Raw genomic sequence first — 54894 nt, 5'->3', positions numbered from 1 at the left:
GTCGAGACTGTGCCAGCTTGAGGAATATCCTCGGTTGCTGGTGTGGGTTCGGTGGGTGTGTTTTGCGTGTTCACGAAGCTCAGAAACTAATGCAGGTAGCAGGCGAGTGCTTTGCAAACTCAGAAAAATCATACCACGCGGCGGTAACAATACTTAAAATAAAATTAATCATATTTTCGGAATTTGGTGTCTGGCGCTTCGGAAACCTCAACCCGTTAAATGTCTGATCGACCTTACCCTACCTCTCCCACCGCCACACTGCACTTTATTACACATTGTTCTGTCACTTCTCACTAAGTAAGCCTCACTTAGTGAGAAGTGAGAAAGGCCGATCGCCCGAATCGATGAGGTAACTCTCCCTTGTCTGCCTCTGCGCGCTACAAGAGTTAATTCTAAATTCGATCTCATTCAATAACCTTAAACTCTTGAAGCGCCGGGAGAAAGTTTTTATTCTCGTGGCTCGATCGACTAAGCTTAATCAATGCAAATCGCTGTAGAGGCTGCAAACTCCCCCACTGTGCCAAAGTAATTGTCACGCCGAGCTCTTGCGCTTTTGCAGAAACAGACTCTGGTAGAGTTGCAGCATCCATCCACGGGGGATTTTCATCAACCGCCAAATCAGTTCCCGGTTTGCCTGTCTGTTGAATTAATATTTGATTTAGCTTTTCTCGGTAATCTGGAATTTCTGCACTTGTCGAGCAAGGTTTCTCTACAAGGATTTGACGTTCTGCTTGAGTAAAGTGATTCCAATCCTGCAACTTTAATTTAATGCCGCAAGTATCTAACTTGAGACGTACCTGCATCGGAATACAGCGCAGGGCTTCTACAAAGTCAGCTTCAAATTCAAAGAACATAAATATACAAATTTGTGAATGAGATTTTTTTTATTAACCGCAGAGGGCGCAGAGGGCGCAGAGTAAGAGAGGATGGGGAAGGTGAAAAGAATTTGATGCAGGTTTATTGCTCTTTATCAATAATTGCAGAAAATCGAGTCAGCATTTATAATTAAATAATATTACAAACTATTGACATGGATACCGTAGACTACCTTCGGATTAGCTTGATAGACCGCTGCAACTTCCGCTGTCTCTACTGTATGCCGGAAGGTAGCGAGTTGGACTATGTATTGCAGCAGCAGTTGTTAACTCACTCGGAATTGCTAACTCTGCTGCGCGAAGTTTTTATACCCGTGGGATTTACTAAGTTTCGCTTGACGGGTGGGGAACCGCTGCTGCGGCCTGGGGTGGTGGAATTGGTAAGGTCGATCGCCTCGATGCCCCAAACGCGAGATTTGTCAATGACAACTAATGGCTTTTTGTTGGCGGGAATGGCGGAAAATCTCTACAATGCTGGTTTGCGCCGGATTAATATTAGTTTGGATTCGCTGGAACCGGAGACTTTTGATAAGATAATTGGTAGTCGCGGACGATCGCGGTGGACGCAGGTTTGGGAAGGAATTCAAGCGGCTTATCAAGCTGGATTCGACCCGCTGAAACTGAATGTTGTGGTAATTCCCGGTGTGAATGACAGCGAAATATTGGATTTAGCGGCGTTAACAATTAACCGGAATTGGCACGTTCGTTTTATTGAGTTTATGCCGATCGGGAATGGGGATTTATTTGGCGATAAGGGTTGGGTAGCTTCGGCAGAATTGCGGCAACAAATTAGCGACAAATACGGGTTAGCCGAGTCGGGAGTGCGCGGAAATGGGCCGGCGGATGTGTTTCAAATTCCGGGGGCGAAGGGCACTTTAGGATTTATCAGCCAAATGTCGGAGTGTTTTTGCGATCGCTGCAACCGGATGCGTTTGTCTGCTGACGGGTGGCTGCGGCCTTGTCTGCTGAACGAAACTGGTCAAGTTGACTTAAAAACTGCTTTACGGAATGGGGTGTCTACAGGCGAATTGCGCGATCGAGTGCAGCAGATATTGAATATTAAACCGGAGATTAATTTCAAGCAGCGAGATTCGGGAACTACTCAAGGAAATTACAGCCGCACCATGTCTCAAATCGGCGGGTGATATCAATTCCGATTTTAGTATTCCCTCGATATTCTCTCCCCCTCTCTGTAATCTCTGCGTTCTCTGTGGTTAATTATAAATCAGGTTTTTAACGATGAACACCATCTCGATCACCATTTCAGACCTGCTGATGCTGAAGCTACAAAAAGTTGCTGCCCAGATGAATGTATCCATCGAGGAATTAGTCTTGATGAGCATTGAAAGCTCGATCGCGCAACGAGAAAATCCCGCAGCAAATACCGATCGAGATATTTGCCATCAAAATGCTGAAATTGCGATCGAGGTAATTGACAAATTTTATAGTCTTGCTACGGAATGGCAGAGTGAAGTTGGGGGAATGTCTTCGACAGCTCAAATGTCTCAGCATCCTGCATATCAGGAAATTATTAATATGGGTTCTCAAGTCGTACCGCTGTTGCTATCGGAACTGAAAAAAAATCCCCTTTACTGGTTAGCTGCATTGAATGAAATTACGGGTGAAAATCCCATTAAACCGGAACAAAGGGGAAGGGTAAAACAGATGGCATCAGCTTGGATAGAGTGGGGTAAAGATCGAGGCTACGCGATATAGATTATACTTAAGACAAACTTTGTAAATCTTCCTCAGATAGCTGGGCTATTTTCATCAAGGCTCTTAAGGTTCCAACTTTCAAATCTTGATTCCGGTGAACTGGAATTGACAAAATTTGTTCTATTTCGGCGTTTTCATAGATATGATGACTGCCAGTTACTCTTTTCAAAACCCAACCTTTATACTCTACTATTTTGCACAGTCGCTTCCCTGAAATAGATTTCATACAGCAATTTCAACAACTTTATCTGTGGAGGCAATTGCTTCACGACTATTAGCAACATCGAGCCAACCTTCAATCGCATCTTTTAAATTAGCCACCACTTCTTCCATAGTATCTCCTTCGGTAATGCAGCCAGGAAGTGCGGGAACTTCAGCCCAATAGCCACCTTCTTCTGCGGGATGGATGATTGCTCTAATTTTCATACATTTATTCAGTCATTTGTTAAGGATATTATAACGATTATTAATAAATACAGGAAATTATAGCCGCACCATGTCTCAAATCGGTGGCTAATTATCTATTATCAGTGATAAGTCAGTCTGAAGTCACGCCTTCGCCTCGCGCGCGGATAGATCATAAGCTGGCGTTGCCTGTCCTAGGTCGCAGAAATTCGATATTCAACTCTAGCTTCTCTCCTAGCCACAAAGAATGTTTCGTGTGGTCTGCCACATCGTCGCCTGTTTCAGGGTGAATGAGAATATTGAGCCCCTCACGATTCAGCATTAACCAGGGAACGACTTTGCCAAACTGGTCTGGTAAAAATGCAACTTGATACATTGCTTGGGGGTGGGGGCCAATGGGTTTGTCATGCCAACGCCCAAGCTGCACCTCAAACTGAGTCAATCCTTCTCGTACACGCGCTGCGGCATCGCGATTATCAGCGTCGAAGTAAATATGTCCATGAAAACCAACGATGTTAATGGTGTCTTCTTTCATCATTTTCAGTGGATTATTGAGCTGAGATAAACAACTTTATATTAACTTAACTTGCTGGATATTTTCTTCACTCGTGTAAAGTCCTTAAGTTAATAGCTCCTCAGTCTTTGCTTTTTTGGTTTCATGCTACGACAATACCAGTATACTCTCTGCTTCTCTCTCTCCAAACTGACTAATGATGTCGATTTCATCTCGCAAAATTTGAACAATTTTAGATGTTGAGCAATTGCCAACACGGAGATAAATAAATTTGGGAGGATGACCGTAAAGTAAACTCCGTTGATGAAAGTCAGAATCTTTGGAAACAATCACAAAATCATTTGCCTTTGCATATTCCCAAATTTCTGCATCATCAGTATTTGTCAGTCCTAGGGTCTTGACATGAGCAGAATCGGGATACAAACCGATAATTCTCTGAAGAATTCTGTCTGAGAGGTTTTCGTCCAACAGTAGTTTCACAGGGATGCCACAAATAACTTTTTTTCACGATCTGCGGCAAAAGCAAGGCAGGCTTTGATGTCTGCCGAAGTTAGTTCTGAAAAATCTTCCAGAATTTCTGCTTCCGTCATGCCACCGGCGAGATATTCTAAGATGTCGTAGACGGTGATTCGCATTCCCCGAATACATGGTTTGCCACTGCGTTTTCCAGGTTCAATTGTGATGATGTGGTGGTAGTCCATAAAGCAATATTTTGTACTAATAAGCATTATTATAACTGCAAATAATCCTGGTTTGTTTAAGTCACGATTAGAGGTTTGAGCAAGTAGTGAGAAAAAAAGAACCCTGACGTTGAAAGTAGCCAAGGCGGATCAGTTTTCTCATGGTCTGCGGCAAAAGCAAGACAGGCTTTGATGTCTGCCGAATTTAGTAGGGTTTTCCACCAATAAGACTCCAAAATTGGCGGCAGTCCGATCGACACGGGGCGATCGGCTCGACATCACGGACGGCTGGCACGGTTGGCACGGCTCCAAAATTGCAGGATAGACGCGCTGTTGTGCGCTTTTGGGGTGATTGATTGGTGAGGACAGGCACGGCTTGCACCGTCGCACCATAAGGACTGCTACGGCTCGGACTGTCGCACTGGTACGGCTGGCATGGTTGGCAAGTTTGGCGATCGTCTCGCTGGCACGGTCGGAGCGGTCGGACGGCTGGCACGGTCGGAGCGGTGGCACGGTCTAGCGCGTTCTAGCTGCTGGCACGGTTGGAGCGGTGGTGGTCTAGCTTTTTTGTTTTAAGTTACAAGATGTAAATAGTTGATGTTTTTTAAATATTGTCGTGTTAAAATTTTTTACGGTTTTTTAGGTACTTTATGTATGATTACCTCACATATAATGATTCCTGCCTTTTTTAAAAGAAATCATTCACTTCAATATTATGAAAATAATTCTACTTTAATAGAAATAGCTACTTACAATTTTGATTTGGGTTTAGACGTTGGTGAGTTAATTAATGTTAGTAATATTTCATTTATAGAGGAAGATTATACTTTTGAAGTTAGGGTTAAGAGTAAATCTAAAATTTTAATCGGAGAAAAGGAGAATTCTACACTGAGGATTGAATATATTGTAGACCTTGTAAAAGAAGAGGATAAAGAAAAAAGTTTCGTTTCATCAGATACAGACTTGTTTCTAATGGCACTGGTAGAACTTGCTGATAAGAGTTTATTAGATACAAATATTACTCTTTTTGTTCAAGGTATAGTTGTTAGTGGGAAATTGATTAGTGAGTACACTTATTTTTTAGGTATACTTCATGAAACACATGAGAAAAATTCTCTTTATCCTGACTTGGGTGATACAAATAAGTTTTTAGGTCGATATATGACTAACTATAGTTATAGACAGAAATCGCTCAACCATGAGTTTATTTATTTGGAACAAGCAAAGGTTTCATTTAGTAACTCTGTTCTTTTATCACCAAACTATGACGGTTATTGGAGAGGACGTTTAAGCCGTATTGATGGATTTTTGGTAGAGAACTTGAAAAACTATAATTTATCAGAATACGATCTTTAATTCGCATTGATTGATTTTGATACTTCTGTACAGATAGGCAATTATAAAGGTTTGACACTCTAAATCAGGAAATTAACGTTTCCTGATTTAGTCAAGTAACGTGCCTGATATTTGTTGTAAGGGTTACAGGGCGTAGGCGGGGAAATAGTAGAATTGTGAACCAAATACAAACCTGCCACACACATAGTGCAGCGGTTTTTTTCAGATGTATTCTTAGTTAAAAAGGCTATTCCATGTTGCGATTAATTCTTTGAAATGGTTGTACATAATTCTTATTAGCTCTAACCCAGCAGCGATACCTGCCCATAGAATGACTTCCAACCCATAGCCAAGGTTTCCCCCGTCGGTCAAGAAAAATTCCAACCGCATCAAATTTTTCTCCATTTGGTATAACCCTATTAACGGGCGAATTAAGTATATCCATTTGGTTACTATCACCTGTTCTATCTTCGCAGCGAACATTCAAACCTTCTGGATCTACGACTTCCCACACAAAAGGCATGACTCCACTATTTCCGTTGACTATGCGGTAGTCTCCATTGTTGTCAGCCGCCGGATATGGGAGGGAATTTTGAACTTTGAGTAATGGGGTAGCGACGCTTTTATCAGAAAAAGAAGGTAAAAAAACTCCGGCAGTGAAGATTAGGCCAATCACAAAATTTTTGAACATAAGATTGTCTGCCAACTCATAAATTCTATTTACATATATTTGTATCGTAGTTGCGATACGTTTTAACTGGTTCCCAGGCCTTAGCCTGGGAACCGAGAGCCAGAGGCTCTGCCTCGCTAACGGATAAAAATAAAAACAGGAGGCAGATGCTCATGGAATGTGTTCCCAGGCTCTAGCCTGGGAACGAGCAAACACCTACGCTTTGCGCTTCCGACGGCGAATCAGCACACTCATCACTTGCTTCGGATTAGCTGCACGTTGTAGGGGACTCCAATCGCCCACTTGGGCAAATCCCAGGCGGTACAAGGTGAGTATGGTTTCCCTGACACCCTTGGGCGAACCTGTCACCGTTACACACACCACATCCTGTTCCGATTCTGCTGCTGAGTCGTCATTTGGCCGTGCAAATTTGTTGTCGTCAGGCAAGAATTCCTGTGACATAATTATGTTCTCCTGGTTTTGGGTTTTCTAGAAAAACCCAAAAACCCAGCCGCCCCGCTTTTCAACACATAGCAGGGCGGCTACAGAGGATGTTAAGATACTCCGTTAGCCTCCAGACTGCTTTGATCAGTTTGGCGGTTAGCTGTCCATTGCTGCTCGCAACAGCTTTGGGCAGTGCAACTAGATTTTTGGGCGACGCGGGTTACTTCCTCTACAAGCAAAGCAACCTCTAACTTCAAAGCGTAGCCGCAGAGGGGGGCCTGTGTCAATCCATTTGGGATTTGGGATTTGGGAAAGGTGCGTCAGCTTTGAGATTGCTTCACTACCTTCGCAATGACAGAAAATCCTAGTACCTGCATCCAGGATTAACTGGTTCCCAGGCTCTAGCCCATTCGTGACAACTTAACGTCAAACCCAATCACAGACTGCTGTTTGAGTATTAAGCTCAGATCCCCCCTAGCCCCCCTTAACAAGGGGGGGACAAGAGTCTTCTCAAAGTCAACCCCTACTCCCCTTCTTAAGGGGGATTTAGGGGGATCTAGACTTAGCTAAATCAGATCCCCCCTAGCCCCCCTTAACAAGGGGGGGACAAGAGTCTTCTCAAAGTCAACCCCTACTCCCCTTCTTAAGGGGGATTTAGGGGGATCTAGACTTAGCTAGATGCGAGATTTATCAATGGTTTCAGTCTTAAGTTGTCACCAATGGGCTAGAGTCTAGGAACGAGCAATCGCCTACTTCCTAGGCTTTGCGCTAGAGTTATAATATTAAAATCAATTTAAAAAGTGCGATCGACCCCGCTATCATCAGCCCAAAAACTTGCACTCAAGGATAATTATGCTGCACAATCTTCAGCAATCTCACGAACAAGAGATACAGACGATTACTCAAGTTTTGGGAAAAATCACCAACCGCACGGCGGATCAGATTAAACCATTACTAGATGCGATGCTCAAACAGCTAATTGAACCTCAACAACGTCCATTTTATGAAACAGCTACCCCAACAGAATGGTCAATAGCATTTCAAGAATGGGTTGATAGTCATCGTACCCTAAATCTCCCCACTCTTTCAGATGAAGCTATTAGCAGAGAGAGCATTTATGGAGACAGAGGTTAAATGCCGTTTCTCGTAGATACAAACATACTGCTACGTAGCATCGATACAGCACACCCAATGAATCCTGATGCCGTTAATGCCGTGATTACTCTGCGCGATCGCGGGGAACAACTTTATATCGTACCCCAAAATTTGATCGAGTTTTGGAACGTTTGCACGCGCCCGATCCAGAGAAATGGATTAGGGCGTACTGTAACAGAAGCCGAGGCAGAAATTAATCGCTTAAAACAGCTTTTTCCTCTCTTGTTGGATACCGAAGCAATTTATCAAGAATGGGAGCGACTGGTGATAACACATAAGGTTATACCAATTTTTTATGAGGCCCCGTAGAATTTGATCCCCCCTAACCCCCCTTAATAAGGGGGGGACAAGATTCTTCTCAAAGTCCCCCTTCTTAAGGGGGATTTAGGGGGATCGAGATATGTGCAACTTCACATTAAATTGGTATTATAGGTGTCAATGTTCATGATGCGCGGCTAGTTGCTGCTATGCTAGTTCATGGTTTAACCCATATCCTAACTTTTAACATTGCTGATTTCGCTCGTTATTCACAAATTACGGCTGTTAATCCTCCAACTGTAAAACCTTGATTAATTGGGAATTTAACAGAAATTATACTCCGAGCAAAGAACAGGCAAGATGCCTGTTCCACAAAAAGCTAATTTGATTGTGGGGAGTAGGAGTTGGGCCGGAGAGCCTGCCCTTAGATTTTACCGGGTGTTAGCAAAATTAGCTGTTTTGATAAGATCGATCGCACTTCATCCAATCCCATCTCCACATCCGCCAAAATCTCTCCTATGCTTTTGCCAGACGGGCTTCCCTCTTTCTCCCCCCCTTGGCAAGGGGGGGCTGGGGGGGGTACACAACCTTGCAAAAACTCAAATTCCGCACTTGACAAATTGAGCAATTGGTAGTTGCAATCAAACACTTGTTGACTCGGCCAACCGTGCATACAACCACTCAACTCTGGAATTGCCGCCAAAAGTGCCTTATCGTCCGACCAATCAATTTTATTAACAGGCTTTTTGCCCAAGAAAAACTCGTAATGAGTGATTTCCGTATCCAACAATTCAATTAATCGATAAAGCTCTCTTTCCGTCAAACCCTGAGCTCTTTCTATCAATTCCGGCGCTTTCCCCAAAAGTCTTTCTAACTGCCAATATCCCGGATTTGAGAAACCGATAAATTCCAATCCCGAAGCGTCAATTAACTCGAACAAAGTCTCAATATTGTAGTCAATTTCCTGCGGGTGAACGTACATATCAGCAAAACATTCGTCCCGCTGATTTTCTCCTGCCCAACGCTGTTTTTCGTACTTGACAAGACGGTTGTTTTCTGGTAATGAAGCAAAGATTTGACGACCGACTTTCACACCATCGGGATAGTCACCTTTTTGCGGGCCTTGGAGAAGTGCGATCGCCCTTTGCATGAGTTGAATTTCCCAGCGTCCGAGCTCAGCATACACAAAAATGTGCATCACACCGCCCGCCGCCAACTTCGCCGCCAGCGCTTGAATGCCCCGGATCGGATCGGGTAAGTGGTGCAGCACGCCCACGCAGTTGATCAAATCGAACTCGCCCTCTAACTCGGCGGCATCGTACAGGCTGAGGTGGCGAAAATCAACTTCCCGCGCTCCCGTTAGCGAAGCCCTCGAAGAGGATCGCCGACACCGTTCTTGTGCTACCTTCAAAGCACCCTCGCTCAGGTCGATCGCCGTCACCGAAGCTTCAGGATTGAGGTGAATCAGATAATCGGTACTCGAACCAGTGCCGCAGCCAGCATCTAAAATCCGAACATCTAGTTTTGGCGGCTTTTGGCCGGTGCAAAAATTGTAAGCATCAGGCCAACTCCAGCGCCAGTTGTATCCTGGCGGCGGTTCATCGGACAAAGGATCGGGCGGAAAAGGGAAAGTATCGTAAAGCCGCCGCACGGCAGCACTGATATCAGGCGTAGTATCCATAGGTGAGGTAATTGTGCGTGAGTTTGGAGATTGGTTGTCAGTAGCTACGGACGAACAGCGCGACGCGATGCACTTCTATTGCTTCCTTACTGGCAACCAAAGTGGCGTCTCGCCAAGTTGGGAAGCCTAAGAGAGAGGGATCGGGCGATCGACTAACCCCTGGTAGCCAAGCCCTGACAGCTTCTGCGTAATAAAACTTATCATTTTTTCTCATATAAGCTCTCTTAAATCTATACAATAAATCTCGACAGGCTTTTTAACAAACAAGGACTGTCAATAGCCCACCGCTGAACTGTCGAGTAAAGCGGAGGCGTCTTTCCGCAGAAAGTCAAAAGCCCCGAAACAGGCAGAAGAAAATTTTTGATTTTCTTTTCCTTTAATTCAAGGCACTGGCTGCAATCGCCCAACGGCAACTCTCCTGCCGAGTCTTTTTTTCCACGGGTATACCGGCGGATCGCAGCGGAGGGAGTACCCCGTGCCTGCCTTCGGATCGGACATTTCCCCGCAGGCAGAAAGATGAAACCAAAACATTTTAATCTAAGAAAGTAAGCGCGCCCGAACCTCGTGACAGGTAAAGGCAAAAAGTAAACAAAGCAAAAATACCTACTTAGACCTGCATGAGAAGGCAAGGTTAGTCTGGTTAAATGCTGCAACGATTTAGATAGGGAGCTAAGGAGTCTAATGACTGTAAAGGCAAGTGGTGGAAGCTCGGTTGCGCGTCCGCAACTATATCAAACTGTACCGGTCGCAACAATTTCGCAAGCAGAACAGCAAGACCGCTTTCTACAGCGGGGCGAACTCAGCGAACTAGCAAGTTATTTCAGTTCCGGGGCTCTTCGGATCGATATCTCTGCGACGCTGACCCAAAACTCGGAACTGATAGTATCCCGCGCAGCCAACCGGATTTTTACCGGCGGTTCCCCGCTGGCATTTTTGGAAAGACCACAAGAACCTGCGATGGCTGTAGCAGGCGCGGCTCGTGGCGGCACGGCGAATGTCTCTGAAGGCATGAAACTGGGAAATGTCACCTACGTAGAAAGCCGCGCTGGTGGCAACGGCGGTGGCGGCGGTTTCTTGGGGCTAGGAAATCTATTTTCTGGCAACGGTGGCGGCTACAGCGGCCCAATCCCAGCAGGATTTCAGCCGATCAATGTCTCGCGCTACGGCCCGGGTAACATGACCAAATCTCTGCGGGACTTGAGCTGGTTTTTGCGTTACATCACCTACGCGATCGTAGCTGGCGACCCGAACATTATTTCGGTGAACGTGCGCGGATTGCGGGAAATCATCGAAAATGCTTGCTCTTCGGCGGCCACAATTGTGGCAATGCAGGAAATGAAGGCAGCATCTTTGGGATATTTCAGAAACAATGCAGAGGCAAGTGCGATCGTCGGACAGTATTTCGACGTAGCAATTACCGAATTCAAAGCTCCCACACCTTCAGACAAGGTGCGGCAGCGCGAAAGCAACGACCAGCAAGGCTTACAACTGCCTCAAATTTACTTCAACGCAGCCGAGCGACGATCGAAATTCGTCATGAAAACCGGCCTGTCTTCGGCCGAAAAGCTAGAAGTAATCAAAGCAGCTTACCGCCAAGTATTCGAGCGCGACATTAGCCGCGCATACAGCCAAAGCATTTCTGACTTGGAATCCAAGGTCAAAAATGGCGAAATCTCGATGAAAGAGTTTATTCGCCGCCTTGGCAAATCTCCTCTGTACCGCCAGCAATTCTACGAGCCGTTTGTCAACAGCCGTGCTGTAGAATTGGCCGCCCGCCACTTCCTCGGCCGCGGTTTGAGCTCGCGGGAGGAATTTAGCAAGTATTTTGCGATCGTCAGCAAAGGCGGCCTGCCAGCCCTCGTAGACGCGATGGTTTATTCCCAGGAATATTCCGACTACTTCGGCGAAGAAACAGTGCCTTACCTGCGCGGTTTGGGCCAAGAAGCTCAGGAGTGTCGCAACTGGGGCCCGCAAATTGATTTGTTCAATTTCAGCGCTCCGTTCCGCAAGGTTCCTCAGTTCATCACCTTGTTTGCCGGCTACAACCAGCCTCTGCCAGACCAGCACGTTTACGGTGTTGGTAATGACCCCTTAGAAATTCAGTTTGGCGCGATTTTCCCGAAAGAAACTCGCAACCCCAAGAGCCGTCCGGCTCCCTTCGGCAAAGACACTCGCCGTATCCTGATCCGTCAAGGTGCGGGGATTGACAATCAGTTGAGCAATCCGGCGGCTCGCGGTGCTGCTCCTGGTTCTCTGGGCCCCAAGGTCTTTAAATTAGACCAGTTACCGAGCAACTATGTTGCTTCCAAGAAAACTGCCCGCGGTGTCTCTAGCAGCTACAGCAATGCTTCCAGTGTCAAATTTACCGAAAGTTCGACTCAAGCGGTGATTCGGGCAGCTTACCTGCAAGTGTTTGGTCGCGATGTGTTCGACGGCCAGCGCCAAAAGGTGGCGGAAATTAAGCTGGAAAACGGCGAGATTCCGATGCGCGAGTTTATTCGGATGTTGGCGAAGTCTGATGTGTTCCGCAATATGTACTGGAGCAAGCTCTACGTTTGTAAGGCGATCGAGTACATTCACCGCCGACTCCTGGGACGCCCTACCTACGGCCGTCAGGAAATGAACGCTTACTTTGACATTTGCGCCAAGAAGGGTTTCTACGCGCTGGTCGATGGCATCATGGACAGCATGGAGTACAACGAAGCTTTCGGGGAAGATACAGTGCCCTACGAGCGCTATGTGACTCCCGGTGGTTTGTCGATGCGGACGATGCGATCGGGTTCCGTCGCTGAGCAAAATGTCCAAGCTAAGACTCCTGAAACTCCTCGGTTTATCGAACTCGGCACTGCGCTCGATCGCGGCGATTTCGAGTTACAAAATAGCCTCGCTCAAGGTGTCAGCAAGCGGCGCGAACAAACTAAGGTGTTCAAGCTGACGACTACTTCTGACAAAGTAGCTTTGAAAACTTTAATTCAAGCTGCTTACCGTCAAATTTTTGAGCGCGATTTAAACCCCTACGTTGTGAAGAATGAATTCACGGCGCTGGAAAGCAAACTGGGCAACAATGAAATCAATCTCAAGGAGTTCATTGAGGCTTTGGGCTGCTCGTCGCTGTACGTCAAACAGTTCTACGCACCTTATCCCAATACTAAGGTGATTGAGTTGGGTACGAAGCACTTCTTGGGCCGTGCTCCCCGCAATCAAGCGGAGATTCGGACTTATAACCAAATCTTGGCAAGTAAAGGGATTAAGGGCTTTATCAACGCGATGTTGAACAGCGTTGAATATGCCGAGGCTTTTGGTGAGGATACTGTTCCTTACCGCCGCTTTCCGACTCTACCGGCTGCGAATTTCCCGAATACCGAAAGGCTGTACAATCAACTCACTAAGCAGAATGGTGAGTTGGTGGTTCCAAGCTTTGAGCCAGTAGCTGCTACTGACAGAAGCTAACAACAAACTGCAAGAAAATTGAGTTGGTAGATTGACAAAAATCCCTCGCTATGGTAATGCTGTAGCGGGGGATTTTTGGTAGAGGGCGATCGGGAATTGGGAATCCAGTAACAGATGAATCCAAAGGGAAATAACGAGCAATCAAATCCACTGCAAAAACTCAGGACTACCCCTACAACCTCAGAGGCTAAATTAATTCAAAATCGAGAGACTTGGCTACCGCGTGCCGAAGCTCTAGCAGTAGATAAAGCTCAGGAAGTGATGAATGACCTTTACAGGGAGGGAGCAGAGTACGGTGATGGAAGTTGTGCTTTCATGGTAATGAAGGAACAATTTGAAGGAGGCGTAGGAAATCCACCGCAGTCGCTAAAAGATAGCACCCTCCACGCTGGAAAGTGCCAGCAGTATATTAAGGGACTTCGGAGGCATTTAGCAAAGTTGCCCTCTGAGGCAAAGGAAAAAATTGAGCAGGAAATTGTCAAGATGGAAGAGGCGCTAAAATGGGCTGAAGACTACCGCAACAGCGATGAACCGGGAGCGTGTCACTTTTGCAATAAGTATAAATGCTCAGAAAAAGCAGAATAGTAGCTTTGAGCTATTGTTGAGCAAAATAGGCGAAAATAGTAATGATGTCTTAATTAGTGGCGAATGAATCATGACTCCCGAACAAAAACAGGCAATTAAAACATATGTGGAGGCTATTTCGGCAATTCTTTATGCTGATTGTGACCCTGAATCCTTGAAAACATTAGAAGATATTGAAATAACAGTCAAAGATAAAGTGTTAACTCATGTGACACCAGAGATAGGATTTTTTTTATCTACTCAGCTAGCGGTACAAAAGCAGGAAGGGTAAAGAGATTAAAAAGTACATTAGGTAATTTAAGCATCACCCAAAAGCAAGCAGATAAACTAGGGTGTGGGAGTGGGAGTAGATTGAGTCCACATTTAGAGAACTGTTGTTTAAGACTGAGTGCTAATGTTGCCTATCAAAATGCAGCGAAAGATATTGAATATATCACAGGGATTACGGTTCCAGCGAAGACACAACAAAGATTAGTACATTATCAAAAATTTGAGCAGCCCATTGCAACAGCAGATATTGCCGAGTTAAGTGTAGACGGTGGAAAAGCACGATTAATCACACCACTCGGAGAAAAATCGGAGTGGAAAGATTATAAAGCAATTGTGTCAGAAGCAGGGATAGTAGGTAGTTTTGACAAAAATGAGATAATTATTAATTGGGCAAATCAACAGCCACTAGAAAAACCAGTAAATTGTTTAGGTGATGGACATGATGGTGTATGGAATATATTCAAGGAAATTAGTTGTAAACAGGACAGAAGGGAAATTCGGGACTGGTATCATTTGAAGGAAAATCTTCAGAAAGTAGGCGGTTCAATTAAGCGATTGAAGCAAGCAGAAACATATTTATGGAAAGGAAATGTAAAAAGTGCAAAAGCACTATTTACAGAGTTAAAGAGAAAAACAGCAGTTAATTTTTGCAAATATTTAGAAAAGCACAAAGAAAGAATTATTAATTACGAAACTTTCCAAAGAGATGAAATATGTTCAATTGGCTCTGGCGCAGTAGAATCAGGAATTAAGCAAATAGCTAGACGAATTAAAATATCTGGAGCAAGTTGGAAATCAGAACATATTGGACAGGTATTGGCTCATCGATGTGCTTACTTAAATGACTTAATTGGTAAATCACCAAAAGCTGCTTAAGTATTTTTACTCATCACAAAAGTGACACGCTCCCGATGAACCGGAGATTCCCAGATGGGCAAAACCTTGGAAAGAACAATTGGGGAAATAAAGTAATGCTTAAGTTAGACAGCAAGCGCAGTCGTTATTTAGGAATGGATTGGCAAAGCAAGCAGCATCCATTTGCGATCGAGCCGAATGACTCTCTAATCTGTTGCGATTTAAGAGGTTGTATCTTTGATAAACTAGATTTATCGGGATGTGAGTTTTTTGGTTGTCGCTTGAATGGAACATCTTTTCAAGGAGCAACTTTACATGAAACAAAATTTATTGGCTGTTTTTCTGATGAAGGAGATCGCCCAACGGATTTTAGCAATACGATCGCAGGAAGTGTATCAGTAGTAAGTTCTCACATAAACTTTCTATCGGAAGAACATCAGCCTAATTTTCAAAATAGTTTCTGGGGTGATGATTTAATCTTGGGAGATTCTATCCGAAATGTTTTTAGATGGCCTTCGGAAGTAGCAAAGGCTGCTGCTGATACACTCTCAGAACGCAATGATGTTAGATACAATGCTACTGTAAAATTGGGAGAGTTAGATAATCCCGTTGTTGCTCCTCTACTGGGTTGCTTGCTTGCTGACAAGGAATGGGATGTAAGGGCGATCGCCCTGGAAGTATTAGGGAAGCTACGACATCAGGAATTTGGGTACGGTGACGAAGTATTATTAGAGTGGATGTTTGTATGTCTGGGAGACAAGCATTCGATCGTGCGGCAGACAGCGGCAGAACTTGTAGAAACTATTTCACCGCCAGATCGCGTTTTACTGACTTCTATTAATAGAATGGTTGTAGGTACTTCCGATGAGGAGCGACTGGCTGGTTTGCTGGCGGTTATTGAACTCTGCCAACTCGATGATAATTATGTTGATTTATTGGATCGAGAAGTAATTGATTCTCTACTTTTAAAGGAAGGATCTGAAATTCGCAGCGAATCCTCGCGGCTGCTGGAGATAATTGGCGATCGGGCGATTTAGAATTATTGAAATTGGCAAAATTCTAACATCCGTTTGATTTTTGGCAACTGTCTTTCAGATTTTCGGAAAGCCAGCCAGATGCGATTGGTAACAGCCTGTGCAGGTTTGAGGACAAGTGTCAAGCGATTTTCTTTCACCCAATCTGCACACAAGTAGTCGGGAAGAACGCTAAAGCCAAATCCCAATGCAACGGCTTGTCTAATTGCTCTTAAATCGGGAATAATTAGTTTGGGCTGAACGTCAATTCTTCTGCCAAATACCACTCGCCACAAGCGGCGGGCGATCGGCAATTCTTCGCTGTAAGCAATCCAAGGTTGGGTTAGAAGCCATTGAGCGAGTGGATTCAAATCAGCTTGGCTGGTTCCTTCAGCAATAGGATTTGCAATATTTGGCGGCCCAATAAGCCAGAAATTTTCCTCGAATAGCAGTTGACATTCAATATCGGATAAAGTGATTTTTTGAGTAGCAATTACAATGTCTAGCTTTCCTGCTTTGAGTTGTTGGACTAACTCTGCTGTCAACCCAAATTGCACGGTGTAAAAAGTGCTATCGTCCTGCGGTAGTCGATCGAGAATTCGTTCTGTGAAAAATTCTTGGGGCGTACCGATTCTGATTGTTTGCGGAGTTTGGGATGTTGAGTTTTTGTGGGGAATTGATTCGAGTTTCTCGATCGCACCAGCAATTTGAGTATAAAGTCTTTGTCCCGCTTCGGTGGGAACCCTCCGCCTCGGAGTCCTTTGAAACAAAGGATTTCCCAAAGCTGACTCTCTTGCTGCGACCTGTTGGCTAACAGCCGATTGCGTAAGGTGGAGAACTTGGGCGGCCCCCGATACGGTTCCCACGCGGTAAACCTCGATCGAGCTGCGATACCATTCAAAGTTAATCATAAATAGATTTATACCAGCTCTAAAATTTTATAATTTGTATTTTAGATAAATTCCACCTAGGATCAGAACAACAGGCACAAACACACCTGATAGTAAGAGGAATAGACGATGACTAGCCAAAAAGTTCTGATTGTTTTAACCAGCCACGGTACATTGGGCGACACTGGTAAAGAAACTGGTTTTTATCTCCCAGAGGTGACGCATCCATGGGACGCATTTACTCAGGCTGGATTAACGGTAGATTTTGTCAGCCCCAAAGGCGGTAAAGCTCCAATGATTGGGGTAGATTTAGAAGACCCGCTAAATAGGGCTTTTTTAGAGGATTTGCGACAGGTGGCGCAAGTGGAAAATACTCTCCATCCTAGAGAAATTGACCCCGCAGAATATGGCGCTATTTTCTACGCTGGGGGACACGGTACAATGTGGGATTTTGCGGATAACCCGGAACTTGCTGCGATTGGTGCTGCTATTTACGAAGCAGGTGGCGTTGTCGGTGCTGTCTGTCACGGACCGGCGGCGTTAGTTAATCTTAAGTTGTCGGATGGTGAGTACCTGGTTGCAAATAAGACTGTGGCTGCTTTTACTAATGAAGAGGAAGCCGCTGTGGGACTGACTGAAATAGTGCCGTTTTTGCTGGAGTCGAAATTAATTGAACGCGGCGCTAATTATACGAAAGTTCCTAATTTTCAGCCTCATGTTGTCGTCAGCGAGAGGCTCGTCACAGGCCAAAACCCCGCTTCGGCGGCAGGTGTCGGTCACAAAATGGTAGAATTGATCAAAAATAAGTAGATCCCAAAAAAAGATCGCACCGAGAAACCCGGTTTCTTAAACAACACCTTCGCGTCTAAGTCAAAATCCTGTAAGAAAGTAGGTTGGGTGGAGGCACTCGTACCCAACCTACTCTGAAAATGGCGATGGTATGATTAAAAAAATCTGGTTTTGGGATAGCTAATTACTACCTGTTTTTTTTTCTGCGGTTAACCGTACTCAAATAGCCACTTTTATCCGAGAACATTACTGCCAAATTTTCGTCTGTGATGCCAATGAAGTCGCGCTCGCTGTACGAATATAAATTACTTATTTCTGGGGGTATTAGTTGATTCTATTGATTCCCAGTACGCAAAAAATAAGTATAATTTCAGAGTGATGGTTTAGGGAGGTATCAAGATATTGAGCGTCCCAGAAAACATCAAAATAAGTTGATAATTAGTGCTGATTATTACCATAGCGAAACGAATAAGGTATTAGGGCATAATGTTGTGAAAGATGGAACAGGGTATGGAACTAAATTTACAGAAATTTTATAGCGCCTGCAATCCCAGCTACACCCTGGCAGTAGCAAATCAACAAGACCGACAATACTATATCGATTTCTCTTCAGTGCGGGGCGGCACAATCGTAGAACAATTGGAGCGCACCATCAGCCGTCTGTCCCCCGATGCACCTACCTGTCAATTATTCACCGGTCACATCGGCTCTGGTAAATCAACTGAATTGCTGCGGCTGCAAGCTCAATTGCAGCAACAAGGATTTCATGTTGTTTATTTTGAGTCGAGTAAAGACTTAGACATGGCAGATGTAGATATCACTGACATTTTGTTGAGCGTTGCTCGTCAGGTGAGCGAAAGCATTGAGAAAATGAAAATCAAGCTGCAACCGACGGGTTTTAAAGCTTTGCTCAAAGGGGTTGCTGATGTTTTTCAAACTCAAATAGACTTGAGTGCTGAAGCTAATGTCCCTGGTGTTGGGGAAATAAATGCCAGCACCGAGGGAGAATTTTCTCTGGCGTTGGGAATTGGCAAAATTACTGCTAAGGCGAAAGATGCTCCGAATCTGCGATCGGAGTTGAGGCAATATTTGGAGCCGCGAACTAACGTAATTTTAGATGCACTGAATAAGGAGTTGTTGGAGCCGGCTAATCAAGAACTAAAACGCCAAGGGAAACAAGGACTTGTAGTAATTATCGACAATCTCGATCGCATACACCTGTGCGCGAAACCGACGGGGCGACTGCAGCCGGAATACCTGTTTGTCGATCGCGGCGAACAGTTGGCAAGACTAAATTGCCACGTCGTGTATACAATTCCTTTGGTGCTGATTTTCTCTAACGATTTGGGCCAGTTGACCAATCGATTTGGGGTAGATCCGAAGGTTTTGCCGATGGTGCCGGTGCAGTTGAGCGACGGTTCTGAGTGCTCTGAGGGTGTGGAATTGCTGCAGCAGATGGTTCTGGCGCGGGCTTTTCCCACAGTGCACCCTTCGCAGCGCTATGCTTTGGTTGGCAAAGTTTTCGACTCTGCGGAAACTCTCGATCGCCTGTGTCGAGTCAGCGGCGGTCATGTCCGCAATTTGCTGCAACTACTGTATGGCTGTCTGCAGAAACAAGACCCTCCTCTGTCGCGGGAAACTTTGGAAAATGTGATCATCCAGCGCCGCCACCAGCTTACTTTGGCGATCGAACCCGATGAGTGGAAATTGCTGCGCCAAGTATCCGCTACCAAAACTGTGAACGGGGAAACTAAATACCAAATATTGCTGCGGAGTCTCTGGGTGTTTGAATACCGTTACGGCGAAGATTATTGGTTTGATGTCAATCCGATTTTGGCTGACGCCAAAGAGTTTCGGGAAACAGTTGACAGTTGACAGTTGACAGTTGACAGTTGACGGTTGACAGTCACTCGGCGAGGAAAATCGCTTCTGAACCAACGAAGTTCACTCCTAGCTGACTAAAGAATCAGGGCCCAACTGTAGCAGGATGTGGTATTAAAACTAACAACAGTTAACAGTCAACAGTCAACAGTCAACAGTCAACTAACAAAAATGATTAAAGGCACTACTAAACTGTTAGGAGTAATTGGTCATCCCGTCGAACATTCTCTGTCGCCGGCGATGCACAATGCTGCTATTTCCCACTTGGGAGTCGATTTTGTTTACTTGCCGTTTCCGGTAAAACCAGGGGATTTAAAAGCTGCTCTTGCAGGATTTGCGGCGATCGGCGTTCGGGGATTTAGCATCACGATTCCGCACAAACAAGCAATCCTACCGCTGCTGTCGGAAGTTTCCCCGATCGCCAGATCGATCGGCGCAGTCAATACCGTATACCTAACTGACAAAGGTTGGTGCGGCACAAATACTGACGTTGAAGGCTTTCTCGCGCCGCTGCAAACCCCCCCAACCCCCCCTTACCAAGGGGGGGCTAAAGACGCGACCTCTGGCTTAGAAACGGGCAATACGGCTGTCGAATCCTGTCCCCCCCCTTACCAAGGGGGGGCTGTCGAATCCTGTCCCCCCCCTTACCAAGGGGGGGCTAGGGGGGGTTCCGATTGGAGTCAGAAAGTAGCGGTAATTTTGGGGAATGGCGGGGCGGCGAGAGCTGTTGTGGCTGGATGCGCTCAATTGGGATGTGCAGAGATTCACGTTATCGGCCGCAACGAACAAAATTTAGCGGAATTTCAGCAGAGTTGGGTCAATTCTCCGATGCCCGTGCAGAATTTGCAGGTGCATACTTGGGATAATTTGTCAATGTTAATCTCGCAGGCAGATTTGCTTGTGAACACGACGCCTGTGGGGATGTATCCGCAGGGGGAAAAGTCGCCGGTTGCGGCTGGTGAGCTCGATCGAATTTCAGCAGGTGCGATCGTCTATGATTTAATTTACACCCCTAATCCTACCCAGTTTCTCAAAGATGCACAGCTTCGGGGAGCGCGAGCTATTGACGGACTCGAAATGCTAGTTCAACAAGGAGCAGCCGCCTTAAAAATTTGGCTGGATAAAGAATCTGTCCCAGTCGATGTGATGCGCCAAGCCTTGCGACAGCATTTAGGTCTAGATTAATGCCATTTCTTCAAAAAGTAGCTGTAGTTTTCAGAATTCCTATAAGTAGGAATTTGAGGCCCAATTCGCGCTAAGCTGAGGATTAAAATATACTTGCGCTGCAATTTATGAAATTTCGAGCTATCAGCCTTTTTTTTGCTACTTGCCTAATCGGAATTTTTAGTTTGGTATTCACTCCACCTGCTTGGGCTCTGACGCAGATTAAACTTTCCGACCTTTCTTATCGCGAATGTCCTGCCGAAATGGGAGAAGGAACAGTCACCAGTGGAAGTTCTATGGAAGCTAACTGCTTTTTGATTACTGGGAAAGCTGAAAATAGCACGGGCAAACCAGTTGTCAATGCCGATATTTTCGGCCGCATTTATGATGCTGACGACAATCCGGTGATGCAAAACCGGACTCGCTTGGGTTCTATAGAAGAAGTTCCTCCCGGAGTTAGCGATTTTCAGCTCAGAATTTCCGTTGCAGCAAATCAACGAACACCTTTGAAGCTCAAGCAATTTAAAGCTACAGGTTTTACTGGCGTGGTTCGCCGTTAACGAAACTCTTGGAGATTTTAGATGGCTGAGAAAGAGATTTTGGGTTAGCTGGTGAGAAACCGCGAGGCAGTTTGAGATTTGAGATTTGAGATTTGAGATTGTTGAGTGGGTGGCAATTTCTCCTTTCTAATGTAAGACTAACTCCCCAGCTTTTCAACCGGGGAGTTTATCTAAAAATGTCAAATCTAAAATTTAGTTGTCGGCAGCTAGGTCGGCAAAACAATTTACGCTCGATGCTTAAAAACTTAAGCTTTTCAAACTACAAGGATGTTTGCAAGCTGGTCAAAAGACCGATCAAGAATTCCGAGCCGAACTGCAGTACAAAAAATGCAATCAGTGGCGAAAAGTCAATCCCTCCCAAGGGGGGGATAATCGAGCGGAATAGATTGAGGTAAGGATCTGTTAACTGACTCAAAATTGAAAACGGGGGGTCGTACCAATTGATGTTAGGGAACCAGCTTAACAGCACCCGAATAATCATCAGGGCTACATAGATTTGCAGAAATGTGGACAGCGTGGTTGCCAAAAGGCCTATTGAAGAACTCATAAATTTTGCTTCTAGTTTGAGTAAAGTTTACAGACACTTTAACTGTGAGTTTAGCATAGCTGGGGCAGAGAGAGGGGGAGAGGGCAGGGCTGTTTCATTCTCTTGTAGGGGCAATCCCTCGTGAAGAGCCCCTATATCTGAAACCCCGATGCGCTCGTCTATGGGCCAGGGCGGGGACTCTTGGCACCGCCCCTACAAAATCTTGGTTTTTCTGATAATGAAACCGCCCTGGGGGAGAGGGGGAGCATCAGGCTGTTTACGGGCGGGCAGGATAGGATACTCAACCCCTACTCCCCACAATAAAATTCACTGTTTGTGCCACAGGCCCAAAAGCCAGTTGTTGAGAATAGCGCAAGATGTTAGTAGCCCCCATTGATCTGCCAGACTAATCTAAAATTTTAAATGGATTCAGGAGTCTTGGGCGATCGAACCCTCGCTGTTGTGCTGCTGCGCGTTGCCGTTTACGTCGCCGAGTTGCAGCCGCACGTCATCTATTGCCTGATTTAGCTGGGCAATTTTATCTTCTAAACTCAGCCTTGCTACTTCCATCCCGTCGGCTTCGAGTTGGCTGGCTTTCCTCTGGCGGATTTTTCTGGTTTTTGCGTCTGAAGGTTCACTCAGCAAAGCTTCAGCAGCGCGCCGCGACAGCACCGCGCCTAAAACTGCACCCACCAAGCCACCAACAGCAGCTCCGGCAATAAATCCCCCTGTAAAACCCTCTCGATTACTCATAGCTCAACTCAACTGCGCGATATTTCCTTGATTTGTTTATTTTGACACTCTCCCGGTGAGAAACCAGGAGATTGTTAGTTGTTGTCAGGTAGGCGTTGCACAATTTGAGGAGGATGGTTGTGGGGTGTCCCGCCTGCTGTGAAAATACACGCCTTCGGGCTACGAGATCCCATCCGACAAAACAATCAAAATCATCCCGCAATTATGCAACACCGTCAGGTAAGGCGAGAATTCCGACTTCAGAGTTAAAGCGGATCATTTCCAAAGATCGATCGCCATAAAGATCTTCAATGTGCTCCAAGCAGCACTCGATCGCGAAATCGTTCAATTCAGTCGGCTCAACGCCGTACATTTCCTCAAACACCTCTGAGTCTACCCGACAAAAGCGCGGTCGATCGGCATAAATTCCGCATTCTCGCGTCGCTCTGTCAAAATTAATACACCAACCGTCATCTCCGACTAAGCTCAAATAGAGCGCTAATTCGTCTTCAGATAAATACTCGTCTAAGTCTGGGCGCTCTGTTGGGTCGAGGTAACAACAAGCACCGCACTGCTTTACGCAACGCCAAGTAGCCATAGTTTGATTTTAGATTTTAGATTTTAGATTTTAGATTTTAGATTCGGAGCATTATGTGGAAAATGCCAAACTTTAGGAGACTAGAGCTCTTCAAGTATATCAATTGCCAGCGCCGGAGGCGGATATCCCGAAGGGGCGGTTCGATTTTAGATTTTAGATTTTAGATTGGGGGGACTTTCCAGGAAGGGGCATCAAGTCCCTGGTTTCCTGTGACTGAGAGGTCGATCGTAGTTTACATTTTGTTGAATTTTGTAAAGTTCCTTAAAAAATATGGTCGATCGCCCGGTAAAATCAGAAGCGGATTTTCTAATTCAACAATCTAGACTTAATCACTACAGTCAGGAGGACACATGGACTTTATAACCGATCTTTTCAGTGGTATGGGTGGTGTAGACTACCAACTCATTGTTCAGGTAGCTTTACTCGCAGCCGTCGTGCTTTCTGGCCCGATCGTGATTTTTCTCTTGGCAGCTAAAGGCGGCGACCTGTAATTATAGCACGCTAGGCGGCGATCGATAGTTGGGAGTTTTGAGTTTTAAATGATGCAAAATTCACAAGGCTCGATCGCCAATTTTCCCAGTAGCACGAGCTTTGTTATCAAATACCTAGGGCGTGTTTAGCAGTTTGAATCAAATTCTCAAAAAAAGGTAGAGATACATCGACTTCTCTAGCATCTTTGCGGGAGTTGCCTAATAAACCGATGTTTTGTCCGGGTGCAACAGCCAAAACTTGCCCTTGAGAGTTGCGAATTCTCAATTCCTCGATCGAGCCTGCAGGAGATAGACTGCAAGAATAAGTGCGATCGCAATAATCAAACTCAACTTTTCCGAACCTCGGTAGCCTCGAAGTAGCAGCATTTGCCGGCAGCCGAACGCCCAACAATTCTAACTCAACCGATGTCTTGCCATTAAAACTATTTTCCCGCAATCGGTAAGCAATATCAACCCGCCGAGGCAAAGGAAAATATTCCCCCCAACGCCAAGCAATCGCCTTCACACTAGCCGATACATTTCCATCTTGAGTTGCAGTTAGTTTAACGTGACCTCCTTTACCAACAATTTTCTGTTCAGTTATGCAAACATTAGGCGTCCAAAATACAGGAGCCTTATTTTCAATGCCGCAAGGTTCTAGAGCATCAATTTGTCGGTAAAGGTCGAGATTTATCTCTGCCAAATTTGCCTGCACATCTACTGAAACCAGCGGTTTTAGGTGTTCCGGCTGCAAACATTGATTGGCAAAAATTGACAGTTGATTGCGGAATTCTTCGAGGTTATCAGCAGGCATAGAAAAACCGCCAGCCGCTTTGTGTCCGCCAAATTTAGTTAATAAATCCGCGCAAAAATTCAGCCCGTCAAATACATTAAACTCAGGAATTCCCCTCGCCGAACCCCGGACAATTTTAGCGGGCGGGCACGGGGGCACGGAGGAGGATGAGGTTGTAGGGGCGGTGCCCCCGTGCCCGCCCTCATCCTCAAAAGTACCAATAAACACAGGTACGCCGTAGCGTTCCACCAACCGAGAAGCTACAATCCCGATCACCCCGTGGTGCCAACCCGGTTGCACGACAACTAAAACTCGTTCTTGCTGCAAGTCTAGCTCACTTTTCTCGCACCAAGCGATGGCTTCCTGCTCAATTTCCTGGCACAACTCCTGCCTACGCTGATTGATTTGTTCGCACTGCATCGCGTTTTTAAGAGCCAATTCGCGATCGTCCGTAGTCAGCAACTCTATCACAATTTGAGGGTCAGCCAGCCGCCCCACAGCATTAATCCGGGGCCCAAGCCTAAAACCAATATCTTCAGGCTTTAAGGAATTTTGAGTAGGGGCGGTGCCCCCGTGCCCGCCCTTGAGTTTTGAGTTAAGAATAGATGAACTTTCGGCACTTCCCGGCTGCACTCCAGCCACCTGAATCAAAGCCTGAATACCGGCCAATTGCGAGTGAGGTAACAGCCGCAAACCACGCTTTACCCAGCGCCGATTAACCCCAGTCAAAGGCGCTAAATCCGCAATAGTTCCCAACGTGAATAACTCCAGCAGGGGATTTACCAACCCCCCAACTTTCTGCATATCCTGAGCCAAAGTAATAGCCAAAACATAAGCAACGCCTACGCCAGCTAAACCGCGATAAGGCGAAGATTCCGCGATTAATTTCGGGTTGAGAATAGCATCTGCCGGCGGCAGTTTTGGTGGCAAATCATGGTGGTCTGTAATAATAACTTTAACACCGAGTTCTCGCGCTCTAGCAACCGGGCCGTAGGCTGCAATTCCGTTGTCAACCGTGAGAATGAGAGCGACACCTTCCGAGTGAAATTCTTCTACAATGCGATCGTTAATCCCATAACCTTCTCGCATCCGGCTGGGAATAGCATAATCCACATTCGCCCCCAGAACCCTGAGAGCTCGCAGCAACAAAGCCGTGCTCGTCATCCCGTCAGCATCGTAGTCGCCGCAAATCGCAATTTTTTGCCCTCCCGAAATCGCCTCCCGCAACAATTTGACACTCGCAGCCAAATCTGGAAACTCATCCATTGGCGCGGGCAAAACCAGAGATTCCGGTTCGATAAACCCTTGCACTTCTTTAACAGAATCGATGCCCCGGTTAATCAGTACCTGTGCCAGCAAGGGCGACAAACCGATTTCAGTGGCAAACTGTTCGGCTTGCTGTGGTTGAGGCGAATAAATTTGCCACCGTTGGTTTGGCAATCGGTGAAAATGCGGGGGCACAGATGTCGGTAGCTCTTGCACGGAAGCTGAGGTTTAAATATACATAATTAATCTTACCTAATTAAGTGCATCCGTCCATCAATTTTAGATTTTAGATTTTAGATTTTAGATTTTAGATTGATGCTGATGAGTTTTTTGGGTAAAATCCAAAGGTTGTTTGTAGGAAAGCTTTTTTGGGAAGATCTCACCGCACCCACATAGGGATATAAGCCCTGCTAGCAGTCGTGGAAACCAAAAAATTTTAGACCAAAGTTCAAACCCCCCAGATTTATCTGTGGAGTCAATCTAAAATCTCGAATCTCAAATTGACTAGCGGGAGCTGCAGAACTAAATGTAGCAGGCATTTGCGCTGCCCGCCCTAGGGCGCAGACTACTAATTTAATGAGGAGACTTGCATGAGTGGCGATCGACCACCTTGGTTTAAAATTGCATTACAGGTTCGGGGGTCTGTCATTCCCTCAATTTTGCCCCGCGTTTTGCTGTGCGGCGGCTTTGGAGTTCTTATTTCCCTGCTGCACTTTTTTAAGTGGCCGGTTTCCTTACCAATTTTGTCGAGTATTGTACCCAGTATTGTCCTGGGTCTACTGTTGGTTTTTCGGACAAATACAGCCTACGAAAGATTTTGGGACGGTCGAAAAATGTGGGGAACTTTAGTCAACAACGTCCGCAATTTGGCGCGCCAAATCTGGGTAGCAATCGAGGAAAAAGACCCGCAGGATATCGTAATCAAAAAGTCAGTCCTGCGCCTCTTACCTGCCTTTGCAGTAGCCCTGAAACTGCACTTGCGCCAAGAATTAGTAAATTCAGAATTGGAGCATTTGATGTCCCCATCGCAGTACCAAAAGCTCAAGTCGATGAACAATCCGCCCCTAGAGATTGCCTTTTGGATTGAGGATTACTTGCACGAACAGTACGAGGGCAATTGCGTTGATGTCTATCAGTTAACTGCTATGAAGGAGTTGATCAACTCTATGATAGATGTATTAGGCGGCTGCGAGCGAATTTTGAAGACCCCTATCCCTTTGGCTTACGCGATTCACCTGAAACAACTATTGTTGCTTTACTGTTTGGCACTGCCCTTTCAAATGGTGAAAGATTTGAGTTGGGGAACCGGCTTAGTTGTGGCTTTAATTAGTTTTACTTTGTTCGGCATCGAAGAAATCGGCATTGAAATAGAAAATCCCTTCGGGCACGATGACAATGATTTGCCTTTGGACAATATTTGTGCTGCCATGCAGCGCAATATCGACGATTTAATTTCTTTATCTCCTAGCGTTCATGAACACGTGAAAGATAAGTAGAGTCATTCGATTTGAGATTTGAGATTTGAGATTTTAGATTGGTACATAAAATCTAAAATCTCAAAGCTTCGGATTAATTTTTTTTAACAATAAACAGCATTAACCCAGCCCATACTAACAATACAGGTGTCAGCCAATCTCCCCACCGCACGTACAAAGTCCGAGTTTGCCGCCGATAAATAGTAGTATCTCGGACTTCATAGGTATTAATCCCAGACTTCCAAACCGTCTCGCCGCGAGGATTTACAAAAGCAGAGTAACCGGTATTAGTTGCGATAACTGCCCATCTATCAGTTTCAATTGCCCGCATCACATCTAGAGCATGATGTTGAGCCAACATGGGCGGTTTGTAATGGGCATTGTTGGAAGCGGTGATCATAAATTCGCCTCCATTCGCCGCCTGATATCGGAAGATTTCAGCAAAGGCCGAATCGTAACAAATTCCGACAATGGCGCGGCCAAACGGCGTATCAAACAATTGTTTAGAATTGCCTGGTACTAAATGAGCATCTAAGGGAGAAAGCCGATTAATAATCCCGCCTAAGATTTCATAAAAAGGGATATATTCGCCTAAAGGCACTAGCTTGAGTTTATCGTAGCGACCGACAATTTCTCCAGTGCGATCGATCGCCAATAAGCTATTAGTGATACTATTCTCTTGCTGTCCGAATCCTCCAACCCAAGCCACAACGCCGCGTTCGAGAATAGCTTGGTAAAAGGAAAGAGTAGAACGCTGATACTCGTTTGTCCAGATAAAAGGCAACGCTGTCTCTGGAATTAACACAGCATCGACTTTCCTGTCTGCTAACTGTTTGTACCCAGCCGTGTAACCTTCCAAAGCGCGCCGCCACCCCCCTGAGTCAAACTTAATCTGGTTGGGAATATTGCCTTGAATGATGCCAATTTTTAATGATGTTCCCGCCTCTTGAATTAAAGGCCGATTGTACAAACTCCAGCCTGCAATATGCAAAACTAAAAATAAACCCGCAGGCAAAATATAAGCAACCGACTTCTTCCCTCGGACTTCTCCCTTCTTACCTCGGACTCTCTCCTGCTTCCATCCATCAGTTACATCAGTTACATCCGTTACACAATCCGTTGCCGAACTTCCTTCTTCCTTCTTCCTTCTTCCTTCAATAAAAGCTTCTGCGATTAAGCCATTTACTGCTACAATAGCGGCTGTTACTGCGCTGGGCCCGGAGAGTTGACCGAGGTGCAATATTGCTAAATTGTGCGGGCTTTGCGTGTAAGATAGTGATGTCCACCACAGCGAACCTGTACTCCAAATACTTTCTAAGGCACACCACAAAGCTGTGCCAATTAAAACGCGAGTTAATGCTGAAAATTTAGAGCTACCCCCCCCAGCCCCCCCTTGTAAAGGGGGGGAGTTAAGAAGAATAAGATCGGAGCTACCCCCCCCAGCCCCCCCTTGTAAAGGGGGGGAGTTAAGAATAAGATTTGGATTTTTTCCGGGTAAAGTTAGGGAGTTGAGAATTACAAATAGCCACGCCCAAACGGCGACTAAGGCGGCTCCCCAGAGGGTGATGAATGCCCAGCAAAAAAGTGCGATCGCCAAACTCGGCCACCAAGGAACTCCCAACCAAGTCATCGGGTGAATTCCCATAATCCAAGATAAGGCTAATCCGTGATAGCCAATTCCCCACAGTGAAGGAAGAAGGAAGTTCGGCAACGGATTCTGTAACGGATGTAACGGATGGATTTTGAGGAAAGAAGGAAGAAAGAGAAATTTTTGTTTTTGTTGTTCTATTTTTGGCTTTTGATAACTGACAACCAAAACCCACAGCGGAGCTAATGCTACCCAAGCCAATAGCCAAGCATTTACTGGTGCGGTTGTCAATGCCATCAAAATGCCGCTGAAAAGTGCGATCGCCCAGGCTAATGTTTTGGATTTATGAACCACGAGTTTTTCAAATTTGTGCCTGTTAAATATCGCCACTTTGATGATTGCCAAAAATAATAATTCTTAATCAATATATCAGATCGATCGGGAAGAAGGAAGCTCGGAAACGCGCAGTGTACGAGATTTAATAGATTTAACGGATTCAACTGAGAAGTTGCACCATTCTCAATAAGCTTTTTATGAACAGGCAAGATGCCTGTTCCACAAGAAAATTCACTCTTTGTGGAACAGGCATCTTGCCTGTTCCTGAGAATGGTGCAAGATGTGATATTTAACGGATTTAACAGAAAAAAATCTATCAAATTATACTTGCTCAAGCAAAAAGCGCCCCTATTTCTAGGAGCGCTTTTTGTTAATCAAAAGCTAAGTTTAGCCGTTGATGGAGGGAGCAACCATTGCTACGGGAGTTGTTTCACCGGCGGCCAAGTCGAGGGGGAAGTTGTGAGCGTTGCGCTCGTGCATTACTTCCATACCCAAGTTAGCGCGGTTGATGACATCAGCCCAAGTGTTGATGACGCGACCTTGCGAGTCGATAACCGATTGGTTGAAGTTGAAACCGTTGAGGTTAAACGCCATCGTGGAAATACCCAAAGAGGTAAACCAGATACCGACAACTGGCCATGCACCTAACAAGAAGTGCAAAGAACGGCTGTTGTTAAAGCTCGCGTATTGGAAGATTAACCGACCGAAGTAGCCGTGGGCTGCGACGATGTTGTAGGTTTCTTCTTCTTGACCGAATTTGTAACCGTAGTTCAAAGATTCAGTTTCGGTTGTTTCGCGAACCAAGCTGGAGGTAACAAGAGAACCGTGCATGGCGGAGAACAGAGCACCGCCGAAGACACCAGCAACTCCCAACATATGGAAGGGGTGCATCAGGATGTTGTGCTCGGCTTGGAACACGATCATGAAGTTGAAGGTGCCGGAGATACCCAAGGGCATACCGTCAGAAAAACTGCCTTGTCCGATCGGGTAAATCAAGAATACTGCGGTTGCTGCTGCAACAGGTGCAGAGTAAGCGACGCAGATCCAAGGACGCATACCTAAGCGGTAGGACAGTTCCCATTCACGACCCATGTAGCAGAAAATGCCAATCAGGAAGTGAAATACTACCAATTGGTAGGGGCCGCCGTTGTACAACCACTCATCGAGGGAAGCTGCTTCCCAGATGGGATAAAAGTGCAAGCCTATAGCATTCGATGAAGGCACAACAGCACCAGTAATGATGTTGTTGCCGTACATCAAGGAACCTGCAACGGGTTCGCGGATGCCGTCGATGTCCACAGGAGGAGCAGCGATGAAGGCGATGATGTAGCAGATGGTGGCGCTGAGCAAGGTGGGAATCATCAAGACGCCGAACCAACCGATGTAAATCCGGTTTTCAGTGCTTGTGACCCATTCACAAAAGCGTTCCCAAACGTTGCCGCTTTCGCGACGCTGTACGGTTGTTGTCATTTGGTTTATGATGGCTTAATTGAATTTTCAAGGTTCGTTGTGGGGAGGCCCCACGCTTATATTAGTAACACCATTCACTAAAGTTTGCCAAGGGATTACTGCTGACAATTCAAAAATTTTACAAACATTTACAAAAACTGGATTATTGGTAAATATTTGTAGTTTTTTACAAAGTAATATTACAAGCCAAACGGGTTAAATACAGCGACCTGAATAACTGAATCTATTGGCTGTAGCTTGGTTCAGCAGTTCGAGCATTGTTTTTTGTTCAGGTCGATTCTCTTTCTCTTTAAATATCTGTTAATTAGGTCGTGAAGAGATGATTTTTAATATTTATTTACATATCATCGGTGGATTCTGCGAGGGTAAATTTGTATCGGGAGAATACTGAAAATCTGGTTTTTAGTGCGATCGGGCTGCATTAGACAAGATTGCAACAGTTCTTTTAATTAAATTTTAGGACGGGCTAGAAGCCCATCCCACAAGAAAAAAAATTTGTGGGATGGGCTTCTAGCCCGTCCTAATTATTTTTGCAATTCAAGTCTATTCTCAATAATCTCCAATCAACCGGGTTTATTGACGAAAAAAGAAACCCGGTTTCTGAGGCGCTGGGCAATAGAAATCAACCGGGTTTCTGAGGATGAGTCCGCAAGTTCTGCGTAAAAATTAGGCTTTAGCCTGGGGGCCAGTTCATCTGCCGACCGCCGAGAATGTGAAGGTGCAGGTGGTCTACAGTTTGGCCGCCGTCGCTGCCGCTATTAATGACGACGCGATAGCCGTTGCTAAGTCCGAGTTGTTCTGCTACCCGTTTGACAGTCAGCAGCAAGTGTCCCATGAGAGCATGATCTCCCGATTCGGCATCGGCTAATTTGGCAATAGGCTGTTTGGGAATGACGAGGATGTGGACGGGTGCTTGCGGATGGATATCTCTAAACGCGAGGGCCAAGTCGTCTTCATAAACGATGTCTGCGGGAATCTCTTTGCGGATGATTTTGCTGAAAAGCGTTTCTTGAGTTGTCATGGGTGTTAACGAAGTTCGGCAACGGATTGTGTAACGGATGTAACGGATGTAACGGATGTAACGGATGTAACGGATGTAACGGATGTAACGGATGTCGGGAAGAGGTTCGAGGGAAGACTCAGCAGGAGAGAGGGAAGAGGAGAAAAAGAAGAGGCAAGGAAAAGTTTTTCTTGCCTCTCCCGATATTCATTAGTCATTGTTAATCATAATAGATGATGAATCAAGGACAGGCAAATTAAGGATAAAGAAAAATGCTTGCTAGGGTTTGGAGTGCATCGATCGTTGGAATTGACGCGGTAAAGGTGGGTGTTGAGGCTGATGTGTCAGGCGGGCTACCGAAAATTGTGGTTGTGGGGTTGCCCGATTCTGCGGTGCAAGAAGCTAAAGAAAGGGTTAAGGCTACGCTAAAAAATTCGGGATATGCTTTTCCGATGCGGAGTATTGTGATTAATTTGACTCCGGCAGATTTGCGGAAGGAGGGGCCGAGTTTTGATTTGCCGATCGCCATTGGCATTTTAGCAGCATCGGAACAAGTCAGCGGTCAACTTTTGGGAGATTATTTGTTTTTAGGGGAACTTTCTTTAGATGGGAGTTTGCGGCCTGTGGCTGGGGTTTTGCCGATCGCCGCTGCTGCTCAAAAAATGGGTATTTCGGGGTTGGTTGTACCGGCTGGTAACGCGCAAGAAGCGGCTTTGGTGCACGGAATATCTGTTTATGGTTTTGAGAATATTTTTGCAGTTACTGATTTTTTGAACAATCCTGAAGTTTATTCGCCTGTAGAAGTAAACGGTCGAGAAGAGTTAGCAAAAACGCGGTTTCCGGGTTTAGATTTAAAGGATGTAAAGGGGCAAATTCACGCGCGGCGAGCTTTGGAAATTGCGGCGGCGGGGGGACACAATTTAATTTTTGTGGGGCCGCCAGGGAGCGGTAAGACGATGTTGGCGAGGCGTTTGCCTGGTATTTTGCCGCCGCTGACTTTTGAGGAAGCTTTGGATGTGACTCAAATTCATTCGGTGGCGGGGTTGTTGAAGGATAAGGGAAGCTTGGTGGGCGATCGACCTTTTCGCAGTCCTCACCATTCGGCATCCGGCCCTTCTTTGGTAGGTGGCGGCAGTTTTCCGCGTCCGGGCGAAATTTCTTTAGCACATCGCGGCATTCTTTTTTTGGATGAATTAACTGAGTTTAAAAGAGATGTTTTGGAGTTTTTGCGACAACCGCTGGAAGATGGTTATGTGACGATTTCTCGCACTAGACAATCGGTGATGTTTCCGGCTCAATTCACTTTAGTTGCGAGTACGAATCCTTGCGCTTGCGGTTACTATGGCGATTCAATCCAACAGTGTACTTGTTCGCCGCAAAAGAGGGAGCAATATTGGGCAAAACTTTCGGGGCCTTTGATGGATCGGATTGATTTACAAGTGGCGGTTAATCGTTTGAAACCCGAAGAAATTACGCGACAGCCGACGGGGGAGGAGTCGGAACCGGTGCGGGTGAGAGTACAGCGGGCGCGAGAGCTCGCTACTCGCCGTTTTCAGTCGGAATCTAGTTTGCGCTGTAATGCCCAGATGCAAAGCAGTCACATTAACAAATGGTGTCAGTTGGATGATGCTTCTCGGAATTTATTGGAGATGGCGATTCGGAAGTTGGGGCTGTCGGCGAGGGGGAGCGATCGAATTTTGAAGGTGGCTAGAACTATTGCTGATTTGTCGGGGGATGAAAGCTTGAAAACGAATCATGTGGCGGAGGCGGTGCAGTATCGGACGATCGATCGGATGCAGTAAGTCAATCGATTTTAGATTTTAGATTTTAGATTTTCGAGGCGACCCCACGGATAAATGCGGGGGCTTGAGGATTTTCGATTTGAGATTTGGGATTGATTCCACGGATAAATCACGTGGCGGGTACCACCTTTGAAATTCCTGGTCAGCAACGGCTCAAAAGACACAATCCCCCGATACCCGACTTCTTAAAGAAGTTGGGGATCTAACAGTTGATTCGGCGATTTAAATCGCTTTTAAACATACGAAGTCCCAGCAGAGGGGGACTAAGGGATTAAGGGGGTATTGAAGCTCGATTGATGTTGTCCAATTATTTAATTTAGTCAGTGAAACGCCCCGATCTTCCCCTGTTTTTTGTCGGATTTTCTGCGGCATGGTGCCAGTATCACTTGTGACAGTTGCGTAAGTTCTGTTAGTCTTAGATTGGGGATGCGACAGTAAGCCAAGGCAGCAGTTAAAGTGGCGATCGAGGAAGCTTTAGACCAACTGCCCGAAAGCTAATCAACTGAAGTTTATCAGCACGTCTACAAATCTTATTCTGAGGCGACACGCAGTATTTATACCGCCGCAGCTTGAAGCTGGTGTCAATGCCACCCACCCACAGCTTTTGTCAAAAATCCCTCATAATTTCCTCAAAAATTCATCAAGTTTTTACGCACTTTTTGTCGGTTTTACTGTAATTTATGATACCGATCGCCCAATTGGCCCGAAGCTCCACCACGGCAGAATTTTTAATATTTAATTTCTCGCTCTCTCTCTCCCTCGCTCTCCCTCGCTCTCCCTCGCTCTTCCTCTTTCTCTCGCCCCCTCTCCCTGTTTCACCCTAAAATTGGAAATTTTTGAGTGACGAATTATGGCACGATCGCAGCGCGTTTTGATACCATGCAATCAAACGCAAGACAATCAGGGAATGCACTGGAGGTGTGTAAATGGAGCTTTTGGCAGAACAAAAACGGTGCTTGGATTGCTTGGTAAGCTCGATCGAGCAATTGGGAGGTCGAGTAGACATTCCCAAGCTGGAGCAGATAGCTGAGCTAATTATTCAAACGATGAGAGGGCCTTGGCGCTACTTTCACACGTCGGAACACATTTTTGAGGTCGGGGGGTCAGTCGATCCGATCGAGGTGCTGGCTGCACTGTTTCACGACCTCGTGTACGTGCAAGTCGATCAGGGCGTTAGTTTCAATATTAGCAGCGCCCTTTGTCCTTTTGTCAAAGAGGTGCGATCGCAGTTAGTTATTAGAGATGAAACCGAACTGCCCGACGATGCCATGTATCACCTAGTGGCCTCAGTATTTGGGTTTATTCCCGGCAAGACTCTCTCTCCGTTTGGCGGCCAAAACGAATTTTTGAGTGCCGTTATTGCTGCCAAATCTTTGGAGCCTTTTTTGCCAGCTAGTACGATCGCTGAGATAACAGCTTGCATCGAAGCTACTATCCCTTTTCGTCCCGTTTCGCCCAGCGGTTTGAGCGCGATCGAACTTTTGCACCAGCGTTTGGTAAGTATCAATCGCGATTTTAACTTGGGATGGAACCCAGCAGAAATTGTAGAAATTGTCAAGCGTGCTGTCAGGTTAGCAAATAGAGATGTCGAGAATTTTGCCTCTCGCAATTCCTCTAATTTCTTAGACAATACCTGGAATTTGATGCCAGAAACTAACCACGAATTGACCAATGTTAATTCCTATACTGTTGCCGGATATCGCAGGTCTCTGCAAAAAATGGAAGGATTTTTGAACTTCCTCAAACCCGAACTGGTTTTCCAGAAGTTTATGCAAGAGCCGGACGATGAAACCTACGCTAACCTGATTGCCAGAACTCGAAAAAATATCGAAGTTGCTAAACTTTATCTGGGTGTCAAGCTAATTACCATCGCCATTTTAGAAGCTCTTTCCTACCGTTTGGGGCGCGATATTCCCCTTTCAACTATGATGGGAGAATTGCGAACACCAGGATTTAAAACCTCTGTTTTGGAGGATTACTTGCCCAACAGACAGAGCGCCTACCCATTAGAAAGTCAGTTACAAAGAGAAGTGTTAGACCTGCTAGAAATAGGACGCAATCAAGAATCGCGCTATGATATTAAAAACTCCCCGGTTTCTACGTTTATTATCAAATCTATCGGCTTTGCTGAAACAGAAAACTTTTTGAAGAAAGCTCAAGAGTTTTTTGCAGATCCTACTTCTTCGGAAGAGTTTCTCTCTTACTGCGCTCCCGATGTCATCGAGACCATCACCTCCGGCGTGATGAAACTCTTTGACAGCAGGAAGACGGCTTTAGGGAAAGTTAAATTAGTTCACCAAACTGTTTCTTAGGATAGGTTGGCACACTCTTAAAACGTTTTCCACCGCAGAAACCAGGTTTCTTAAGTTCAGCCACAATGTCCGGTTAGTCTGAGATGTTGCACCATTCTCGCTTAACAGCCTTTCGGGCCTGTTCCACAAACAATGAGTTTTCTTGTGGGGAGTAGGGGTTGGGCAGGAGATCCCGCCTATAGCAGGCTTATTGATAATGGTGCAAGATTTCACTTTAAACCCTAAAAAAAAGTCCTCTTTAACTAATATGTTGCACCATTCTCAATTAGCCTTTTAGGAACAGGCTTTCCGGCCTGTTCCACAATAAAATTTATATTTTGTGGAACAGGCCGGAAAGCCTGTTGCTGACAATGGTGCCAGATATCAGCTTTAAAGGACTTTAGCGATGAGTCTGGCGTTTGAACCCCTGGCAAACTAATTCGACATCCAACTTCTATTGCGGTGAACCAGTCGCACCCTCTGCGCCGGAGTTGCTATCAGGTACAGCCGTATCTGTAGGATTAGACTCGCTCCGGCTTTCGGTATTAGTGTCGCCGCTCGTACCTGCTCCCGGAGCGCCCTCACCTTGAGTTGGAGATGGAGTAGCTGAACTCTCAGGTGCTGGAGTTTGTGGAGTGGAATCTGGCTCATTCTGCGAATTCGGAACCGTAGTATTGGTATTATTTGACGGCGAAGATGGAGACGGCGCTGCTTGCTGAGCGGGTGCATCTTGCTGCTGTGAATTTGGAATTGTAATATTGATATTGGGAGACGGATTTGCTTGAGGAGCCGGAGTTGCGTTTTGAGCTGGACTTGGTTGAGGAGCAGGCGTAGCCTTTTGAGCTGGAGATGCTTGAACCGGAACGGGAACAATCTTTTGAATGATCGTTTTTTCTCTCTCTATAGTCCGAGTCGGAGCAGGTGTTGCTGAAGGTTGATTCGCTTTCGGTACAACAATCACAGGAGCAGCAGTAGGAGTAGGAGCCTCCTCACCCCGATTGAAGTAATATACACTGCCGAGAACTAAGCCTACCAAAGAAGTAAGAAGAATTCCTAACAGTAACCCGCGACCTGCATTCTCGTTATCGCGGACTTCTTGGACTCCAACTTGGCGGTGATTTTCGGCCATTTCACCCTGTACATAACCTTGGTGATGAGCTGCTTCTTTAGAAGCCTTCGCAGTTGTACTCGGAACACTTGTAGTGGTTCGCGTTGTACTGACGTGACCGTTAGTTGCATCTGTGTGAACTTCTTGATGAATTTCACGGCTAGAGCTATTTTCTTCGTTAGGTTTCATAATTATCTTCGCCACCACTATTCAAAAAATATTTGTCTGTAGGAGATGCTCTGGTTGGAAAACTTGAGCTAAGCTGTTGAGCATTTAAATCACTTATTTCGATTTACTGTCAAGATTCAGGTGTAAGCGTTGGGTGTTTGGCTCATGAGTTTAAATGCTTAACAGCTTTTAGCTTAGGGAGTTTAGAGAACTTTTGGTTTTTCCTTCATTTGTATCCAATGTAACTTGTTAAGGTATTAACCAGGCTCTACCCTTAGAGTGATTCCCAAGTCCCCAAAGGCATAGAATTAGCCATACTTCAACAAAGAATATGGGCTAAATGAGTTATTTATAATGCTTACTCTGCAAGCAGATAGCAATCCTTGCAGGAGTCGTAAAAAAAATTAGGACTCCTGCAAGGATTGCTATATTTATAAAGCCAGTTTGTGCTTGAAATGTGTTTAAGTCCGGTTAGATAACCACAATTAAGTTTTTAGTAATAAAGACAACTTTTTTCTCATCTATCAAGAGAGGATAGTCGTACTCACTACCAAGAAGCTTGATTACGGGAAATTAACCGGACAGGAGCCTTACTAACAACTGAATTTTTTTTATTCTGTTCTTTCAATGATGATGGTCATGTGAGCGACTAATGCACCTATCGCTCCCACTGCTGCAATGACGGGAAACAATGCCGCACCGATGACTCCACCGACTACTCCCACTGTCAAAGGAACTTCTACTAAGATCCGTCCCTCTTCATTTTTGATAATGATGCGGCGGATATTTCCTTCGTGAATCAATTCTTTAACTTTAGCAACCAAATCGTCGCCGTTAATTTTTACCTCTTCGACGCTAACTTTTTCCTGAGTATAAGCAGGGGTTTCTAAAGGAGTCGTTTCAAAATTAACCTCAGTAACTTTTTGGGACGAAACTTTTTCAGATACAGGTATTGATTCTAGTTCTCTTGTCCCGACTGGTTCTTGTTCGCGATCTGTAGGTGTGTCCATTTTTTGTTCTCCTTTTAGGTAAAAGTATTTTTGTATAGAATTATATTAAAATATAACACGCAACTTTTTTTCTATCAATCATTCTTTTGGGTGATATTGCTGGGGGTGCTATGGTGCTTTTCTCTATTGAGATTTGACGGTGAGAGTCTAAACTCCTTCCTCAGTGGGCGTTAGCGGCCGACTTCCCTTGTGCCGTTTAGTTAACTGTCTGCTTCTAACCCTCGCACCACCTAACCATTGAAAAACTTCCAATCCAGACAAGGAAAGGATGAGAGCGACTTTCACACTCTCAGAGACTCAGACTCAACAGGTGTACAGGTTGAAATACTGACATTGTACTGAAAGTACGATCGCCCCGCCGTGTATATAGTTACCACCTCTCGTTCGGGAAACCGCACATGGAAACCGTCGCTTACTTTCCTCAAAAGTCATTTCAATTTAGCTCAGTGCGATCGCCCAACCAAACCCCACCCCCGGAGGTTCCTCAAATCAACATCTTAGAGTTTCTAATGAGAATTGCCTAAAATCAAGGGGGAGGAGAAGTAATAATGATCGAAAGATTATCGCAACCAAACCAACTTCCTCAAAGTGAAGTGGAGGTTGGAGAAAAGTCGGGTAAAATACAATTATTTCCTTCTGCTTCCTCTTGATTCTCCGTCTCTGATTTTCCAGCGAGAGAATTTAAATATCAAATTGGCAGCCAGACGGTACTTTTCTGCAAATTTTTAAGGAACATCAAGCGGATGTGTGGAGCATGAGTTTTAGTTGCGATCGCACAACTTTAGCATCTGCCGGGAAAAATTTCCTCGGTGAGGCTTTGGAGTGTCGATGTGGCTAAAGTATAAGCTGCCGAACTTGACAAATTGCTCGCAATCGGCTGTCCCTGGCTGGAAGACTACCTACAATACAATCTTCGGGTTGAGTGCGATCGGCATTGGTGCAAAAAAACTGACAATTGAGATTTATGGGCAATTGCCGGAAACCAGTTTTGCCTGAATTTTACAATCGGGCGATCGGCAGCCGATTTGTCGCTATTGTTGTCTTATTGTAATATAATTTTACGCAAGGGGTAATAGCAAATGTACTGGCACAGGTCGCAGATGTCTATCCATCTGAACCAAATTAATGTCATCAAACATTAAAAATAGTTATGACTGTTATATTCGGATTAGTAAAATCTTGGATATATAAAATTCAATACATAGTCAGGTTTCAAAGGGGTGTCTGCTGTTAAATCAATCTAACCTGCAATATCGTTTCGGGGGACACCAGCAGGATTTAAGGCAAAAAATAATCCTGCTGAATTAACTGGATTCGAGGGAGCAGAGGGAAGTTGATAACTAAGCTATAAAAAGAGTAGAAAAGGCATTCTAAATAGTAGGCAAGACTCCAGCAGCCAACCGCAACTGCCAATTACCAAAGGAGGGAGCAGTGTATGAAACTGACGGGTTGAGTCCCCTAAAATCGCCGCTTGGTTTGCGATCGACTCTACAGGAATTAACCCTGTACGACTTTTTCCTAGAATCTGAGTGTCAGGGGGACGAAGTTGCTAAAATTTTTCAAGCAAACCCTTTAGTTCCCGGCATCATCATCACTCAGCAAGGAAAGTTTATAGGGATGATTTCGCGGCGGCGTTATTTTGAACACATGAGCCGCCCCTACAGCTTGGAGTTATTTTCTCAACAGCCTTTGTTCATACTCTACCGCTTTACTAAAACGGATATGTTGGTTCTCGATCGCGACACCTCAATTATGACAGCAGTGCGGCAGTCTTTGGAGCGATCGCCCGAACTAATCCACGAACCAATTGTAGTACAAGTAGAACCGGAAACTTACAAACTTTTAGACGTACACCAACTGCTGCTTTCTCAGTTGCAAATTCACGAGTTATCAACCGTAGCGATGCGCGAGTCGCAAGCGCAATTGAGACATCAAGCCCAACAGCTCGAACTTGCACTGCTGGAACTTCAGCGCACTCAAACTCAACTAATTCAAACAGAGAAAATGTCTTCTTTGGGGCAGTTAGTAGCAGGAGTAGCTCACGAAATCAACAATCCGATCGGCTTTATATACAGCAATTTGCACCACGCTAAAGAATACACGCAAGCTTTAATGCAGATGCTCGACATCTATAGGCAGCACTGTCCCGAATTCATACCGCAAATTGCAGCGGAAGCAGAAAAAATCGAACTCGATTATTTGCTAGAAGACTTGCCAAGAGTCTTAAATTCCATGCAGCAAGGTGCAGAAAGAGTGCGCGACATCGTTTTATCGCTGCGGAATTTTTGCAGATTAGACGAAGCTGAAATGAAGCAGGTCAACATTCACGACGGTATCAACAACACGATTATGCTTTTGCAAAGCCAGCTTAAAGGGAAACCGGGGCAGGAGGCGATCGAAATTTACAAAGAATACAGCGACTTGCCGCTGGTGCAGTGCTATCCCGGACAGCTCAATCAGGTATTTATGAATATTTTACTTAATGCAATTTACGCTCTTGTTGAGTCTAATAAGCACGAAAATGTTGATAAAAAAATCCTGAAAAAGTCGCAATCAGGCGAGGAAAAGCAGTCTTGTACAAAGACTCAATCATCAGTTTCTAAGTCTACCAGCCTGATTCCTACGATTTGGATTCGCACGGAGTTAATTGAGAAAAAAAAGGTAATAATTAAAATTTCTGACAACGGGCCGGGGATGACAGAAGATGTTCGGAAGCGGTTGTTTGACCCTTTCTTTACTACTAAGCCGGTCGGTCAAGGAACGGGTTTGGGACTGTCGATTAGCTATGAAATTGTTGTCAACCAACACGGCGGCACATTGAAGTGCTTTTCGGAACCGGGAAAAGGAGCAGAATTTGCGATCGAAATTCCACTTCAACAGTCTTCCCTAGCACAGATTTTGCCTCGCTTTGCGTGATATAGCAGAAGGAAGTTCGGCAACGGATTTTGTAACGGATGTAACGGATGTAAAGGATAGAAGGAAGATGGAAGACGGAAGATGGAAGAAGGAATAAAAGTTAGGGACTCGGCTGTTGAAACCGCTTCTTGTTAAACTTTCGTTCCTCTGGCTTGAGACTAAAGAATAAAGCCCGTCAGCTACCGCGAACCTTTGCAAACCCACTTCCACAAAGGATGACTCGGCCCCTGTTGGCGAATGCGGCGAACTTGTTGTTCCAAACCCTGTTTTTCCCGCAGGGGCAATCCTCGCACCATATTGCGACTTTGCCAAGTTAGCACTGCTAAAGTCATTCCCAAGCACAAACCCAAACCGAGAGTGGGCCAACGATTAAAAGATAAACCGTAGCGCACCGCCGCCCAAGTGAAGTGTTCTAACCACAAAGCGATTTCGCGGCGCAAACCCCAAATGCTCAAAGAACCGACGCTAATCCACAGCAATATCACTGTTAACCAGCGACCGTAAACTGTTAGTTTGTGAAGTCTTTGGACTTCAATTTGAAAAGTTTGGTCAGTAGTCATTTGTTATTTGTTATTTGTTATATTATGTCCGGTCGATTACCCCTAATACGGTAGGGGATCCCCTCACGAAAAATATCTGCCAATAATTGACAATCTCAAAAACCAGCCCTTTTAATCGCTCGATCGGACATGATATTATTTGTCATGTGTCATTTGTCATTTGTTATTGATTCTTTATTATTAGTCAGTCAACAGTTAACCGTCAACAGTTAACCGTCAACAGTTAACCGTTCACAGTTAACCGTTCACAGTCAATTAAACTTCCTCTGACTGGTTGATTCCTTCTGCGGGGACGGGGATGGAGTGACCGGTGCGACTGCGCCACCAAGCTAGCAGCGTACTGGCAATGAAAATACTCGAATACGAACCAGCAATAAAGCCGACAATCAAAGCTAAAGCAAAGTATTTGAGGGTTTCGCCACCAAACAAAAAGATTGAAAACAATGTCAGCAGGGTGGTAAACGTTGTGTTAATTGACCTTCCCAGGGTCTGCATGACAGCATCATCGACAATTTGATCGATCGACTGTCCCGGATTTAGCTTAATTACTTCGCGCACGCGATCGTAAATTACCACTGTATCGTTAACAGAAAAACCGATAATTGTCAAGAGAGCGACAACAAATAAGCTGTCAACTTCCACTCCTTGAACTAAACCCAAAAACGAGAAAACACCAAGAGTAACCAACACGTCGTGGAAGAGAGCAACGAAAGCAAAAAAGGCATAATCCAACTGAAAGCGGAACGTTAGATAAACCGTAATTCCAGCAAAGGAAAGGAATAAAGCCAACAATCCCGAAGTAAATAATTGTTTACCGAGGGTAGGCCCAACCGTATCAATTTGAGTAGATTGAGGAGAAAAAGCGCCTATCTTTTCGCTCAAAGCTGTTTGCAAATTAGTCCGCTGTTCGACATCCAAAGTTTTTGTTCGCAGTGACAAACCGCGCTGTTCTTTGCCGATAACTTGAAGGCTGCTGCCACCTAAACCTTGGGTGTCCAGGACTTCACGGACAGCAGGAAGATCGATGGGTTTACAATTTTCCGGTTTCGTGCAGTCGAGTTCAAATTGCAGCCGAGTGCCGCCGATAAAGTCTAAACTAGGGCGCAGTGGTGCGCGGATGTCGGGACGAGTCCAAGAAATCGCCATCGACACTATACCTGCGAGGATTATAGCGGCGGAAATACTCCACCAGAGCGATCGATATTTGATTACACTGAATTTCATAATTTGAAGGAAGAGGGAAGGCACGACACGGATTTTGACACAGATACACGGATTAATTATTGAGCGTGACTCAGAAGTTAACAGTCAACCGTCAACCGTCAACAGTCAACAGTCAACAGTCAACAGTCAACAGTCAACAGTCAACAGTTAACTATTAGCAGTTTTCGACAAACCGGGACAGAACCACTGAGGTTTCCGCAATGCTGGAAAGCTCAATACTACGAACAGCAGAGTGCGGCTGCAAGTGAGCGCAGTAAACATACTCACTACTACGCCCAATCCCAGAGTTACAGCAAACCCTTTAACTAAACCTGCGCCCAAGGAGAACAAAGCAAGACAAGCAATAACTGTTGTGACGTTTCCGTCTAAAATGCTGGAAAAAGCGCGGTAAAAACCCGATTCTACAGATCGATAAAGCGACTTCCCCGCCCGCAACTCTTCCCGCGTGCGCTCAAAAATCAGCACGTTAGCATCCACAGCCATCCCGATGCTGAGCACAAAACCAGCTATTCCCGGCAGTGTTAATGTCACTCCCAAAAGCACGAAAGCTGCCCAAGTTAACAGAGCATAAATTAACAGCGCAATATTGGCAATTACGCCGGGGAGTCGATAGTAGGCAACCATGAAAATCAAGACTAAAACTAAGCCGCCGATACCTGCGTTAATACTGCTTTGAATGCTGTCTTTACCCAAGCTAGCGCCGATGGTGCGGTTTTCTACAATTTCGACCGGCACAGGCAAAGCGCCGCCCCGCAATTGCACTGCCAAATCGTTGGCTTCTTGCGTTGTAAAGTTGCCTTGAATTACGGCACTCCCACCAGTAATTCCTGTTTGGGCAAATTCAACGCCGACGACTGGAGAACTGATCATTCTTTCGTCTAGGAAAATACCGATACTGCGTCCGGTACCGGCTAAATTTTTAGTGAGTTGGGCAAAGAGTTCGCCTCCTTTGGTATCGAAAACAAGAGCAACGTTCCAGTTGTTCCCAGAGGCCAAGGGTTGAGGTTGAGCGTCTTTGAGGTTTTCGCCGCCGAGGCCGCTGCTTTTGAATAGTTTGGCGATCGCCTCATTGCTTCTTTTCAAAGCAGCCTGATTTTCTTTAATTGCTGCCTCATTCGGGCTAGTTTTCAATTCTTCTTGTTTGACCAGCAATTCCTGCTGCAACTGCCTTTCAATGCCCAATTGTGCTTCTGTTCCGGGCAGTTGTTCCAGAAATTCTAGCTTGGCCGTGCCGCCCAAAACTCGTTCTGCTTGCTGCGGGTCATTTACTCCGGGCAACTGCACGAGAATTTGGTCTTCTCCTACTGTTTGGACTAATGCTTCGGAAACACCCAAACCGTTGACGCGGTTTTCGACAATCCGCCGCACTGCTTCTAACATTCCCTGGTCAATTTTGGGAATTGTGGGGGTAGTTTTTACTTGAATTGTGAGTTGCGACCCTCCTTGCAAGTCTAATCCCAGCCGCGTCGGAATAGTTACTATTACAGTAATGGCGGCGATGATTAAAACAAAAATTAGGGCTAATAGGGAACGTTGTTTTTGCATATTTAATTATTAGTCATTGGTCAGTTGGCAGTTGTCAGTTGGCAGTTGGCAGTTGGCAGATTTTAGTCATCAGTCCTCAGTCATCAGTCAACAGTCATCAGTCAACAGTCAACAGTCAACAGTCAACCAATGACTACTGACTAATCACTATTTATACTCGCAAAGCTACCATTTTTTGGACGGCTTCGACAATTTGATTGGGCTGGACAATGGTCAGTCTTTCCAAATTGCCGTTGTAAGGTGTGGGAATATCTTGTGAAGACAGGCGCAAAACCGGTGCGTCGAGTTCGTCAAAAAATCGATCACTGATTGAGGCAATTAGTTCGGCACCAATGCCTCCTGTTTTCATGCACTCCTCTACAATAATTACTTTGTGAGTTTTGCGAATGGATGCGCCGATGGTCTCCATGTCCAGGGGTTTGAGAGAAATGAGGTCGATTACTTCTGGATCGTAACCTTCTTTTACCAGGGCGGGCACGGCTTGCATGACGTGGTGCCGCATCCGGGAATAAGTCACGATTGTGACATCTTTGCCCGATCGCACAATTTCTGCTTTGTCCAGCGGCACTAAATATTCTGTTTCTGGCAAATTTTCTTTCAGGTTGTAAAGAAGAACGTGCTCGAAAAACAGAACGGGGTTATCGTCGCGGATGGCTGATTTTAAGAGTCCTTTGGCGTTGTAGGGAGTCGAACAGGCGACTATTTTCAAACCCGGTACTGCTTGGAAATATGCTTCTAGGCGCTGGGAGTGTTCCGCGCCGAGTTGCCTGCCCACGCCGCCGGGCCCACGAATTACCATTGGCATTTTGAAGTTGCCGCCCGATGTGTAGCGCAGCATTCCGGCATTGTTGGAAATTTGGTTGAAGGCCAGCAGCAAAAAGCCCATGTTCATGCCTTCGATGACCGGCCGCAATCCCGTCATTGCTGCGCCTACTGCCATGCCTGTAAAGCTATTTTCGGCGATCGGGGTGTCGAGCACTCTAAGTTCGCCGTATTTGTTGTAGAGGTCTTTGGTGACTTTGTAGGAACCGCCGTATTGACCTACGTCTTCGCCGAGTACGAATACGGCGGAGTCGCGGGCCATTTCTTCGTCTAACGCCTCGCGGAGGGCGTTGAACAATAAGGTTTCTGCCATAGGAGGTTAAGCAATGATTGCAGGAGGGTCAGACTAGAATATTAACCTTTTGGGGGTGTCGATCTAGGAGTCGATCGCAAATTCGGCAGTTAAAACCTGAGATTTTGCCAATCTTTATCATAACATTTGTATTATGTCAATCAATATTTAAGTCATGCAACCTTAGCTGTAGGGTGTGTCGGGATCAACAATCCTCAAGAAAAAGCGACAATCTAGTAGCGACGCACCTGTGCTTGCAAGACTCGTGGAAACAAACCTATATGTAAGGTGCGTCGCCACTCGAAAAGTCGATATAATTTAGAGATTAAAAATGGCGACGCACCCTACGAATACTAAGCTTTTGTCGCATTCTATGCCGTTTAACAGCAGAAAAACACCATGCTCCAGACAAAAACTCAACTCACTTTGGAAGAGTTTCTCACTCTTCCCGAAGGAGAAGGCGATATTACCTACGAACTTATTGACGAGCAAGCAGTACCGAAGATGTCACCTAAAAAATTTCATTCTCGCCTCACCCGAAGCCTAATAAAAATCCTCGAACAGTGGGGTGAGGAACGGGGAGAAATTGGTGTAGAATGGGCGGTAAGATTAACCAGACTGGGGCGAGACTGGGTGCCAGTACCCGATCTTTTATATGTTTCTTACGAACGCTTATCTCCTGACTGGAATCAAGATGAAGCCTGTCCTGTCGTCCCCGAATTAGTCATAGAAATTATTTCACCCGAACAAACTTTCGGTCAGTTAGCTGCTAAAGCGAGAGATTATTTAGATGCTAAGGTATTGCGGGTTTGGATAGTAGATAGCAAGGCTAGAAGCATTACAGTTTTTTACCCCGATGCAGCACCGCAGACTTATAGGGGAGATACGCTATTAACAGATACACTTTTTGATGGATTAGAATTTACGGCAGAACAGCTATTTCAAATGGCCAAAATACCATAAACTTTTTTTAGGATGAGTGTGTGGTAGTGGACAAGCTATTCCATATTTAAATCAATATTGTCAATGACGGGCATTCGATGTCGCAATTTCAACCCTAGCAAAATCCAGTCTTCCAAAGTTGATCGCAACTCATTTTGACACTCTTTTAACGTTGAACCAAAGGCGATGACTCCCTTGCAAACAGGAATTTTCCCCACAAAGCTATGATCTTCAAGTTTGTCATACATAGCCTCAGCCATTGCTTTGTCAACGTATTCGCTCAGAATGAATTTTACAGTCATTGAGTTTCCTTTTGCTTGTCGAATATTGGAATCTCCTTCACAGTTACATCCATTATATTTGTTTTTGTCAACCTCCGGCATTTATATCTCTGAAAAATGTTTTTGCAATAAATCGTGAATAAATCGGTAGCGCCGATCGCCCGTTTTTTGCAGCAGCAGGCGATCGCCCGCAGCATCGAGAAAACGCCTGTAATCCCAAGGAATGTATCCGTTCGACCACAGCACCAGGCGCAATATAAACCTTTCAATCCCCGGAATTCCCGGCAAAAAAGCACTAATTACCGCAGCAATAGCACCCGCAATTATTCCCCCAATTGACCCGGAGACTAGGGTGGCAATTAATCCCAAAATCACCCAAATCAGGCCGCCAAGCAGCTTAACTCCAAACTGATACTTGCGCCGTTCATCGGCTGTTTGCAGCCAGCTAGACGGTATGCGATCGAGGTAAAATTCTTGAATTCCTTCCTGTTCCATCCTTCTCGCCAACCATCCCAGCCAATGGCGAATTTGTTCCGGCCGCAGTTCCTTACCTCTGGGATACTGCTTGACTTGCCCGGTCATTTGGTGGCGAATATAGGCAGTTAACAGATATTTGCGCTGTTCTTCGGCGGAAGTTATGCGCTTCCAAGCTTCAATTAAAATATCGTCGTAGGCCAAAGCCATCATGCTCAAAAGCAAGGGAACTTTTGCCAATTTCAACAACTCCGGCTCGTGCTCAATGCTGTACCAAAGTTCGCGGCTTCGGGCTTCTAGCAAATAATTTTGAATTTTAGTTTCTGTTAAAGGTTTCAATAAAACGGCTGCTTGTAGGCGAAATCTAGTGGGACAGTTTTTGTAAGCTTCAAAACTGCTGCAAGCTACTAAATGTTTGGGTTTAAATTCGCTTTCAAGAAATTGATTAATTGCTTGAATGCAGATATTTTGGCGGTGGGTTTCTACTTCGTCCAAACCGTCGAGGAGAGGCAGCAATTTTTGTTCGGCAAGCCATTTTTTGCCTACAGCAGGAGAGATGCCGTATTTGAACTGAAGTTGAGCAATTAACCAATCGGCGATCGCCCCGGATTCTGCTTTCCACGATCCGAGTTCAAACAGCACTGGTACGGGCAAACTAGCATCTTTTTGGGCGCGGGAAACTAACACCAGAGCTAATTCTAGCAGCGTCGTAGTTTTGCCTGCACCCGTGGCTCCCAAAATTACCAATTTACCGCCAGTGCGATCGAACACTTTGGCAATGCTGGCTTTGGGAGGAAGCCGAAAACTCGGACGGTTGCCGGCTTTCACTTCCACATCCCAACAGCGGTTAACACCAACAGGCGACGAGTCTTGGCTGAGGTTAGCGAGCACAGCAGCGTGCAAAGACTGCGCGAGGCCTGCTTGGACTTCCTGCTTCACCTCCTCCAACAATCGATCGCGAGGCGGTTGTAATCTCAGAGGAATCAATTTTGACATTTTATGTACCTCGCGCTGAACGCTTACCTTCGCAAATTTTCGCGCAAATAACCCAGAGCAAGATTACCATCAGTATAGGCGTCCAGTATATATTGACTCAAATTATTGCGACAATTATGGATCTGAAATTTTATCTAAAAATCCTGACCAAAAATTTCAAAGGTGGTACCCGCCACGTGATTTATCCGTGGAATCAATCCAAAATCTCAAATCTAAAATCCTCAAGCCCCCGAATTTATCTCGCGCAAGTCAATCCAAAATCCAAAATCTAAAATCTAAAATCGAATGACCCTGTGGGCCGCACTAGGTATTTCCACTATAAATTAACTGGCGATCGCCCCAACTCCCAAACAAAAATTATTAGTATAGATACAGAGAGGGTTTTTTATGCCATTTACCAAGGGTCAAATCATCACAGTAAGCTTAGCAGGACTGGCAACAGCGGTGGGAGTGGCTGCTGCAACTATACAGTCGGGTACCATGAAACAATCCGATCTTCCCCTTGCAGAATCCCCGGCATCCACCAGAAACCCGATTGCAGGGCCGACGAACAACCCTGAATCTCGGCAACCAGAACCTCTGCAAGCACAAACCCCGGCTGCAGAATCTCCGAAATCCCCACCCCAACCTGCAAAAACCCCGGCTGTTCAATCCTCGCTAGTTGCAGGAGTCCCTGGGCCAAAAGTTGAGCCAGTAGTTGTCACACCCCCAGATTCGGGTTGCAAAATCAGTATGGCTGTAGTCAGCGATCCGAATCCACCGCTAAATGTGCGATCGATCCCGCAAGTAAGGGGCAGCCAAATAGTAGGAAAACTTAAAAATAATACCTTTGTTTCAGTCGCCGAAGAACAAAACGGTTGGCTGCGAATTACCGATCCGCCCGGTTGGATTGCCAAAAACCGCACCGAAAGCAGTTGTTCTAACCTCAACCAGCAGATTAATTTTCGACCGGGAGGAGATGAAGCAATTGTTAAAGGTCGAATCATCGGCGGCGGCACCCACTCTTACCAGATTCGCGCCCGAAAAGGTCAAACAATGACTGTTAGGAATCGGAAAGATGTTTTTCCCCAAATTATAACTCCTCGTGGCAAACTTTTAGCAGGAGATCCTTATCAAGGCAATGAAACAGAGTGGAGTGGAAAAGTGCCAGTAACAGGCAATTACACATTACAATTAGACTCTAATTTCCGGGGATACGAATACGAATTTTCGGTAAAATTGCGATAATTTCCCTGACATCTGTGGGGATACAGCAGTACCTTGTCTTCCTCAAATCTGCGACTTTTAATAAATAGTGGAATTAAGGAATCTCGGAAAGCGATATATCAAGAATCGCAAACTTCTGCCAATCTTCCGAATCAAAATGCCACCATTCAGTTGTGATACCCATAAATCCGTGTTTTTTCATCGCATCCTTAAGCACTTGACGATTTTTCCGAGATTCCGCGCTGCCGCCTTGATAATCTCCATGAGCTTTTTCGGTAAAATCATCGTAAGGTGTGGGCATTTCTAATTCTTTGCCAGTGCGATCGACTAAAGTCAAATCAATAGCAGCACCGCGATTGTGCCGCGAACCCCTAGCAGGATTAGCAACATAGCGCGGATCTGGCCAAGCTTGCCACATTTGCTTAGTCACAGAGAAAGGCCTGTAGCAATCGTAAACTTTCAAACCCAATCCGATTTTTTCCAAATCTGTTTGAACTAGCCCTAACTTTTGAGCAACAGAACTTCTCAAAGCGCATTTCGATATAGGGTAAAGTTTTCGTTTCAAAAAATTGTTAGTAGTGGCGTACCGGATATCGAGGCGAATGTTGGGATTTACGGTGCGGATGTCAACCAGTCGTGCCGAAGGGGGAAGTTGACTCATGAAAATACTTTCAGGTACTACGGGGTTTGGTTCGGGTTGGGTAATTTGCACTTGTGGCGGCTCCTGGGCGCGGACAAATGTTGTATGGTGCAGACCTATCGCACATAGCAACACTAGCATAAATGCGATTAGGTATTTTCCAAAACGATTAAATTTCATAGTTGTTCTGATTGTGAGTGTTAAAAAGTAGATTGAGGTCGTTGTTCTATGCTATAACCAATATTATGATGTCACCGTGACAGCAAGGGGAGCTATGAAAACTGCAATTTCACTTCCAGATTTAGTTTTTGAAGAAGCCGAGGCTTTGGCTAGTCAGTTAGGGTTATCACGCAGTGAGCTTTATACAAAAGCATTGCAGGCGTATCTGCGGCGACACAACCGCGAGCGAATTTTGAGCAAACTAAATCAAGTCTATTCTGAAGAGTCTTCTGAACTAGATCCAGTCTTGGCAAAGATGCAATTTATGTCCTTACCCCATGAGGATTGGTAATGTATCGCGGAGAAATTTGGTGGGCAAACTTACCCTCTCCAGTTGCTTCAGAACCTGGATATCGCCGTCCTGTCTTAATTGTTCAGGATGATACTTTTACTCAGAGTCGGATTAGCACTGTAATCGTCGTCATCATTACTTCTAATCTACGGTTAGCGGAAGCACCAGGTAATGTCTCGTTACCGAGTAAAGCCACAGGTTTACCCAAGGATTCTGTGGCTAATATTTCTCAGCTTTTTACTGTGGACAAAACGTTTTTAATTGAGTGCATTGGCACAATACCACAAGATTTACAGGAAGAAATAGATGAAGGATTACGATCCATCTTGTATCTTTAGTAGGAAATTCAAAAGATTTTTAAATTCCCAAGCGTTGATACACTAAATCTAAGTGCCTCAATTGATACTGCGGATCGAAACAATCATCAATTTCTTTGGTGGTCATCTTAGCTGTTACCCGATCGTCCTTAGCAATTAAATTGTAGAAATTGCCGCCCGGTTTGTTCCAAGCTTCGTGAGCACAAGATTGCACAATTTTGTAGGCGTCTTCGCGACTGGTGCCTTTTTCTACTAAAGCTAACATCACGCGCTGGCTGAAGATGACTCCGCCGTAAAGGTTCATGTTTTGCTTCATGTTTTCGGGATAGACTAGCAGGTGTTTTACTAAGTCTGTGGTTTCTACTAACATGAAGTGAGTTACTGTAGAACTGTCGGGCAAAATCATCCGTTCTACGGAACTGTGAGAGATGTCTCTTTCGTGCCAAAGTGCAACGTTTTCTAAGGCTGCGACGGCGTTGGCGCGGACGATTCTCGCCATTCCTGTGAGTCTTTCCGATCGAATCGGGTTGCGTTTGTGGGGCATGGCGGATGAGCCTTTTTGCCCTTTGGAAAAGAATTCTTCGACTTCGAGAACGTCGGTGCGTTGCAGGTTGCGGATTTCTACTGCAAAACGCTCGATCGATGCGGCTAAGAGTGCTAAGGTTTGGACGTATTCGGCGTGTCGATCGCGCGAAATGACTTGAGTGGATGCGGTATCGGGTTCGAGTCCGAGGTTTTGACAGGCGATCGCTTCTATTCGCGGATCGATATTAGCATAGGTTCCGACTGCGCCGGAGATTTTGCCGACTGCAATGGACGATCGCAAATTCACCAATCGGGCGCGGTTGCGAAAGACTTCTGCCAGCCATCCTGCTAGTTTAAAGCCAAAGGTGATGGGTTCGGCGTGAATTCCGTGCGATCGGCCAACCATGACGGTATTGCGATGCTGTTGAGCCTGATAGCGAATAGCTTGACTCAATTCTTCGACACGTTCTAACAAGATATTGACGCTGGCGACTAATTGCAGCGCCAAAGCAGTATCCAGCACATCGGAACTGGTTAAGCCGAGGTGAATGTAGCGGCCGGCATCGCCTACATATTCGTTGACATTTGTCAAGAAAGCGATCATGTCGTGGCGGACTTCGGCTTCAATTTCGAGGACTCGTTTGGGGTCAAAATTAGCCTTAGCTTTGATTTCTTCGACTGCGGCGGCGGGGATGTAGCCGAGTTCGGCTTGAGCTTCGCAGACAGCGATTTCTACTTGCAGCCAGCTTTTCAGTTTGGCGGTTTCAGTCCAGATGTTGCCCATTTCGGGCAAAGTGTAGCGCTCTATCACGGTGGGAGTTGGGGAATGCGATCGTCCTATTGTACCTCTGCGCGGCATCCGTCTTCAGTCGGGAGGGGGAATTTCGGGCGATCGAACTTTCCGATTTCTGGATTTGAATATTTCGTTTGTTTCGGATATTGCGTTTATGGCACTGTAGGTGTTACTGTAAAGTAAACAACTAATTATGTTCCTGACAAATACTTGCAAACCCCTTTCAGCAAGGGTCGCACAGGTTTTACCCAATCGCAGCCTCAGTCTGCTGAGCAATGAGCAATAAAAAATGGTTGTGTTAAAATCAGGGGTTTAAACCCCTGATTTTAACACAGATTGACTTTCTGCTTTCGATAGAAAAAAATCAAATCAAAAAAGAGATTAATTATGTTGAGCCAAAAAGCATCGCTTGAGTCCGTTTTGGTTCAAGAACAAGAAAAAGAATCAATAGCTGAATTAGAGCGGATTCTTAACCTCGATCCTTCGCAAGCAAAATTAGTGGGAAGCAACGGAGAAGAGATTCTTATTCCTGAATCTGTCTATCGTATGTTGTCTCATATCGTTCATATGATGGCATCAGGTCAGCGCATTTCTATAATGCCTCACAATTGCCAGTTGACAACACAAGAAGCTGCTGAGATTTTGAAGGTATCTAGACCCTTTCTAATCAAGTTACTAGAAACAGGAGAAATTCCCCATATCAAAGTTGGTTCACATCGACGAGTGACTTTCCAAGACTTAATAAATTATCAAGAACAGCGGAAAGTAAAGCGTCGCCAAGGGCTGCAAGAACTAACCCAATTTCTTCAGGATGAGGGGTTCTACGAAGATGGGGTGTGCGATCTAGCTAAGTAAGATGGATGTTTCTTCTGTTGTTCTAGATTCCTGCGTCATCTTCCCTATGCCTTTATGCGATACGCTGCTGCGTGCTGCCGAGGCTGAGTTGTACAGCGTTAACTTTTCACAAGAAATTCTAGATGGTGCTACCCGCAATCTTGTAAAAAAAGGCATAATGACAGATGTCAAAGCAAAATATTTTCAGGAACAGATTAAATACTCCTTTCCTGAAGCAATTGTCAAAGTGCCTGCAAGTTTGGTGGAAGCAATGACAAACCATCCGGGCGATCGTCATGTTGTAGCTGCTGCGATTGTCGCAAATGCTCAAATCATCGTTACAGATAACCTCCAACACTTCCCAAAGGAGGCTCTGGAACCTTATGGAATTGAGGCACAGCACCCGGATGTATTTCTAAGTGAGCTTTTCGATAATAACCCTGAGTCAATCGTTGAAGTAATTCGGCAGCAGGCTGAGGCTCTAAAAAACCCTCCTTGTACTGTTGCCGAAATTATTGAAAAATTAGAAAAAAATAATAGGGTACAGGAATTTGCTAGTAAAACTCGTTTCTACGAATACTTTGATTTTGTAACAGAAACTGCGAAACAAGCCTTACGGAAGATTGGAGAAGCTGCACCCGAAGGTGGCCGATGTTATGACGGGGAAAGATATCGACTCTGGATGAAAGGGCCAACTCTAACAATTACGGCTAAAGACGGTAGAGGAGAAGTTATTCGAGTTCAGAATGAGGAAATTGAGTGTAATATTTCATCGGAAGATGTCAAAATATTCCAAATATTTGCTCAACGCTTGGAGCAAGAATTAACAATAAATAGAATTGAGGAGCGACAATTAGATTAAGCAGAAGCTCAAGAAAATAGAAGAATGAAGAGCTATTCCAGTCTCATCATCCAGTGGTCAGAAGAAGATCGACTTTTTGTTGTCAGTTGGCCGGAGTTTACCGAGGTCATGCAGCCTTGCACTCACGGACACACTTACGAGGAAGCGGCCAAATACGGACAATAATTGTTAGAAACATTGATTGAACTTTATCAAGAAGATGGCAAACCTCTACCAGAACGTCAGACTTTGCGAAAACGATTACAGATAGCGTAGAGTTATTGTACAATATCTGCTCCCATTCACTTATGCCTAAAAAGATTAGAGAATTGAAAAGCCTATTACTAAAAGCAGGATTCATTTGTCAGCCCGCAAAAGGCAGTCATAGTAAGTGGAAGCATCCCAAATTAGCCAAGGCTATTATCATAGCTGGCAAAGACGGAAATGATGCTAAACTATATTTAGAGAAGTTAGTCAACGAAACAATTGAGGTGCTGAGGCAAATCGAAGCAGAGGAGACAGAACCATGAAATATACAGTTGTGATCCAATGGTCAGAAGACGATCGGTGCTTTGTCGTGTTTTTGCCTGAATTTGAGGATGTAATGCAACCAGTAACTCACGGAGATTCTTATGAAGAAGCTATCTATAATGCGCGAGAGGTGCTAGAGTTGCTAATCGAAAGCTGTCAAGCAGAAGGTAAACCATTGCCAGCAACTAAGAAGCTAGAACGATTATTTCAGGCTGCTTAAATTTGTTCACAGCAATATCAGTCAAGTATGGAATAAGTGCAAAACATATACACTCTGCTAAACGGGGCGTTCGAGTTGTGCTTTGATCCTTTCAAACTTCTTGACAATATCAAGAGAGTACAGTCGTTCCGAACACTGACTGCAAACATAGGCGGGAACTTTGAGCGTTACTACTTTTCCGCCTCCTTTGATTTTCTGATTTACTTCTTTTTCTAGTATTTGCCCCGCACAAACGGGGCATTTCTCAAAAGGCAGCAACTTTATCTCCTTACACGGCGGCTGAACCAGCCTTTATCACAGTACGCTGTAACGAGCATAGCCCACTTTGTCTCTTCATTATATGCCCAGACACTATTAACTTTAACACCACTCTTGGTGATGCCGTTGATCGAGCAAGTAGGATTATAATAACGTTTGTAGTAAAAATTTTCTTCAATCACAGTGCCACGCAGCGCTGAATCGATAACGCCTTCTACCAGAAGATCACATTCTTCCATGCGATCTATGGCGTGTACTGAAATACAGATGCGGCCCGCTTTAATTGCTTCTACGGTCAACTTATGCAGCTTTGATTTACCTGTTCCCATTTTGGCACCTTTTT

62 protein-coding genes (2 of these 62 running past the window's edge) are annotated in these 54894 nt (G+C 45.3%); 29 read left to right on the top strand and 33 right to left on the bottom strand.

Annotated elements, in window-relative coordinates; translation table 11 throughout:
- Together QUB11_RS03110 and QUB11_RS03105 are read right to left on the bottom strand one after the other, a co-directional pair.
- Positions 1-74 carry the 5' end (the start) of an ATP synthase subunit I gene (locus QUB11_RS03110; RefSeq protein ID WP_333037348.1) on the bottom strand. It extends 388 nt beyond the left edge of the window, so only the first 74 of its 462 coding nucleotides appear in the window; it begins with the start codon at positions 72-74; the stop codon falls past the left edge of the window.
- Positions 75-404: 330 nt separating this feature from the next.
- Positions 405-854 (bottom strand): nitrate reductase associated protein, encoded by a 450-nt coding sequence (locus tag QUB11_RS03105; RefSeq protein ID WP_333206949.1) that lies wholly within the window; start codon positions 852-854, stop codon positions 405-407.
- Positions 855-1030: 176 nt separating this feature from the next.
- Between QUB11_RS03105 and moaA the strand changes: the two genes are divergently transcribed.
- Both moaA and QUB11_RS03095 read left to right on the top strand, forming a co-directional pair.
- Positions 1031-2020 carry a GTP 3',8-cyclase MoaA gene (moaA, locus tag QUB11_RS03100; protein ID WP_333389709.1) on the top strand — a complete coding sequence of 330 codons (990 nt, stop codon included), beginning with the start codon at positions 1031-1033 and terminating at the stop codon, positions 2018-2020.
- A 94-nt stretch (positions 2021-2114) separates the two neighbouring features.
- Entirely contained in the window at positions 2115-2591 is a 477-nt protein-coding gene (locus QUB11_RS03095; protein ID WP_333389707.1) for a hypothetical protein, read from the top strand.
- A gap of 7 nt (positions 2592-2598) precedes the next feature.
- Here QUB11_RS03095 and QUB11_RS03090 read toward each other — a convergent pair whose 3' ends face one another.
- The 6 genes from QUB11_RS03090 to QUB11_RS03065 form a co-directional block, all read right to left on the bottom strand.
- Complete coding sequence (locus tag QUB11_RS03090) at positions 2599-2817, bottom strand: type II toxin-antitoxin system HicA family toxin (RefSeq protein ID WP_333102789.1); 219 nt, start codon at positions 2815-2817, stop codon at positions 2599-2601.
- The gene (locus QUB11_RS03085) at positions 2814-3017 is read right to left on the bottom strand and encodes a type II toxin-antitoxin system HicB family antitoxin (RefSeq protein WP_172184525.1); all 204 of its coding nucleotides are present in this window, start codon (positions 3015-3017) and stop codon (positions 2814-2816) included. Before QUB11_RS03085 ends, QUB11_RS03090 begins: the two co-directional genes overlap by 4 nt.
- A gap of 151 nt (positions 3018-3168) precedes the next feature.
- On the bottom strand, positions 3169-3534 hold the full coding sequence (locus QUB11_RS03080) for a DOPA 4,5-dioxygenase family protein (protein ID WP_333383629.1): 366 nt from the start codon (positions 3532-3534) through the stop codon (positions 3169-3171).
- 123 nt (positions 3535-3657) lie between these two features.
- Positions 3658-3990, bottom strand: coding sequence for a DUF5615 family PIN-like protein (locus QUB11_RS03075; RefSeq protein WP_333389705.1), 333 nt, complete (start codon positions 3988-3990; stop codon positions 3658-3660).
- The gene (locus QUB11_RS03070; RefSeq protein WP_333389711.1) at positions 3987-4211 is read right to left on the bottom strand and encodes a DUF433 domain-containing protein; all 225 of its coding nucleotides are present in this window, start codon (positions 4209-4211) and stop codon (positions 3987-3989) included. Before QUB11_RS03070 ends, QUB11_RS03075 begins: the two co-directional genes overlap by 4 nt.
- A 184-nt stretch (positions 4212-4395) precedes the next feature.
- A complete protein-coding gene (locus tag QUB11_RS03065) occupies positions 4396-4686 on the bottom strand; it encodes a hypothetical protein (RefSeq protein ID WP_333389703.1) in 291 nt (96 codons plus the stop codon).
- A gap of 158 nt (positions 4687-4844) precedes the next feature.
- On the opposite strand from QUB11_RS03065, the gene QUB11_RS03060 reads away from it, so the two are divergent.
- Entirely contained in the window at positions 4845-5546 is a 702-nt protein-coding gene (locus tag QUB11_RS03060; protein WP_333389701.1) for a hypothetical protein, read from the top strand.
- 226 nt (positions 5547-5772) lie between these two features.
- Here QUB11_RS03060 and QUB11_RS03055 read toward each other — a convergent pair whose 3' ends face one another.
- The 3 genes from QUB11_RS03055 to QUB11_RS03045 all read right to left on the bottom strand — a co-directional run bounded on the left by QUB11_RS03055 (position 5773) and on the right by QUB11_RS03045 (position 6926).
- On the bottom strand, positions 5773-6216 hold the full coding sequence (locus QUB11_RS03055) for a hypothetical protein (protein ID WP_333389699.1): 444 nt from the start codon (positions 6214-6216) through the stop codon (positions 5773-5775).
- A 195-nt stretch (positions 6217-6411) separates the two neighbouring features.
- Positions 6412-6657, bottom strand: coding sequence for a hypothetical protein (locus QUB11_RS03050; protein WP_333128634.1), 246 nt, complete (start codon positions 6655-6657; stop codon positions 6412-6414).
- Between the two features lie 92 nt (positions 6658-6749).
- A complete protein-coding gene (locus tag QUB11_RS03045) occupies positions 6750-6926 on the bottom strand; it encodes a hypothetical protein (RefSeq protein ID WP_333389697.1) in 177 nt (58 codons plus the stop codon).
- Positions 6927-7491: 565 nt separating this feature from the next.
- On the opposite strand from QUB11_RS03045, the gene QUB11_RS03040 reads away from it, so the two are divergent.
- Both QUB11_RS03040 and QUB11_RS03035 read left to right on the top strand, forming a co-directional pair.
- Complete coding sequence (locus QUB11_RS03040; protein WP_333201940.1) at positions 7492-7773, top strand: hypothetical protein; 282 nt, start codon at positions 7492-7494, stop codon at positions 7771-7773.
- The gene (locus QUB11_RS03035; RefSeq protein WP_333389695.1) at positions 7774-8103 is read left to right on the top strand and encodes a PIN domain nuclease; all 330 of its coding nucleotides are present in this window, start codon (positions 7774-7776) and stop codon (positions 8101-8103) included.
- A gap of 373 nt (positions 8104-8476) precedes the next feature.
- Here QUB11_RS03035 and QUB11_RS03030 read toward each other — a convergent pair whose 3' ends face one another.
- A complete protein-coding gene (locus QUB11_RS03030) occupies positions 8477-9733 on the bottom strand; it encodes a class I SAM-dependent methyltransferase (RefSeq protein ID WP_333389694.1) in 1257 nt (418 codons plus the stop codon).
- Positions 9734-9770: 37 nt separating this feature from the next.
- Positions 9771-9947: a hypothetical protein gene (locus tag QUB11_RS03025; RefSeq protein WP_333318896.1), complete on the bottom strand. Its 177-nt coding sequence runs from the start codon at positions 9945-9947 to the stop codon at positions 9771-9773.
- Between the two features lie 467 nt (positions 9948-10414).
- On the opposite strand from QUB11_RS03025, the gene QUB11_RS03020 reads away from it, so the two are divergent.
- From QUB11_RS03020 to QUB11_RS03005, 4 genes are all read left to right on the top strand, one after another.
- A complete protein-coding gene (locus QUB11_RS03020; protein ID WP_333389691.1) occupies positions 10415-13183 on the top strand; it encodes a phycobilisome rod-core linker polypeptide in 2769 nt (922 codons plus the stop codon).
- 114 nt (positions 13184-13297) lie between these two features.
- Positions 13298-13768, top strand: coding sequence for a hypothetical protein (locus QUB11_RS03015; protein WP_333201945.1), 471 nt, complete (start codon positions 13298-13300; stop codon positions 13766-13768).
- Positions 13769-13838: 70 nt separating this feature from the next.
- Positions 13839-14914, top strand: a protein-coding gene (locus QUB11_RS03010) for an ISKra4 family transposase (RefSeq protein ID WP_333201947.1) whose coding sequence is annotated in 2 segments (ribosomal slippage) — positions 13839-13995 and positions 13995-14914 — 1077 coding nt in all. Because the reading frame shifts where the segments join, the coding sequence is not laid out codon by codon here.
- A 95-nt stretch (positions 14915-15009) separates the two neighbouring features.
- Positions 15010-15930, top strand: a complete 921-nt coding sequence (locus tag QUB11_RS03005; protein ID WP_333201949.1) for a HEAT repeat domain-containing protein — start codon at positions 15010-15012, stop codon at positions 15928-15930.
- Between the two features lie 2 nt (positions 15931-15932).
- Here the strand turns inward: QUB11_RS03005 and QUB11_RS03000 are convergent, their stop codons facing one another.
- Complete coding sequence (locus QUB11_RS03000; protein ID WP_333201951.1) at positions 15933-16817, bottom strand: LysR family transcriptional regulator; 885 nt, start codon at positions 16815-16817, stop codon at positions 15933-15935.
- A gap of 108 nt (positions 16818-16925) precedes the next feature.
- Between QUB11_RS03000 and QUB11_RS02995 the strand changes: the two genes are divergently transcribed.
- The 4 genes from QUB11_RS02995 to QUB11_RS02980 all read left to right on the top strand — a co-directional run bounded on the left by QUB11_RS02995 (position 16926) and on the right by QUB11_RS02980 (position 21190).
- Positions 16926-17606, top strand: a complete 681-nt coding sequence (locus tag QUB11_RS02995; protein ID WP_333201953.1) for a type 1 glutamine amidotransferase domain-containing protein — start codon at positions 16926-16928, stop codon at positions 17604-17606.
- 489 nt (positions 17607-18095) lie between these two features.
- Positions 18096-19460, top strand: coding sequence for a P-loop NTPase fold protein (locus QUB11_RS02990; protein WP_333201955.1), 1365 nt, complete (start codon positions 18096-18098; stop codon positions 19458-19460).
- Between the two features lie 177 nt (positions 19461-19637).
- Complete coding sequence (locus tag QUB11_RS02985) at positions 19638-20651, top strand: shikimate dehydrogenase (RefSeq protein ID WP_333201957.1); 1014 nt, start codon at positions 19638-19640, stop codon at positions 20649-20651.
- Positions 20652-20758: 107 nt separating this feature from the next.
- Positions 20759-21190: a hypothetical protein gene (locus QUB11_RS02980; RefSeq protein ID WP_015175619.1), complete on the top strand. Its 432-nt coding sequence runs from the start codon at positions 20759-20761 to the stop codon at positions 21188-21190.
- 259 nt (positions 21191-21449) lie between these two features.
- Here QUB11_RS02980 and QUB11_RS02975 read toward each other — a convergent pair whose 3' ends face one another.
- The 3 genes from QUB11_RS02975 to QUB11_RS02965 all read right to left on the bottom strand — a co-directional run bounded on the left by QUB11_RS02975 (position 21450) and on the right by QUB11_RS02965 (position 23046).
- Entirely contained in the window at positions 21450-21737 is a 288-nt protein-coding gene (locus QUB11_RS02975; RefSeq protein WP_333102770.1) for a YggT family protein, read from the bottom strand.
- Positions 21738-22145: 408 nt separating this feature from the next.
- Positions 22146-22469 (bottom strand): hypothetical protein, encoded by a 324-nt coding sequence (locus QUB11_RS02970; RefSeq protein ID WP_333201959.1) that lies wholly within the window; start codon positions 22467-22469, stop codon positions 22146-22148.
- A 202-nt stretch (positions 22470-22671) separates the two neighbouring features.
- Positions 22672-23046: a YkgJ family cysteine cluster protein gene (locus QUB11_RS02965; protein WP_333201961.1), complete on the bottom strand. Its 375-nt coding sequence runs from the start codon at positions 23044-23046 to the stop codon at positions 22672-22674.
- 350 nt (positions 23047-23396) lie between these two features.
- Here QUB11_RS02965 and psb30 point away from each other — a divergent pair, with 350 nt between their 5' ends.
- Positions 23397-23537 carry a photosystem II reaction center protein Ycf12/Psb30 gene (psb30, locus tag QUB11_RS02960; RefSeq protein WP_333054512.1) on the top strand — a complete coding sequence of 47 codons (141 nt, stop codon included), beginning with the start codon at positions 23397-23399 and terminating at the stop codon, positions 23535-23537.
- A 106-nt stretch (positions 23538-23643) separates the two neighbouring features.
- Here the strand turns inward: psb30 and QUB11_RS02955 are convergent, their stop codons facing one another.
- On the bottom strand, positions 23644-25791 hold the full coding sequence (locus QUB11_RS02955; protein WP_333201963.1) for a DHH family phosphoesterase: 2148 nt from the start codon (positions 25789-25791) through the stop codon (positions 23644-23646).
- A gap of 374 nt (positions 25792-26165) precedes the next feature.
- On the opposite strand from QUB11_RS02955, the gene QUB11_RS02950 reads away from it, so the two are divergent.
- Positions 26166-27071 carry a bestrophin family ion channel gene (locus QUB11_RS02950; protein ID WP_333201964.1) on the top strand — a complete coding sequence of 302 codons (906 nt, stop codon included), beginning with the start codon at positions 26166-26168 and terminating at the stop codon, positions 27069-27071.
- A gap of 73 nt (positions 27072-27144) precedes the next feature.
- Here the strand turns inward: QUB11_RS02950 and lnt are convergent, their stop codons facing one another.
- From lnt to QUB11_RS02935, 3 genes are all read right to left on the bottom strand, one after another.
- Positions 27145-29028, bottom strand: coding sequence for an apolipoprotein N-acyltransferase (gene lnt / locus QUB11_RS02945; protein WP_333202068.1), 1884 nt, complete (start codon positions 29026-29028; stop codon positions 27145-27147).
- Positions 29029-29361: 333 nt separating this feature from the next.
- Positions 29362-30444 carry a photosystem II q(b) protein gene (gene psbA / locus QUB11_RS02940; RefSeq protein WP_333083652.1) on the bottom strand — a complete coding sequence of 361 codons (1083 nt, stop codon included), beginning with the start codon at positions 30442-30444 and terminating at the stop codon, positions 29362-29364.
- Between the two features lie 673 nt (positions 30445-31117).
- Positions 31118-31465, bottom strand: a complete 348-nt coding sequence (locus QUB11_RS02935; protein WP_333201966.1) for a histidine triad nucleotide-binding protein — start codon at positions 31463-31465, stop codon at positions 31118-31120.
- 251 nt (positions 31466-31716) lie between these two features.
- Here QUB11_RS02935 and QUB11_RS02930 point away from each other — a divergent pair, with 251 nt between their 5' ends.
- Both QUB11_RS02930 and QUB11_RS02925 read left to right on the top strand, forming a co-directional pair.
- The gene (locus tag QUB11_RS02930; RefSeq protein ID WP_333389689.1) at positions 31717-33246 is read left to right on the top strand and encodes a YifB family Mg chelatase-like AAA ATPase; all 1530 of its coding nucleotides are present in this window, start codon (positions 31717-31719) and stop codon (positions 33244-33246) included.
- A gap of 926 nt (positions 33247-34172) precedes the next feature.
- On the top strand, positions 34173-35558 hold the full coding sequence (locus QUB11_RS02925; protein ID WP_333389687.1) for a hypothetical protein: 1386 nt from the start codon (positions 34173-34175) through the stop codon (positions 35556-35558).
- Positions 35559-35991: 433 nt separating this feature from the next.
- Here the strand turns inward: QUB11_RS02925 and QUB11_RS02920 are convergent, their stop codons facing one another.
- Positions 35992-36834: a hypothetical protein gene (locus QUB11_RS02920; protein ID WP_333389686.1), complete on the bottom strand. Its 843-nt coding sequence runs from the start codon at positions 36832-36834 to the stop codon at positions 35992-35994.
- A 590-nt stretch (positions 36835-37424) separates the two neighbouring features.
- Positions 37425-37823 carry a DUF4342 domain-containing protein gene (locus QUB11_RS02915; RefSeq protein ID WP_333153818.1) on the bottom strand — a complete coding sequence of 133 codons (399 nt, stop codon included), beginning with the start codon at positions 37821-37823 and terminating at the stop codon, positions 37425-37427.
- Positions 37824-38221: 398 nt separating this feature from the next.
- Here QUB11_RS02915 and QUB11_RS02910 point away from each other — a divergent pair, with 398 nt between their 5' ends.
- The 3 genes from QUB11_RS02910 to QUB11_RS02900 all read left to right on the top strand — a co-directional run bounded on the left by QUB11_RS02910 (position 38222) and on the right by QUB11_RS02900 (position 40739).
- Complete coding sequence (locus QUB11_RS02910; protein ID WP_333153819.1) at positions 38222-38347, top strand: hypothetical protein; 126 nt, start codon at positions 38222-38224, stop codon at positions 38345-38347.
- 304 nt (positions 38348-38651) lie between these two features.
- A complete protein-coding gene (locus QUB11_RS02905; protein ID WP_333389684.1) occupies positions 38652-38819 on the top strand; it encodes a hypothetical protein in 168 nt (55 codons plus the stop codon).
- 435 nt (positions 38820-39254) lie between these two features.
- Positions 39255-40739 carry an ATP-binding protein gene (locus tag QUB11_RS02900; RefSeq protein ID WP_333389683.1) on the top strand — a complete coding sequence of 495 codons (1485 nt, stop codon included), beginning with the start codon at positions 39255-39257 and terminating at the stop codon, positions 40737-40739.
- 179 nt (positions 40740-40918) lie between these two features.
- Here the strand turns inward: QUB11_RS02900 and QUB11_RS02895 are convergent, their stop codons facing one another.
- From QUB11_RS02895 to QUB11_RS02880, 4 genes are all read right to left on the bottom strand, one after another.
- On the bottom strand, positions 40919-41299 hold the full coding sequence (locus tag QUB11_RS02895; RefSeq protein WP_333201972.1) for a hypothetical protein: 381 nt from the start codon (positions 41297-41299) through the stop codon (positions 40919-40921).
- A gap of 255 nt (positions 41300-41554) precedes the next feature.
- Positions 41555-42523, bottom strand: coding sequence for a protein translocase subunit SecF (gene secF / locus QUB11_RS02890; protein WP_333389681.1), 969 nt, complete (start codon positions 42521-42523; stop codon positions 41555-41557).
- Positions 42524-42670: 147 nt separating this feature from the next.
- Positions 42671-44068 carry a protein translocase subunit SecD gene (gene secD / locus QUB11_RS02885; protein WP_333389679.1) on the bottom strand — a complete coding sequence of 466 codons (1398 nt, stop codon included), beginning with the start codon at positions 44066-44068 and terminating at the stop codon, positions 42671-42673.
- A 151-nt stretch (positions 44069-44219) separates the two neighbouring features.
- Entirely contained in the window at positions 44220-45203 is a 984-nt protein-coding gene (locus QUB11_RS02880; protein WP_333109434.1) for an alpha-ketoacid dehydrogenase subunit beta, read from the bottom strand.
- A 378-nt stretch (positions 45204-45581) separates the two neighbouring features.
- On the opposite strand from QUB11_RS02880, the gene QUB11_RS02875 reads away from it, so the two are divergent.
- A complete protein-coding gene (locus QUB11_RS02875; protein WP_333374063.1) occupies positions 45582-46145 on the top strand; it encodes a Uma2 family endonuclease in 564 nt (187 codons plus the stop codon).
- A gap of 35 nt (positions 46146-46180) precedes the next feature.
- Here QUB11_RS02875 and QUB11_RS02870 read toward each other — a convergent pair whose 3' ends face one another.
- Positions 46181-46426 (bottom strand): type II toxin-antitoxin system HicB family antitoxin, encoded by a 246-nt coding sequence (locus tag QUB11_RS02870; RefSeq protein ID WP_333374065.1) that lies wholly within the window; start codon positions 46424-46426, stop codon positions 46181-46183.
- A gap of 81 nt (positions 46427-46507) precedes the next feature.
- Positions 46508-47875, bottom strand: coding sequence for an NACHT domain-containing protein (locus QUB11_RS02865; protein WP_333389676.1), 1368 nt, complete (start codon positions 47873-47875; stop codon positions 46508-46510).
- 387 nt (positions 47876-48262) lie between these two features.
- Here QUB11_RS02865 and QUB11_RS02860 point away from each other — a divergent pair, with 387 nt between their 5' ends.
- Positions 48263-49102: an SH3 domain-containing protein gene (locus QUB11_RS02860; RefSeq protein ID WP_333389674.1), complete on the top strand. Its 840-nt coding sequence runs from the start codon at positions 48263-48265 to the stop codon at positions 49100-49102.
- 73 nt (positions 49103-49175) lie between these two features.
- Here QUB11_RS02860 and QUB11_RS02855 read toward each other — a convergent pair whose 3' ends face one another.
- On the bottom strand, positions 49176-49901 hold the full coding sequence (locus tag QUB11_RS02855; RefSeq protein ID WP_333389673.1) for a M15 family metallopeptidase: 726 nt from the start codon (positions 49899-49901) through the stop codon (positions 49176-49178).
- A 94-nt stretch (positions 49902-49995) separates the two neighbouring features.
- Here QUB11_RS02855 and QUB11_RS02850 point away from each other — a divergent pair, with 94 nt between their 5' ends.
- Both QUB11_RS02850 and QUB11_RS02845 read left to right on the top strand, forming a co-directional pair.
- A complete protein-coding gene (locus QUB11_RS02850; RefSeq protein ID WP_333236631.1) occupies positions 49996-50232 on the top strand; it encodes a hypothetical protein in 237 nt (78 codons plus the stop codon).
- Positions 50232-50570 carry a type II toxin-antitoxin system PemK/MazF family toxin gene (locus QUB11_RS02845; RefSeq protein WP_333149306.1) on the top strand — a complete coding sequence of 113 codons (339 nt, stop codon included), beginning with the start codon at positions 50232-50234 and terminating at the stop codon, positions 50568-50570. The genes QUB11_RS02850 and QUB11_RS02845 overlap by 1 nt, the downstream gene beginning before the upstream one ends.
- Positions 50571-50589: 19 nt before the next feature.
- Here the strand turns inward: QUB11_RS02845 and purB are convergent, their stop codons facing one another.
- Entirely contained in the window at positions 50590-51885 is a 1296-nt protein-coding gene (gene purB / locus QUB11_RS02840; protein WP_333039418.1) for an adenylosuccinate lyase, read from the bottom strand.
- A 369-nt stretch (positions 51886-52254) separates the two neighbouring features.
- On the opposite strand from purB, the gene QUB11_RS02835 reads away from it, so the two are divergent.
- The 5 genes from QUB11_RS02835 (at position 52255) to QUB11_RS02815 (ending at position 54293) form a co-directional block, all read left to right on the top strand.
- On the top strand, positions 52255-52722 hold the full coding sequence (locus QUB11_RS02835; RefSeq protein WP_333261979.1) for a helix-turn-helix domain-containing protein: 468 nt from the start codon (positions 52255-52257) through the stop codon (positions 52720-52722).
- A gap of 1 nt (position 52723) precedes the next feature.
- Positions 52724-53563, top strand: coding sequence for a PIN domain-containing protein (locus QUB11_RS02830; protein WP_333389671.1), 840 nt, complete (start codon positions 52724-52726; stop codon positions 53561-53563).
- A 24-nt stretch (positions 53564-53587) separates the two neighbouring features.
- Complete coding sequence (locus tag QUB11_RS02825; RefSeq protein WP_333389670.1) at positions 53588-53728, top strand: hypothetical protein; 141 nt, start codon at positions 53588-53590, stop codon at positions 53726-53728.
- 122 nt (positions 53729-53850) lie between these two features.
- Positions 53851-54072: a type II toxin-antitoxin system HicA family toxin gene (locus tag QUB11_RS02820; RefSeq protein WP_333141773.1), complete on the top strand. Its 222-nt coding sequence runs from the start codon at positions 53851-53853 to the stop codon at positions 54070-54072.
- Complete coding sequence (locus QUB11_RS02815; RefSeq protein ID WP_333141775.1) at positions 54069-54293, top strand: type II toxin-antitoxin system HicB family antitoxin; 225 nt, start codon at positions 54069-54071, stop codon at positions 54291-54293. Before QUB11_RS02820 ends, QUB11_RS02815 begins: the two co-directional genes overlap by 4 nt.
- Positions 54294-54350: 57 nt before the next feature.
- On the opposite strand, the gene QUB11_RS02810 is transcribed toward QUB11_RS02815, so the two are convergent.
- Positions 54351-54551 carry a YgiT-type zinc finger protein gene (locus tag QUB11_RS02810; RefSeq protein ID WP_333141777.1) on the bottom strand — a complete coding sequence of 67 codons (201 nt, stop codon included), beginning with the start codon at positions 54549-54551 and terminating at the stop codon, positions 54351-54353.
- Between the two features lie 2 nt (positions 54552-54553).
- Positions 54554-54894 carry the 3' portion of a DUF4258 domain-containing protein gene (locus QUB11_RS02805; protein WP_333141779.1) on the bottom strand. It continues 34 nt past the right edge of the window, so only the last 341 of its 375 coding nucleotides appear in the window; its start codon lies off the right edge, out of view — the gene reads right to left on this strand; it ends in the stop codon at positions 54554-54556.

Origin of the sequence: Microcoleus sp. B6-A1 (assembly GCF_036705085.1) — a bacterium.
In the GTDB taxonomy this organism is placed as follows: domain Bacteria; phylum Cyanobacteriota; class Cyanobacteriia; order Cyanobacteriales; family Microcoleaceae; genus Microcoleus.
This window is presented reverse-complemented; position numbering and strand designations above follow the sequence as displayed.

What these genes read in the sequence shown, in the direction of transcription:
- QUB11_RS02920 (WP_333389686.1), bottom strand. Translation starts at nt 36,834, where the DNA reads ATGAAACCTAACGAAGAAAATAGCTCTAGCCGTGAAATTCATCAAGAA.
- QUB11_RS03085 (WP_172184525.1), bottom strand. Translation starts at nt 3,017, where the DNA reads ATGAAAATTAGAGCAATCATCCATCCCGCAGAAGAAGGTGGCTATTGG.
- QUB11_RS02855 (WP_333389673.1), bottom strand. Translation starts at nt 49,901, where the DNA reads ATGAAATTTAATCGTTTTGGAAAATACCTAATCGCATTTATGCTAGTG.
- QUB11_RS02930 (WP_333389689.1), top strand. Translation starts at nt 31,717, where the DNA reads ATGCTTGCTAGGGTTTGGAGTGCATCGATCGTTGGAATTGACGCGGTA.
- QUB11_RS02905 (WP_333389684.1), top strand. Translation starts at nt 38,652, where the DNA reads ATGTGGCTAAAGTATAAGCTGCCGAACTTGACAAATTGCTCGCAATCG.
- QUB11_RS03090 (WP_333102789.1), bottom strand. Translation starts at nt 2,817, where the DNA reads ATGAAATCTATTTCAGGGAAGCGACTGTGCAAAATAGTAGAGTATAAA.
- QUB11_RS02815 (WP_333141775.1), top strand. Translation starts at nt 54,069, where the DNA reads ATGAAATATACAGTTGTGATCCAATGGTCAGAAGACGATCGGTGCTTT.
- QUB11_RS03080 (WP_333383629.1), bottom strand. Translation starts at nt 3,534, where the DNA reads ATGATGAAAGAAGACACCATTAACATCGTTGGTTTTCATGGACATATT.
- QUB11_RS03015 (WP_333201945.1), top strand. Translation starts at nt 13,298, where the DNA reads ATGAATCCAAAGGGAAATAACGAGCAATCAAATCCACTGCAAAAACTC.
- QUB11_RS02985 (WP_333201957.1), top strand. Translation starts at nt 19,638, where the DNA reads ATGATTAAAGGCACTACTAAACTGTTAGGAGTAATTGGTCATCCCGTC.
- QUB11_RS03050 (WP_333128634.1), bottom strand. Translation starts at nt 6,657, where the DNA reads ATGTCACAGGAATTCTTGCCTGACGACAACAAATTTGCACGGCCAAAT.
- psb30 (WP_333054512.1), top strand. Translation starts at nt 23,397, where the DNA reads ATGGACTTTATAACCGATCTTTTCAGTGGTATGGGTGGTGTAGACTAC.
- QUB11_RS02825 (WP_333389670.1), top strand. Translation starts at nt 53,588, where the DNA reads ATGAAGAGCTATTCCAGTCTCATCATCCAGTGGTCAGAAGAAGATCGA.
- QUB11_RS02965 (WP_333201961.1), bottom strand. Translation starts at nt 23,046, where the DNA reads ATGGCTACTTGGCGTTGCGTAAAGCAGTGCGGTGCTTGTTGTTACCTC.
- QUB11_RS02850 (WP_333236631.1), top strand. Translation starts at nt 49,996, where the DNA reads ATGAAAACTGCAATTTCACTTCCAGATTTAGTTTTTGAAGAAGCCGAG.
- QUB11_RS03060 (WP_333389701.1), top strand. Translation starts at nt 4,845, where the DNA reads ATGATTACCTCACATATAATGATTCCTGCCTTTTTTAAAAGAAATCAT.
- QUB11_RS03025 (WP_333318896.1), bottom strand. Translation starts at nt 9,947, where the DNA reads ATGAGAAAAAATGATAAGTTTTATTACGCAGAAGCTGTCAGGGCTTGG.
- QUB11_RS03105 (WP_333206949.1), bottom strand. Translation starts at nt 854, where the DNA reads ATGTTCTTTGAATTTGAAGCTGACTTTGTAGAAGCCCTGCGCTGTATT.
- QUB11_RS03005 (WP_333201949.1), top strand. Translation starts at nt 15,010, where the DNA reads ATGCTTAAGTTAGACAGCAAGCGCAGTCGTTATTTAGGAATGGATTGG.
- QUB11_RS02865 (WP_333389676.1), bottom strand. Translation starts at nt 47,875, where the DNA reads ATGTCAAAATTGATTCCTCTGAGATTACAACCGCCTCGCGATCGATTG.
- QUB11_RS03095 (WP_333389707.1), top strand. Translation starts at nt 2,115, where the DNA reads ATGAACACCATCTCGATCACCATTTCAGACCTGCTGATGCTGAAGCTA.
- QUB11_RS02995 (WP_333201953.1), top strand. Translation starts at nt 16,926, where the DNA reads ATGACTAGCCAAAAAGTTCTGATTGTTTTAACCAGCCACGGTACATTG.
- QUB11_RS02915 (WP_333153818.1), bottom strand. Translation starts at nt 37,823, where the DNA reads ATGGACACACCTACAGATCGCGAACAAGAACCAGTCGGGACAAGAGAA.
- QUB11_RS02835 (WP_333261979.1), top strand. Translation starts at nt 52,255, where the DNA reads ATGTTGAGCCAAAAAGCATCGCTTGAGTCCGTTTTGGTTCAAGAACAA.
- QUB11_RS02950 (WP_333201964.1), top strand. Translation starts at nt 26,166, where the DNA reads ATGAGTGGCGATCGACCACCTTGGTTTAAAATTGCATTACAGGTTCGG.
- QUB11_RS03055 (WP_333389699.1), bottom strand. Translation starts at nt 6,216, where the DNA reads ATGTTCAAAAATTTTGTGATTGGCCTAATCTTCACTGCCGGAGTTTTT.
- QUB11_RS03000 (WP_333201951.1), bottom strand. Translation starts at nt 16,817, where the DNA reads ATGATTAACTTTGAATGGTATCGCAGCTCGATCGAGGTTTACCGCGTG.
- QUB11_RS03035 (WP_333389695.1), top strand. Translation starts at nt 7,774, where the DNA reads ATGCCGTTTCTCGTAGATACAAACATACTGCTACGTAGCATCGATACA.
- secF (WP_333389681.1), bottom strand. Translation starts at nt 42,523, where the DNA reads ATGAAATTCAGTGTAATCAAATATCGATCGCTCTGGTGGAGTATTTCC.
- QUB11_RS02980 (WP_015175619.1), top strand. Translation starts at nt 20,759, where the DNA reads ATGAAATTTCGAGCTATCAGCCTTTTTTTTGCTACTTGCCTAATCGGA.
- QUB11_RS02830 (WP_333389671.1), top strand. Translation starts at nt 52,724, where the DNA reads ATGGATGTTTCTTCTGTTGTTCTAGATTCCTGCGTCATCTTCCCTATG.
- QUB11_RS02935 (WP_333201966.1), bottom strand. Translation starts at nt 31,465, where the DNA reads ATGACAACTCAAGAAACGCTTTTCAGCAAAATCATCCGCAAAGAGATT.
- QUB11_RS02910 (WP_333153819.1), top strand. Translation starts at nt 38,222, where the DNA reads ATGGAAACCGTCGCTTACTTTCCTCAAAAGTCATTTCAATTTAGCTCA.
- QUB11_RS02860 (WP_333389674.1), top strand. Translation starts at nt 48,263, where the DNA reads ATGCCATTTACCAAGGGTCAAATCATCACAGTAAGCTTAGCAGGACTG.
- moaA (WP_333389709.1), top strand. Translation starts at nt 1,031, where the DNA reads ATGGATACCGTAGACTACCTTCGGATTAGCTTGATAGACCGCTGCAAC.
- QUB11_RS03040 (WP_333201940.1), top strand. Translation starts at nt 7,492, where the DNA reads ATGCTGCACAATCTTCAGCAATCTCACGAACAAGAGATACAGACGATT.
- QUB11_RS02870 (WP_333374065.1), bottom strand. Translation starts at nt 46,426, where the DNA reads ATGACTGTAAAATTCATTCTGAGCGAATACGTTGACAAAGCAATGGCT.
- QUB11_RS03030 (WP_333389694.1), bottom strand. Translation starts at nt 9,733, where the DNA reads ATGGATACTACGCCTGATATCAGTGCTGCCGTGCGGCGGCTTTACGAT.
- QUB11_RS02925 (WP_333389687.1), top strand. Translation starts at nt 34,173, where the DNA reads ATGGAGCTTTTGGCAGAACAAAAACGGTGCTTGGATTGCTTGGTAAGC.
- QUB11_RS02875 (WP_333374063.1), top strand. Translation starts at nt 45,582, where the DNA reads ATGCTCCAGACAAAAACTCAACTCACTTTGGAAGAGTTTCTCACTCTT.
- QUB11_RS02970 (WP_333201959.1), bottom strand. Translation starts at nt 22,469, where the DNA reads ATGAGTAATCGAGAGGGTTTTACAGGGGGATTTATTGCCGGAGCTGCT.
- secD (WP_333389679.1), bottom strand. Translation starts at nt 44,068, where the DNA reads ATGCAAAAACAACGTTCCCTATTAGCCCTAATTTTTGTTTTAATCATC.
- psbA (WP_333083652.1), bottom strand. Translation starts at nt 30,444, where the DNA reads ATGACAACAACCGTACAGCGTCGCGAAAGCGGCAACGTTTGGGAACGC.
- QUB11_RS02820 (WP_333141773.1), top strand. Translation starts at nt 53,851, where the DNA reads ATGCCTAAAAAGATTAGAGAATTGAAAAGCCTATTACTAAAAGCAGGA.
- QUB11_RS02880 (WP_333109434.1), bottom strand. Translation starts at nt 45,203, where the DNA reads ATGGCAGAAACCTTATTGTTCAACGCCCTCCGCGAGGCGTTAGACGAA.
- QUB11_RS02845 (WP_333149306.1), top strand. Translation starts at nt 50,232, where the DNA reads ATGTATCGCGGAGAAATTTGGTGGGCAAACTTACCCTCTCCAGTTGCT.
- QUB11_RS03070 (WP_333389711.1), bottom strand. Translation starts at nt 4,211, where the DNA reads ATGGACTACCACCACATCATCACAATTGAACCTGGAAAACGCAGTGGC.
- QUB11_RS03020 (WP_333389691.1), top strand. Translation starts at nt 10,415, where the DNA reads ATGACTGTAAAGGCAAGTGGTGGAAGCTCGGTTGCGCGTCCGCAACTA.
- QUB11_RS02975 (WP_333102770.1), bottom strand. Translation starts at nt 21,737, where the DNA reads ATGAGTTCTTCAATAGGCCTTTTGGCAACCACGCTGTCCACATTTCTG.
- QUB11_RS02895 (WP_333201972.1), bottom strand. Translation starts at nt 41,299, where the DNA reads ATGACTACTGACCAAACTTTTCAAATTGAAGTCCAAAGACTTCACAAA.
- QUB11_RS02990 (WP_333201955.1), top strand. Translation starts at nt 18,096, where the DNA reads ATGGAACTAAATTTACAGAAATTTTATAGCGCCTGCAATCCCAGCTAC.